Annotated in this window: 45 protein-coding genes and 3 pseudogenes; 20 read left to right on the top strand and 28 right to left on the bottom strand. The window is 46.7% G+C overall.

Going from position 1 to position 52,005, the window contains the following annotated elements:
- Positions 1–71 precede the first annotated feature (71 nt).
- Positions 72–735: pseudogene (locus QUB39_RS24575) on the top strand (ISAs1 family transposase); the annotation flags it as partial.
- 80 nt (positions 736–815) lie between these two features.
- Here QUB39_RS24575 and QUB39_RS24570 read toward each other — a convergent pair.
- A complete protein-coding gene (locus QUB39_RS24570; RefSeq protein ID WP_333058643.1) occupies positions 816–1,778 on the bottom strand; it encodes a glycosyltransferase family 2 protein in 963 nt (320 codons plus the stop codon).
- Positions 1,779–2,063: 285 nt separating this feature from the next.
- Here QUB39_RS24570 and QUB39_RS24565 point away from each other — a divergent pair, with 285 nt between their 5' ends.
- Entirely contained in the window at positions 2,064–2,687 is a 624-nt protein-coding gene (locus QUB39_RS24565) for a TenA family protein (protein WP_333058642.1), read from the top strand.
- Between the two features lie 38 nt (positions 2,688–2,725).
- Here QUB39_RS24565 and QUB39_RS24560 read toward each other — a convergent pair whose 3' ends face one another.
- Positions 2,726–2,881: a hypothetical protein gene (locus tag QUB39_RS24560; protein ID WP_333318583.1), complete on the bottom strand. Its 156-nt coding sequence runs from the start codon at positions 2,879–2,881 to the stop codon at positions 2,726–2,728.
- Between the two features lie 515 nt (positions 2,882–3,396).
- On the bottom strand, positions 3,397–4,689 hold the full coding sequence (locus tag QUB39_RS24555; RefSeq protein WP_333057454.1) for a pentapeptide repeat-containing protein: 1,293 nt from the start codon (positions 4,687–4,689) through the stop codon (positions 3,397–3,399).
- A 119-nt stretch (positions 4,690–4,808) separates the two neighbouring features.
- On the opposite strand from QUB39_RS24555, the pseudogene QUB39_RS24550 reads away from it, so the two are divergent.
- A pseudogene (locus QUB39_RS24550) lies at positions 4,809–5,264 on the top strand (aspartyl protease).
- A gap of 469 nt (positions 5,265–5,733) precedes the next feature.
- On the opposite strand, the gene QUB39_RS24545 reads toward QUB39_RS24550, so the two are convergent.
- On the bottom strand, positions 5,734–6,246 hold the full coding sequence (locus QUB39_RS24545; RefSeq protein WP_333057456.1) for a DUF1648 domain-containing protein: 513 nt from the start codon (positions 6,244–6,246) through the stop codon (positions 5,734–5,736).
- 20 nt (positions 6,247–6,266) lie between these two features.
- The gene (locus QUB39_RS24540) at positions 6,267–7,490 is read right to left on the bottom strand and encodes an RNA-guided endonuclease TnpB family protein (RefSeq protein ID WP_333057457.1); all 1,224 of its coding nucleotides are present in this window, start codon (positions 7,488–7,490) and stop codon (positions 6,267–6,269) included.
- Positions 7,491–7,732: 242 nt separating this feature from the next.
- Between QUB39_RS24540 and def the strand changes: the two genes are divergently transcribed.
- The 3 genes from def to QUB39_RS24525 all read left to right on the top strand — a co-directional run bounded on the left by def (position 7,733) and on the right by QUB39_RS24525 (position 10,008).
- Positions 7,733–8,293 (top strand): peptide deformylase, encoded by a 561-nt coding sequence (def, locus tag QUB39_RS24535; protein ID WP_333057458.1) that lies wholly within the window; start codon positions 7,733–7,735, stop codon positions 8,291–8,293.
- Positions 8,293–8,493, top strand: a complete 201-nt coding sequence (locus QUB39_RS24530; protein ID WP_199292547.1) for a hypothetical protein — start codon at positions 8,293–8,295, stop codon at positions 8,491–8,493. Before def ends, QUB39_RS24530 begins: the two co-directional genes overlap by 1 nt.
- Positions 8,494–8,670: 177 nt before the next feature.
- Positions 8,671–10,008, top strand: a complete 1,338-nt coding sequence (locus QUB39_RS24525) for a PrsW family glutamic-type intramembrane protease (RefSeq protein WP_333234155.1) — start codon at positions 8,671–8,673, stop codon at positions 10,006–10,008.
- Positions 10,009–10,044: 36 nt separating this feature from the next.
- On the opposite strand, the gene QUB39_RS24520 is transcribed toward QUB39_RS24525, so the two are convergent.
- Positions 10,045–10,728, bottom strand: coding sequence for a PEP-CTERM sorting domain-containing protein (locus QUB39_RS24520; RefSeq protein WP_333211481.1), 684 nt, complete (start codon positions 10,726–10,728; stop codon positions 10,045–10,047).
- 511 nt (positions 10,729–11,239) lie between these two features.
- On the opposite strand from QUB39_RS24520, the gene QUB39_RS24515 reads away from it, so the two are divergent.
- Complete coding sequence (locus QUB39_RS24515) at positions 11,240–12,292, top strand: Gfo/Idh/MocA family oxidoreductase (RefSeq protein WP_333057462.1); 1,053 nt, start codon at positions 11,240–11,242, stop codon at positions 12,290–12,292.
- 575 nt (positions 12,293–12,867) lie between these two features.
- On the opposite strand, the gene QUB39_RS24510 is transcribed toward QUB39_RS24515, so the two are convergent.
- On the bottom strand, positions 12,868–13,863 hold the full coding sequence (locus tag QUB39_RS24510) for a GDSL-type esterase/lipase family protein (RefSeq protein ID WP_333057463.1): 996 nt from the start codon (positions 13,861–13,863) through the stop codon (positions 12,868–12,870).
- A 521-nt stretch (positions 13,864–14,384) separates the two neighbouring features.
- Here QUB39_RS24510 and btpA point away from each other — a divergent pair.
- From btpA to QUB39_RS24490, 4 genes are all read left to right on the top strand, one after another.
- The gene (gene btpA / locus QUB39_RS24505; RefSeq protein ID WP_333057464.1) at positions 14,385–15,272 is read left to right on the top strand and encodes a photosystem I biogenesis protein BtpA; all 888 of its coding nucleotides are present in this window, start codon (positions 14,385–14,387) and stop codon (positions 15,270–15,272) included.
- Between the two features lie 93 nt (positions 15,273–15,365).
- Entirely contained in the window at positions 15,366–16,289 is a 924-nt protein-coding gene (locus QUB39_RS24500) for a vitamin K epoxide reductase family protein (protein ID WP_333057495.1), read from the top strand.
- Between the two features lie 653 nt (positions 16,290–16,942).
- Positions 16,943–19,078 (top strand): CHASE2 domain-containing protein, encoded by a 2,136-nt coding sequence (locus QUB39_RS24495; protein ID WP_333234156.1) that lies wholly within the window; start codon positions 16,943–16,945, stop codon positions 19,076–19,078.
- Between the two features lie 760 nt (positions 19,079–19,838).
- Positions 19,839–20,099 carry a hypothetical protein gene (locus QUB39_RS24490; RefSeq protein WP_333057466.1) on the top strand — a complete coding sequence of 87 codons (261 nt, stop codon included), beginning with the start codon at positions 19,839–19,841 and terminating at the stop codon, positions 20,097–20,099.
- A gap of 20 nt (positions 20,100–20,119) precedes the next feature.
- On the opposite strand, the gene nadB is transcribed toward QUB39_RS24490, so the two are convergent.
- From nadB to QUB39_RS24470, 4 genes are all read right to left on the bottom strand, one after another.
- Positions 20,120–21,772 carry an L-aspartate oxidase gene (gene nadB / locus QUB39_RS24485; protein WP_333057468.1) on the bottom strand — a complete coding sequence of 551 codons (1,653 nt, stop codon included), beginning with the start codon at positions 21,770–21,772 and terminating at the stop codon, positions 20,120–20,122.
- Positions 21,773–22,080: 308 nt separating this feature from the next.
- Positions 22,081–22,515: a photosystem II complex extrinsic protein PsbU gene (psbU, locus tag QUB39_RS24480; protein WP_333057469.1), complete on the bottom strand. Its 435-nt coding sequence runs from the start codon at positions 22,513–22,515 to the stop codon at positions 22,081–22,083.
- 255 nt (positions 22,516–22,770) lie between these two features.
- Positions 22,771–23,757, bottom strand: coding sequence for an adenylate/guanylate cyclase domain-containing protein (locus tag QUB39_RS24475; protein ID WP_333057470.1), 987 nt, complete (start codon positions 23,755–23,757; stop codon positions 22,771–22,773).
- Positions 23,758–23,845: 88 nt separating this feature from the next.
- Positions 23,846–24,076 carry a hypothetical protein gene (locus tag QUB39_RS24470; protein ID WP_333057471.1) on the bottom strand — a complete coding sequence of 77 codons (231 nt, stop codon included), beginning with the start codon at positions 24,074–24,076 and terminating at the stop codon, positions 23,846–23,848.
- Positions 24,077–24,270: 194 nt separating this feature from the next.
- Between QUB39_RS24470 and hisF the strand changes: the two genes are divergently transcribed.
- A complete protein-coding gene (gene hisF, locus QUB39_RS24465; protein ID WP_333057472.1) occupies positions 24,271–25,062 on the top strand; it encodes an imidazole glycerol phosphate synthase subunit HisF in 792 nt (263 codons plus the stop codon).
- 433 nt (positions 25,063–25,495) lie between these two features.
- A complete protein-coding gene (locus tag QUB39_RS24460; protein ID WP_333057473.1) occupies positions 25,496–25,837 on the top strand; it encodes a low temperature-induced protein in 342 nt (113 codons plus the stop codon).
- A 161-nt stretch (positions 25,838–25,998) separates the two neighbouring features.
- Here the strand turns inward: QUB39_RS24460 and QUB39_RS24455 are convergent, their stop codons facing one another.
- Positions 25,999–27,015, bottom strand: coding sequence for a sulfate/molybdate ABC transporter ATP-binding protein (locus QUB39_RS24455; protein ID WP_333057474.1), 1,017 nt, complete (start codon positions 27,013–27,015; stop codon positions 25,999–26,001).
- Between the two features lie 590 nt (positions 27,016–27,605).
- Here QUB39_RS24455 and argC point away from each other — a divergent pair.
- Positions 27,606–28,664: an N-acetyl-gamma-glutamyl-phosphate reductase gene (argC, locus tag QUB39_RS24450; protein WP_333057475.1), complete on the top strand. Its 1,059-nt coding sequence runs from the start codon at positions 27,606–27,608 to the stop codon at positions 28,662–28,664.
- Between the two features lie 230 nt (positions 28,665–28,894).
- On the opposite strand, the gene eno is transcribed toward argC, so the two are convergent.
- The gene (gene eno / locus QUB39_RS24445) at positions 28,895–30,175 is read right to left on the bottom strand and encodes a phosphopyruvate hydratase (protein WP_445243112.1); all 1,281 of its coding nucleotides are present in this window, start codon (positions 30,173–30,175) and stop codon (positions 28,895–28,897) included.
- Positions 30,176–30,611: 436 nt separating this feature from the next.
- Between eno and QUB39_RS24440 the strand changes: the two genes are divergently transcribed.
- Positions 30,612–31,526: a calcium-binding protein gene (locus tag QUB39_RS24440; RefSeq protein WP_333211492.1), complete on the top strand. Its 915-nt coding sequence runs from the start codon at positions 30,612–30,614 to the stop codon at positions 31,524–31,526.
- Between the two features lie 152 nt (positions 31,527–31,678).
- Here the strand turns inward: QUB39_RS24440 and QUB39_RS24435 are convergent, their stop codons facing one another.
- The 3 genes from QUB39_RS24435 to QUB39_RS24425 form a co-directional block, all read right to left on the bottom strand.
- Positions 31,679–32,329, bottom strand: a complete 651-nt coding sequence (locus QUB39_RS24435) for a nucleoside triphosphate pyrophosphatase (protein ID WP_333057479.1) — start codon at positions 32,327–32,329, stop codon at positions 31,679–31,681.
- Between the two features lie 138 nt (positions 32,330–32,467).
- The gene (gene psbP / locus QUB39_RS24430) at positions 32,468–33,007 is read right to left on the bottom strand and encodes a photosystem II reaction center PsbP (RefSeq protein WP_333057481.1); all 540 of its coding nucleotides are present in this window, start codon (positions 33,005–33,007) and stop codon (positions 32,468–32,470) included.
- Positions 33,008–33,150: 143 nt separating this feature from the next.
- Entirely contained in the window at positions 33,151–33,363 is a 213-nt protein-coding gene (locus QUB39_RS24425; RefSeq protein ID WP_190659021.1) for a high light inducible protein, read from the bottom strand.
- 327 nt (positions 33,364–33,690) lie between these two features.
- Between QUB39_RS24425 and QUB39_RS24420 the strand changes: the two genes are divergently transcribed.
- Positions 33,691–34,302 (top strand): hypothetical protein, encoded by a 612-nt coding sequence (locus tag QUB39_RS24420; protein WP_333057483.1) that lies wholly within the window; start codon positions 33,691–33,693, stop codon positions 34,300–34,302.
- A 263-nt stretch (positions 34,303–34,565) separates the two neighbouring features.
- On the opposite strand, the gene larB is transcribed toward QUB39_RS24420, so the two are convergent.
- The 6 genes from larB to trmD all read right to left on the bottom strand — a co-directional run bounded on the left by larB (position 34,566) and on the right by trmD (position 40,156).
- Entirely contained in the window at positions 34,566–35,369 is an 804-nt protein-coding gene (gene larB, locus QUB39_RS24415) for a nickel pincer cofactor biosynthesis protein LarB (RefSeq protein WP_333211494.1), read from the bottom strand.
- 158 nt (positions 35,370–35,527) lie between these two features.
- Positions 35,528–37,288: an ABC transporter substrate-binding protein gene (locus QUB39_RS24410; RefSeq protein WP_333057485.1), complete on the bottom strand. Its 1,761-nt coding sequence runs from the start codon at positions 37,286–37,288 to the stop codon at positions 35,528–35,530.
- 40 nt (positions 37,289–37,328) lie between these two features.
- Positions 37,329–37,934, bottom strand: coding sequence for a PIN domain-containing protein (locus tag QUB39_RS24405; RefSeq protein ID WP_333057486.1), 606 nt, complete (start codon positions 37,932–37,934; stop codon positions 37,329–37,331).
- Positions 37,909–38,427, bottom strand: coding sequence for a hypothetical protein (locus tag QUB39_RS24400; RefSeq protein ID WP_333057487.1), 519 nt, complete (start codon positions 38,425–38,427; stop codon positions 37,909–37,911). Before QUB39_RS24400 ends, QUB39_RS24405 begins: the two co-directional genes overlap by 26 nt.
- Positions 38,428–38,460: 33 nt before the next feature.
- Complete coding sequence (gene ispF, locus QUB39_RS24395; RefSeq protein ID WP_333211506.1) at positions 38,461–38,940, bottom strand: 2-C-methyl-D-erythritol 2,4-cyclodiphosphate synthase; 480 nt, start codon at positions 38,938–38,940, stop codon at positions 38,461–38,463.
- A gap of 520 nt (positions 38,941–39,460) precedes the next feature.
- Positions 39,461–40,156 (bottom strand): tRNA (guanosine(37)-N1)-methyltransferase TrmD, encoded by a 696-nt coding sequence (gene trmD / locus QUB39_RS24390; RefSeq protein WP_333057488.1) that lies wholly within the window; start codon positions 40,154–40,156, stop codon positions 39,461–39,463.
- Positions 40,157–40,488: 332 nt separating this feature from the next.
- Between trmD and QUB39_RS24385 the strand changes: the two genes are divergently transcribed.
- On the top strand, positions 40,489–41,382 hold the full coding sequence (locus QUB39_RS24385; RefSeq protein WP_333057489.1) for a cyanophycinase: 894 nt from the start codon (positions 40,489–40,491) through the stop codon (positions 41,380–41,382).
- A gap of 335 nt (positions 41,383–41,717) precedes the next feature.
- On the top strand, positions 41,718–44,438 hold the full coding sequence (gene cphA, locus QUB39_RS24380) for a cyanophycin synthetase (RefSeq protein WP_333057490.1): 2,721 nt from the start codon (positions 41,718–41,720) through the stop codon (positions 44,436–44,438).
- A gap of 104 nt (positions 44,439–44,542) precedes the next feature.
- Here the strand turns inward: cphA and QUB39_RS24375 are convergent, their stop codons facing one another.
- Together QUB39_RS24375 and QUB39_RS24370 are read right to left on the bottom strand one after the other, a co-directional pair.
- Positions 44,543–44,704 carry a type II toxin-antitoxin system HicA family toxin gene (locus QUB39_RS24375; protein ID WP_293247374.1) on the bottom strand — a complete coding sequence of 54 codons (162 nt, stop codon included), beginning with the start codon at positions 44,702–44,704 and terminating at the stop codon, positions 44,543–44,545.
- 20 nt (positions 44,705–44,724) lie between these two features.
- On the bottom strand, positions 44,725–44,961 hold the full coding sequence (locus tag QUB39_RS24370; protein WP_333057498.1) for a type II toxin-antitoxin system HicB family antitoxin: 237 nt from the start codon (positions 44,959–44,961) through the stop codon (positions 44,725–44,727).
- A 367-nt stretch (positions 44,962–45,328) separates the two neighbouring features.
- Between QUB39_RS24370 and QUB39_RS24365 the strand changes: the two genes are divergently transcribed.
- Positions 45,329–48,751 (top strand): DNA methyltransferase, encoded by a 3,423-nt coding sequence (locus QUB39_RS24365; protein WP_333211499.1) that lies wholly within the window; start codon positions 45,329–45,331, stop codon positions 48,749–48,751.
- A gap of 17 nt (positions 48,752–48,768) precedes the next feature.
- Here QUB39_RS24365 and QUB39_RS24360 read toward each other — a convergent pair whose 3' ends face one another.
- The 3 genes from QUB39_RS24360 to cbiE form a co-directional block, all read right to left on the bottom strand.
- Positions 48,769–49,194: a type II toxin-antitoxin system VapC family toxin gene (locus QUB39_RS24360; protein WP_333211501.1), complete on the bottom strand. Its 426-nt coding sequence runs from the start codon at positions 49,192–49,194 to the stop codon at positions 48,769–48,771.
- On the bottom strand, positions 49,191–49,577 hold the full coding sequence (locus tag QUB39_RS24355; RefSeq protein ID WP_333057493.1) for a DUF433 domain-containing protein: 387 nt from the start codon (positions 49,575–49,577) through the stop codon (positions 49,191–49,193). The genes QUB39_RS24360 and QUB39_RS24355 overlap by 4 nt, the downstream gene beginning before the upstream one ends.
- Before the next feature lie 288 nt (positions 49,578–49,865).
- Complete coding sequence (cbiE, locus tag QUB39_RS24350; protein WP_445243061.1) at positions 49,866–51,134, bottom strand: precorrin-6y C5,15-methyltransferase (decarboxylating) subunit CbiE; 1,269 nt, start codon at positions 51,132–51,134, stop codon at positions 49,866–49,868.
- A 79-nt stretch (positions 51,135–51,213) separates the two neighbouring features.
- Here cbiE and QUB39_RS24345 point away from each other — a divergent pair, with 79 nt between their 5' ends.
- A complete protein-coding gene (locus QUB39_RS24345; RefSeq protein WP_333107821.1) occupies positions 51,214–51,444 on the top strand; it encodes a hypothetical protein in 231 nt (76 codons plus the stop codon).
- Between the two features lie 189 nt (positions 51,445–51,633).
- Here QUB39_RS24345 and QUB39_RS24340 read toward each other — a convergent pair.
- Positions 51,634–52,005: pseudogene (locus tag QUB39_RS24340) on the bottom strand (photosystem II q(b) protein); the annotation flags it as partial.

The raw sequence follows: 52,005 nt of genomic DNA, 5'->3' as shown, positions 1-52,005 counted from the left end.
TCATGAGTGGACGGGCGGGACGCCCATCCCACAATAACAATTAAAATTGTAAGTTATTTAATTCGCGATCCTTAGAGTTATTAGACCTGACCGGGGCTGACGTTAACATTGATGCGATGGGAACTCAAACCGAGATTGTGAAACAAATTCGCCACAAAAAAGCTGATTATATTGTATCTCTTAAAGCTCATCACCCCACTTTACATTCTCAGGTTAAAGAAGGGTTTGATACCAGAAGAGCTAATAACTTTGAAGGCATTAAAGTTAGTTATAACCAACAGATTGAAAAGGGACAAAATAGCACTGAAAAACGTTATGTTTTGGCTGTTCCTTTAGAGGCTTTCGGTGGTCTTTATCAACAAGACCAGTGGTCGGGACTGCAAACCATCGTCATTATTGAAAGAATCCGCCATCTTTGGAACAAAACGACTCATGAAGTCCAATTTTATCTAACTTCTCTGCCTGCGGATGCTCAACTTCTTGGTCGTGCCATTCGTCAACATTGGACTATTGAAAACCAAGTTCATTGCACTTTAGATGTCACGTTCCATGAGGATCAATGTCGGATTCGTTAAGGTTATAGTCAAGAGTAATTTGACCATCTTGAGACGGATGGCACTTAACGCTCTTAATCAGGAGAAAACATTGCAGCGTAGTCTTCGTCAAAAAATCAAACAGGCTGCTATGAATAATGATTATATGATGACTGTTCTCAACTCCTTTTGTCAAGCTTGATTGAGATGCTCTTACCCTGCTTAAATTATCTCATAAATTAGATAATTTAGGCACGATGAGTTAACCGATGTTTGCTAAAATTATTTTGGCGATCGGTGTCGATCGCCAAAACCAGCAACTTCTGCCAGCGTATAAAGCGGGCGGCCCTTCACCTCCTCATAAATACGCCCTATATACTGACCCAAAATCCCAATACTCACCAACTGCACCGCACCCAAAAAGAAAACAGCCATCATCACAATTGTCAAACCCGTTAAGGCAGAACTTGGATAAAAAAGCCGCCAATACAAAATTAAAAAAGCCATTAACACAGATATAAATGCAGCAAATAACCCCATATAAATCGAAAGTCTGAGGGGAACTTTTGAAAAAGATACTAAACCATTCATCGCCAAACTTAAAGATTTTCTGAAGGTATACTTAACCTCGCCAGCAAAACGCGGATCGCGTTCAAACTTAACCGCCGTTTGTTTAAAACCAATCCAAGCCCGCAGTCCCCGAATGTAACGATTGCGTTCTGGCATGGCGTTGAGTACATCCACCACGCACCTATCCATCAAACAAAAATCTCCGGTATCTATCGGAATATCAACATCAGCAAGATGGCGCAAAATGCGATAATACATATAAGCCGGCAACCGCTTAAACCAACCTTCTTGACGGCGTTGAGTGCGTTGAGCGTAAACAACTTGATAGCCCTGCTGCCACCGTTCTACCATATCTATAATTAGCTCTGGCGGGTCTTGTAAATCGCCGTCCATGATGACTACGACTTGACCGCTAGAAAAGTTTAAACCAGCAGTTACAGCTATTTGATGACCGAAATTGCGGGCCAAACTGAGGTAACAAATTCGCGCGTCTTTTTCGTGCAATTCTCGCAAAAGTTCGAGAGAGCGATCGCGACTGCCATCATTGATTAAAATTAATTCTACTGGGCCGTCCATTCGATCCATCACGGCACTAATTCGCCGATACAATTCCGCGAGATTTTCTTCTTCGTTATAGATAGGAATTACCAAGGAATACTTAGGTGTATCGTTCATTGCAGTTTCTGTTTAAAAATCGGCTTTTCAACCGTTAAATCAAAAGTTTCTTTTTACCCAAACACGCGGGCTGCTTCACAAGAGAGGTTCGGCACGTAATTTCGCTCTTTGAGCCAGACAACAGCAGCCCCCAAAATAGCCGCATACCAAAACTTATCTATTTTCTTAAATACGAAAAATAAAAGATACCATAAGAATGACACACGCCCAGCTCAAACATCTGTTATCATAGATGTTTAGTCAGACTATAAAAATTACAATCATAACCCATCGATTCAAAATTGCATGACAAATTCCAATTATCTTTGGCAAGCAAATCAAGACTTAAGCGAAGCTTGTCTGCAACATCCCTTTGTCAGAGGCATTGCTGACGGCAGCCTCCCCCAAAATAGTTTTGCATATTACGTTGCACAAGACGCATTTTTTCTGGGAGCCTTCGCTCGCGCTTATAGTATCGCTGCGGCAAAAGCACCCGACTGGGAGGGGTTTGAAATTCTCCACAATCTCGGTAGTGGCGTTTTAGAAGAACTTCGTTTGCATCAAGGATATGCAGCCAAATGGGGTGTAAACTTGCAAGAGGCAAAACCGGGAATCGCTACCCGCCGCTACACAGATTTTTTATTAGCGACAGCCTGGGGGAGTGGTGTAGGTTTGACAGTAGCCGCCATGACTCCTTGCTTGCGGTTGTATGCTTTTTTGGGACAGCAGCTAGCTAAACCTAATATACCGGAACACGCCTTTAGCGACTGGATTTCGACCTATAGCAGCTCGGATTTTGAGATTTTAGCAAAACGGCTGGAAAGTTTGGTCGATCGCTACGCCGAAGCTACGCCGGAAGTAGAAGCAACCTATCGCTACGCTATGCTATGCGAAAGAGACTTTTTTCAGGCAGCTTGGGAAATAGAGTAAATTAAGTTTGTGCAAAAAATATGGAAAACTATCTTAAGCTACCTACACGCAGTAAATTTAACAGCCATGTACAGCAGGAATGTAGCCAATACTGTCATAACAGCATATCCCCAACGAGGGTGACTACTCAACACTAAACCGAGTCCGATGGAGAGCGATACAATGCCGTAAGCGTAGCGATGAAGCGATTGCATAACACTGGAGTTGAGCAGTAGCGCTAAAGAGCAAAAGCCGAAATAGACGACTGTAATGCTCAGCCTTTTTCGCCCATACCACAACAAATAGCTACCGCCCAAATCAGAGCAACTTTACTAACAGCTTGCAACCACCAATAATGCAAGCAAAAATGCCCAACTATTAATGAGTATCCCTGCTAATTTTACTTGCATTCCAAAAGTCGTGAAGCCGCGCATAAGCAAAGGAAACAGCGGATAAAAAGCCCCAGAATGCTGATGCCCATCATCTGCATAGCTGTAGCCTAAATTAGCGATTTATATGTGCCATTTACCGTCCCATCAGGAAGCATATAGCAGCGACAAAAATGAATTATTCCCGGCTTTTGGATCGCTCCAAGCGCGGAATTACTTCTAACCCTAAATCAGTATTTGTCATTGCTAAAACAGCGAAAGACTGTAGATTTAAAATTAAAGTGTAGTCCGCTGCCGAGCGATCGCCAAATATATACGTAAGTACAGCCGTACAGCTAATTTTAACGTCCGAGTTTATTGGGAATCCCTTCGCAGCCGCCGGGAATAGTCTCTCTCGACTTCGAGCCGCACCAAGCGCAGCAGTAATAGCGCTGATCCTCCGACAGCCGCTTGACACCGGTGAAATCAACACGTTCCACTACAGCGCCAGTATGTTCGCCTGTTTGATAGTTGGGAAATTCGGTACGGCTGCGGGGGGATGCAGTTTGTGCCGAGCCGTAGAATAATGCGGCGGCTCTCATGTCAGCGCGAGCGAGATTGGCGTCGTACAAGACAGCGCGCGAGAGGTTGGCTTTCACTAAATCGCACTTGCTGAGATTGGCGCGGACGAGGTTGGCTTCGCTCAAATCCGTCCACCGCAAATCGGTGCCAGCCAGGTCAGCACCCGCTAACATGACATTGAGATCGATAACGCGGATACCGTGATCTCTATCTTCAGCGTAGCCACCGTCGCCGTCAAGGATGGGGCGGCCTAAAAGCCGATCGCGCTTCAGCGGAGTAACCAATCTCGACTGCGACAAAAACCGCAGAATTTTAGCTTTACCTTCAGCATCTACACTGCTCATAATCGCAGCGGTGCGGCCTTCTGCGATCGCCCTTTCCTGCGGCCAGTCTTCCAAAAACCCTTGTTCGTCAAGGGCTAAGTCGGAAACCCCTTGAAAATAAGCATCGATCGTTTGCTGCTGCGTAATTCGATTTTGCTGAATAGTCAAATCTTTCGAGATCACGTACTGCCGCCAAGCCACATAAACGCCCAAAATTGCGATCAAAATTTGGCCCAAAGCGCCGATCAACTCGCCGAGAGCGCCGATGGCGTCCCAGTTGATTTGGATGTTGCGGCTTCCCGGTTCAGTATTACTACCGCTGAGCATCAGCAAGCCAACAATCCCAGCTAAAAGACCAAAGCAAGCGACGATCAGCGTGCGCCAAGTTGGCGGAATTACCTGTACCCAGATTTTGCCCCAACTCGGCCACATTAGCCGCAGCGATATGCCGATCGCACCGACGGCGCCAATTAAGCCCAGCCAAATGTTGTCATTGGCCAGCCCAAAAATCATCGCTGCGATCAACCCCAGCGTCAGCACTGACCCCGACTTCTCAGTAGTCGTTTGTTCCGGCTGCTGCGACAAAAAAACCTTGCGAGTAGGAGGCGGCGGCACCGGTTTTTCCGGTTCAGCAGTAACGACGATTGTCCCTGATTCTGGTGGCACAGTAGGGCTCGCACCGTTCTGACTTTCTACAGTCACGTTAGACTCAGGGCGATTGGGTTGAGAAGAGTTGTTTTCTGGTGTCATGCGTTGAGGCAAATTCTAATTTTAGCCGGTCACTAAAACGATTTTAACTAACCAAGCAGGATTCTAGATAATATTACAATATAAATCTCCACTAATTACGCTCAAACAGGTAACATAATATGACACTGGTGCTGCCTAATCTGCAAGAAAAACAAAGGGGTCAAGTTGTTACAACAATCGCCGTCACGAATCGCATCGATCTAGTTATGGCTGAACGGGGATTTATTTTTGCTGAGGAAGTTCGCTCTGTTACCCTCGATAACGTTGTTGTCGATACTGGAGCAACTCTGCTTTCCTTGCCCGCTCCCATTATTAGCCAACTAGGTTTAAGACTCGTAGGAGAAAGAGATGTAGAAACATCGGCTGGCATCACAAAAAGTCGAATTTTTGCAGGAGCTCAAATTATTGTAGAGGGGAGAGAAGGCAGATTTGATTGTTGAGAATTGCCCGAAGGCGTTTCTGCTGTTTTGTTGGGCGTGATTCCAATGGAAGAACTAGGGTTAGAACCAGATTTTAAAAATCGACAGTTGCGAGTATTGCCGATGAACAATCAGCAAACATATCTGATGGGTTAGTTGAGATGCGTTTACCGTAGCACAAACCTCTCACCTGTGATTCCTATCATGTCCAGTCAATCGATTTTAGATTTTAGATTTTAGATTTTAGAATTGAAGGATTGAAGTATTGAAGTATTGAAGTATTGAAGTATTGAAGTATCGATTTTAGATTTTAAATTTTAAATTTTAAATTTTAGAATTGAAGTATTTACCTACGGATAAATTCGGGGAGGGAAGTTTATCGGCTACAGGTTTTTTATTTCTCCACGGATGAATCCGGGGGCTTGTATCCTGGATGCTTTCGGTCAATTAGCCACAATCAAAAATGTTTGTATTTAGGACTAAAATTTTGATAAAAAATTGAGTAATAAATTCCTCATTACCAAGTAATTTTCTTTGTTTTTGATATAAGAGATATTATTAATATCGGTAAAAAAATGACAAAACAACATGGTTTTTGGGTAAATACAAGTGTTTTGCCCTACATCTAGCGAGCAGAATAAGCCTTGAGCAAATACACGCCTACCGTCGAAAAAATCAAAACAACTAACCCTAAAAGTAACTCGATACTAAACCTTTGAGCATTGCCCAAAGCGACAAGAATTTGCTGCCGCACCACAAACGCCAACAGCCAGCAAATCTCCGCCTTCAGCCAAACCAAAAGGCCTCGCGCCAACAGATATTGGCGGTGAGCGTTCTCAGAAGTAATCCGTACCGGATAATTAAAAGTATGCGGATAGCGCGATATTGCAGTTAAAACCGCAAAAATAATGGCAGCCACAGCCGGCACGATCCAAATCGTTACCTTGTCGCCCCAAGCATCAGCCAGCCCCCCCAAGCCGAAATGAATCGGAATTCGATCGGGCAAAACCGCCCAAAACTTGACGATGAGCAAAACAGCCAGCAAAAGCGCGATCGCACCTAAAAGCTCTACCGCCACTAAAACGGGCGAAAGTCCCAGAGAAATAATCGGCCGTTGGTTTGGTGCGTTTCCAGTCATGGCTACGTGAACTACCCACACTAAATCGAAACGATTATAGTGTGGGCTTCTAACATCACAGAGGAATGCCTCAGAACAGACTTGCGTCCCATCTTTGGTCTTACTTCCCCTCCGTTAGCAAAAACGGCTGCTCCATCCGTCTGTAATATCCTGATGCCTTCCGCTCTAATGTTTGTTGCGGCGTTACCATCACGGTCATGACGAGTACCGCAATTAGGACAAGTCCACTCCCTAACATCAAGCGGTAACTTATCAATCTGGTAATAGCAATTAGAGCAGAGCTTGGAGCTGGGGAACCAGCGGTCAGTCTCAACCAACTTGCCACCTTTTTTCTCTAGCTTGTAAGCTAGGAAATTGATAAAGATTCCCCATCCCACATCAGATATGGCTTTAGCTAAATTGTGATTGCGTACCATGCCTTTGACATTAAGATTCTCTACTACGACAACTTGGTTTTCATTGACGAGCTTTCGCGAAAGCTTATGTAGAAAATCCTGACGGGATTTAGTTACCCGTTCGTACACTTTAGCTACCGTCTTTTTAGCTTGGTTCCTTGAATTACTTCCTTTCTGTTTTTTAGCTAGCTTTTGTTGCTTGCGTTTGAGGTTTTTCTCGTGTTTGGCTAGATGCTTAGGGCGATCATACTTAGAGACTTTGCAGCCATTGCTCGTAATAGCAAAATGAGTCAATCCCAAGTCAATTCCAATTACTTTGCCGACCGTTGAAACAGTCGGATTGTCGCCTTCACTCTCCGTCAATATTGAGGCAAAGTATTTCCCAGAAGGATTTAAACTAACCGTAACGGTTTTGATTTTTCCTTCTATGTTCCTGTGCAACTTGGCTTTAACTTTGCCGACCTTGCCAGGAAACTGAACAAACCCATCAAGTACCTTGACATTTTGAGGATACTGAATCGATTGCTTATCATGCTTTGACTTGTAGCGCGGGAACCTAGCACGACCTGCAAAAAAGTTTTTATAGGCGGTTGTGAGGTGGAGCGTTGTTGCTTGCAAAACTTGGCTGTAACATTCAGACAACCAAAGTGTTTCTTCGGCTTTCTTGAGTTTTGGTAAAAAGGCATTGAGTGCTGACTGACCAAGGCTTTTACCCGTTTCTTTATAAGTCTCAATTGACTTATTTAGACCATAGTTCCACCACCATCTGGCACAGCCAAAGTGCTGAGACAGTAGAGCTTGTTGCTCTAATGTTGGATAAAGTCGAACCTTGATGGCAGTATGCAGCATCTCATTACCTCCTTACTGTATTATACACATTCCAGTAAAATATCTACAAAAATAAAGATTTGGAGATTTCCGTACCTACAATCTCCCTGCCTTTCATCCCGCCCCTAAACTGGGTACAGTTATAGCGGGGGACTTCCCAGCAAGGAGTTAAAATTAGATTAATATTGAAAATAATAGTATTGGTTCCAATTTCATTCCCCAACAGCTTTCGTTGGGGGTTTCCAAACATCCCGCGAGGTTCTATGACGGTTCAGGTCTTGATTGAAAAGAAAAAGTTAGAAAAACCGCCCCTAACAATACACACATTAGGCGATCGCGTCCTGCGGCAGCCAGCCAAGCGCGTCAAAAGCGTCGATGCAGAAATTCGGCAGCTAGTCCGAGAAATGCTGCAAACCATGTACAGTGCGGATGGTATCGGTTTGGCCGCCCCCCAAGTCGGAGTCCACAAACAAGTAATCGTGCTCGACTGCGACCCGGAAAACCCTGCCACACCCCCAATGGTTTTGATCAACCCCACCATCAAAAGTAGCAGCGGCGATATCTGCATCTTGCAAGAAGGGTGTTTGAGCATTCCGGGAGTTTATTTAGAAGTCAAACGCCCAGAAGTCATTGAAGTCTCCTACCGCGACGAATACGGCCGCCCACAAACCCTGATAGCAACAGACTTACTGTCGAGAGCAATTCAGCACGAAATGGATCACCTCAACGGAGTGCTGTTTGTAGACAGAGTAGAAAACAAGCTCGCACTGAATGAAGCATTAGTCAAGCAGAAATTTTCGCCAAAGGCAGTAAAATCAGTATGATGGCAGGAACTCCGAAAAGTGGTTTACTATTAGCTCTTTCGTGCATCACTGCGATCGCGGCAGTCGGCTCAATTTTTGAGCTCTCATCGGGAGAAGCTCAGCTTGGCAATTTAGTCACGGGCATCATCCTCGCCCTGAGCGTACCGCTAACTGGCATATTTTTCTATGCAGCCGTTCAGGATGCCAGGGCAAATCTATAAGCAGAGTTATTAGTCATTAGTCATTAGTCAGCAGTTATTAGTAATTAGTAATTAGTAATTAGTCAGCAGCTAACAACCAATAACTGTGGAATAAAGACTGCTCAAAAATAACATCAGCTAACAGCTCGCGAGCTCATGATTAATGACTAATGACTAATGACTAATGACTCATAACTCATGACTAATGAAATCGGATTTCTGCGACAAGTGCCAGCCCAAGACGCTGTGGGAACCCCAGTATCCAAGTACCAACTTTCTGAAGAAGGGGAATTGGTTATCGGACGCGATCGCAATTGTCAAATAACTTTAGAGTCGATCGCCCACGGCATGGTTTCCCGTCGCCACGCCATGATCCGTCCCCTAACCCAGGGTACTTTGACGAGATGGGAAATTTGCGACCTTAACAGCGCTAACGGAACTTATATCAACGGAAAAAAGCTCTCTGGCTGCCAAACTTTAGAAACAGGCGATCGCATCAGTCTCGGTCTTGACGGCCCTGAATTTATATTTGAATCTCCCGTCACCCCTTACCAAAATCAACCCGGATTAAGCTCACCACAAACGGGCAATTTTGCTGGTATCGAAAAAGACGCTCTCACTTTAACTCAATTATTCCCGATCGCCTCCACGGGCAAACAATTAAGCCAAAAAGCTTACTTATATCCAGGTATCGCCACAGTTATTGTTGTCGTTTCGATGTTTGTCGCCGTTGGCAATTCCGCAGCATTCAACTTGCTGCTGTCAGCTTACCTCGCCGGTGCGGCTTACTACTTTATCTATCAACTGTGTGGCAAACACAAGCCTTGGTGGGTATTGCTTGGTTCGGCTTTAGCTACAGTCCTGATTGTGATCAGCCCCTTATTAATTGGATTTATATTAGTATTTAGAGAAATTTTGCCCGGCCGTCTGCCAATCGAAGGCGAAACAATCAGTTTTTTGCCTTTTTTGACCAGAATGTTTTTCGGGGCGGGTCTAATGGAAGAATTGCTGAAAGCCCTGCCCGTTTTGGGAGCAATGTTGCTGGGAAATTGGCTGAAAAATCCGTGGCGCGATCGAATCGGCGTGTGGGAACCTTTAGACGGAATTCTGTTAGGAAGTGCCTCAGCAGTCGGCTTTACACTGTTAGAAACTCTGGGACAGTACGTTCCCAATGTCATCCAAAATGTCACTCTGCAAGCAGGGCCCGACGCCGGACAATTAGTAGGATTGCAGTTGCTAATTCCCCGGATTTTGGGTTCCGCCGCCGGACATATGGCTTACAGCGGCTATTTGGGATATTTTATCGGTTTGAGCGCCCTCAAACCCAGGAAGCGGTGGCAAATTTTGGGCGTAGGTTATTTCAGTGCTTCGGCACTTCACGCTTTGTGGAATGCGTCGGGAGCAGCCAGCGTACTTTTGCTGGCGTTGGTGGGAGTTTTGTCCTATGCGTTTTTGGTAGCTGCGATTTTGAAAGCCAGAGCTCTGTCTCCGAATCGAGAGCAAAATTTTGCCACGAGAATATTTTCTGAAAAGTGACTGCTGACTGGTTAATTGTTGAGGTGCGATCGCACTTCAAACTGCCATTTTTTTCTTGTGTTTTAACCAGCTTAAACCTGCCAATGCTAAAGCTGTCCCCCCAGCAGTGAGAGGTTCGGGAACAGGTTCGGGTTCGGTATTCACTAAAGTGTAAGAAACCTCGGCATTGGGGGAGATATATCTAGAGTATATAACATAGCTGTCGGTGACGATCGATCCATCGTCTATATATGATTGATAGTTCACCTGTCTGTGTACTACCTCCCTACTCCACGAGCCAGAGGTAACTCCGATAGACCAATATGCCCTGCCCTCAACCCTCAAGAAAAAAGGCCCTCCTGGTTCGTCTGGAGGACTGATATAGTCTCTTATCGCACCGTCGCCGCCGCTGGCTTGCACTCCGAGAAACTGCCCTTCACGAAATACAGCTCGAACCCCTGCCAAATTATCATATTCTTTTGTGCTTCCCAACTCGGGAAAAGTAAAACCGTACATTCTTCCCTCGGAAACTGTCCCCTCGGAAATTCCTTCAATGTCTATTCCTGTAAGCAAGGAGTTATCCACCTTTAAAAAACCGCTACCTTGACCGTCAAAATTGATATTGTAGGTGAGTACGGCGGCTTGTGCTTTGTCTACTCCTGCTAATGACACCGCTGAAAACAAACTTAAAATTGTGCTAGCGATCGCACTTCCTAATCTGGGTCTTAGTTTTTGACACATTGTTTTTTTTATTAGGCTTTAGGTAAGTCTAGTTTATGGTAGTGAGCGATCGCCCGTAATTATCCCCATTCTTAAAGTAAATTTTTTTGAATTCAAAGATTGCGGAATGTAAATAACCGAACTAATACGGATGCGTCATCTGTTGTATTTGTATAATTTCTGACTTTCACTATTACTTTTGAACACAAACCAGAAAAATGTTTGATCGTAATCGCCAAATATTCCGACGGGTTTGTGTTGTTGTTGCTATGCTGCCGACGATCGTCCCGATACATATACACACTTAATAAAATTTGTCAATACGCAATTTCCAGATATTTTACCCCAGTATTCTCTCCTTGTGTATGATTCGCTTCTGCTTAATTGCCCGATGCGATAATCGCAACTGAACTTAGAAATTCTTCACAAATAGTTTGACTGTGGTACTATCTGGATGGCTGTGAGTAGCTGAGGGAAGCCAAGGGGCTTGATTCCTGTGGTGGTGGAGGAGAATCCAGGAGTGCTAGATAGGATGTCATTGGGATACGCAAACGTTTTCGGCCAGCGAAGTCAACCTGAACCCCTCCGCATTGGGGTGATTGGGGTTGGCAATATGGGCCAGCATCACACGCGAGTTCTGAGCTTGCTAAAAGATATCGAACTCGTCGGTGTTGCCGACATAAATGTAGAGCGGGGAATAGATGTAGCAAGCAAATACCGGGTTCGCTTCTTTGAAGACTACCGAGATTTGCTCGCCCACGTAGATGCAGTTTGCGTCGCCGTTCCAACTCGCCTGCATCACCCTGTGGGGATGTCTTGTCTCCAAGCGGGTGTTCACGTTTTAATTGAAAAGCCGATCGCGGCTAGCATTGCCGAAGCCGAATCTTTGGTCAACGCGGCTGCTGAGGCCCACCGGATTTTACAAGTGGGTCACATCGAGCGCTTCAATCCAGCTTTTCAGGAACTCGGCAAAGTGCTGAAAACTGAAGAGTTACTGGCATTGGAAGCTCACCGGATGAGTCCCTATTCCCAGCGGGCTAACGACGTATCGGTAGTTTTGGATTTAATGATCCACGACATCGACTTGCTCCTGGAATTGGCAGATTCCCAAGTAGTGAAGCTGACGGCCAGCGGCAGCAGGGCATCAGATTCAGGTTATTTAGACTACGTGACAGCGACGTTGAACTTTGCTAACGGCATTGTCGCCACCCTGACTGCCAGTAAGGTGACGCACCGCAAACTCCGTTCAATCGTGGCTCACTGCAAAAATTCTCTGACAGAGGCAGATTTTCTCAACAACGAAATCTTGATTCACCGGCAAACAACCGCCAATTATGTGACGGATTACGGTCAGGTGCTTTACCGTCAAGATGGGTTGATCGAGAAAGTTTACACCAGCAATATTGAACCGCTCCACGCAGAATTGGAGCATTTTATTAATTGCGTGCGGGGTGGAAATCAGCCTTCTGTGGGAGGAGAACAAGCTCTCAAAGCTCTGCGGCTTGCCAGTTCGATCGAGCAAATGGCTCTCGACGGTCAAGCTTGGTATCCGAAAGAGCTAGAGTCTACTTTGCAAGTTAGCTAAATCGAGACAAATCTTGTCGTTTCCGGGTGCTTTTACAGTTTGGGTTTGTTGTTTGTTGAAGAGAATAACTGTTCCCATGCAACCGGATTCGATGTCAGCCGATTTGACATTTGAGACGGGGGCGCGAGCATTTCGGCGAGCGCGAGCATCGAGCCGCGCTCACTCGATTCGCGCGAGCGTCGAAGGATTTTAGACTTTAGATTGACTCTGCAGATGAATCTGGGGGCTTGAACTAAGGTTTAAATTTTTTTGCTCTCCACAACACGAGTCGGGGGCAATTGTCCGTCTTGAGGTGAGGTTAGGATTTATCAGAAAATTCGGTTGAAAACCCTGTCCTTGTAGGACGGCTTTTTTCCATTGTTAAGTAAAATAACAAATCCATCTTAACAAATGAAGATGGTAGAATAACCAAATCAGACAAGATGTAAAAACCTACCCCCGGACTGGGGGAAAGTCTACGCCCAAAACATTTTTGAGGAGATATGACTACGCACTCTTTTGTGCCCAGAGTAGTCAGCCTGGGAACCCTAGCTATAGGGATATTAAGACTGAAATGTCTTAAGAATCCCCGTGCCTTAAGGCCGGAGAGTGTCAAGCCAAAAAAGAGCGGCTATTTGACGACTGATGGTTTTGCTAACTAGCTGATTTCCTTGAGGGCTCAGGTGAATGCTGTCTCGATACAAAGTGGGAAATTCGGCCGCACAATTGAAAATGGGAAGAAAATCTATGTAAGTAATTTTCTCTGTTTCTACGAGTTCGGCGAGACGCGCTCTAGCTTTGACTTCCCAGTCGCGAGGGCCCGGGCAGCCGAGTTCGCCCCGCTTGGGCGTGACGGCTAGCAAAAACTCAATGTTGGCGGATACAGCTATTTTCTGGATTTGGCGAATAGCCTCTAAGTTGCAGCCTACTACATCGCCGCTTGTGGCTCCTGGTGCTGCCAATTGGGGAGTCGGCACAGCAGGTAGCAGATAGCGGCTCAATAACTCTAGGGTAGCCGATCGGGGTTTGCGATCCGGGTAAGAGCGATCGCGCCCCACAACCAGATCGCAAGGAGCCGATGCAAACAAATCGTCCGTATTGAGCAGCAAAACCAAAGCCTTTGCCCCAAAAACACCGAACCGCTTGGCGTAAGCAAGTTGATTCCTCGGCCCCCAAGAATTGGCTGAGGCGTTGAGAACTTCAAAATTTAAATAGTTGACTTGTGAACCTAATTGTGCATCGCTCGCCAGATGCTGTACTTGCAGTCTCAAATTCCGAGCCATAATTTCCGAGATCGTATCTGTCTGATGTGTCCACCAACCGCCGTTGGCGACAGAATCTCCCAACAGCAAGACGCGCAGAGTTTCTGGAGGGGCGATCGGGGCGATCGCTCCAGTACGCATCGAATACTCGTTAATCTCAATCCGGTTGCCCAAGCGACGCACCTTCTGGTTGGGCGCCAACAAATAGCCGCACTCGGCATCGGCAATATAAATCAAGGGATTACCAAAACCCAGCAGCACCCGCAGCAGCACTTCGATTGCCGCCCCCAATCCGGAGGTGACAGCCAAAATTATGAGAACAACTTTCACCACTTAACCTCGATAGAGAAGGAAAAACCCCTGCCGACACCAAGGTATAAAAAAGAATGCAACTGCAGTCAAGCTTTCAACCCCGATTGTAGTCAGCAGATTTTAGATTAAAGATTAAAGATTAAAGCATTGACCGAAAGCATCCAGGATACAAGCCCCCGGATTCATTCCGAAAGCAGACTCAGGACCCAGAAATAAAAAACCTGTATCCGATAAACAAGGGCCCGAATTTATCTCGCGCAAGTCAATGCTTCAATTCTTTAATCTAAAATCTAAAATCTAAAATCTAAAATCGATTGACTCCTGTCTACAAGCAAGTATCCGTCTTTGAGTGAGGTGAGGTCGCCTTTGTAAAATCTAAAATCTAAAATCTAAAATCTAAACTGTTATGGCTGCGGGCTTTGAGCAACTTGGCGACCCGATTAAGTCAACCGAATCGCCCCCGTCGATATAGAATTCTAGAATATACCGTCAAAATCCGCCGTCAGCCGTCAGTGAACTTGGTGGTTTCAGGAAAATCCGTGGACTTAAAACAAATATTCAAAACGCCGAATCCCATAATCGGTGTCGTACATTTACAGCCTTTGCCAACTTCTCCCCGCTGGGGCGGAAACCTCAAAGCTATTATCGGAAGAGCCGAGCAAGAGGCTACAGCGCTGGCTTCTGGTGGCGCAAACGGTATCATTGTCGAGAACTTTTTCGACGCTCCTTTTGCCAAAGACAGCGTAGATCCGGCTGTGGTAAGTGCCATGACTCTGGTAGTTGAGAGGCTAACAAATCTCGTGACGCTGCCGATCGGCGTTAACGTGCTGCGAAACGACGCCCACAGCGCGATCGCCATCGCCTCCTGCACAGGAGCTCAATTCATCCGCGTCAACGTCCTCAACGGCATCATGGCTACAGACCAAGGCTTAATTGAAGGCCAAGCTCACCAGCTACTGCGCTACCGCCGGGAATTGGGCAGCGATGTCAAAATATTAGCAGACGTGTTAGTCAAGCACGGGCGACCCCTAGGCAGCCCCAACTTGACCACAGCCGTCCAAGAGACGATCGGGCGCGCTTTAGCCGACGCCGTAATCCTTTCCGGCTGGACAACTGGTAGCCCTCCCAATCTCGAAGACTTAGAACTCGCGAGTGCTGCTGCTGCTGGAATTCCAGTTTTCATCGGCAGCGGCGCCTCGTGGGAAAACATTTCCACCCTCATGCAGGCCGCTGACGGCGTAATCGTATCGAGTTCCCTGAAACGAAACGGCCGCATCGAGCAGCCCATCGATCCGATCCGCGTCAGTCAGTTTGTAGAAGCTGCCCGTCGCAGCTTGTCACAGAAAGAGCCCGAACAGGAAAATAGAGATGCTAATGGCTCAAGAGGGCCCACACCGGAACCGGGCAAAGTCACAAGTAAAACGTAAAATAGGAATTGTTGACTGTTGGCAGTAGTCATCAGTCATCAGTCATCAGTCATCAGTCAACAATTCCCAATTCCCAAATTACCAAATCAAAAAATGATTCGCCGACGTTCAACCCCTTGGATTCATCGCTGGTCTCGGACTGTGATGGCAGCGATCGCAGCCATAGGCGTCGTAGAAACGGCCTATCTCACGATCGCTAAATTCACCAATGGCTCGGTCATTTGTCCCACCAGCGGCTGCGACAAAGTTCTTAACAGTCCCTACGCCACAGTCTTTGGTACAGTGCCTTTAAGTTTGTTAGGCTGTCTGGCTTACCTGAGCATAGCAATCCTGGCATTGGCTCCCAAAGCTGTAAATCCCGCCACCAAGAAAGGACTGCACTCTCAACTAGAAAACAAAACTTGGCAAGCGCTATTTATCATCACCGCTGCGATGGTAATTTTCAGCAGCTATTTGATGTATTTGATGGCTTTTGAAATTCAGGAACTGTGCATTTACTGCGTCACTTCTGCCTTATTTGCGCTGTCGCTGTTTGTACTGGTGCTAGTCGGGCGCGAGTGGGAAGATATCGGGCAGTTGGTGTTTACAGGCATTTTGGTGGCAATGGTGAGTTCGATCGGCGCCTTGGGACTTTATAACAGCGTCAAATCACCTCCTCCTATTGTCTCTACCCCCGGACTTGCACCCCCTGCCGTCACTACCACCTCCGGCCCGGCCGAAATGGCTTTGGCCCGCCACCTCCGACAAATCGGCGCTAAAGAGTACGGCGCTTACTGGTGTCCCCACTGCCACGACCAAAAAATGCTGTTCGGCAAAGAAGCAGCCAAAATAATTGATTATTTTGAATGCGATCCCAGGGGGCAAAATTCCCGCGCCCAAATTTGCCAAGCGGCGGCTGCGAATGTTAAAGGTTTCCCGACTTGGGAGATTAATGGTCAGTTTTATGCAGGGACACAATCTTTGGATAAACTCGCTGATTTATCGGGTTACACCGGCCCCCGCACCTTTCAAAACTAACAGGAAAGTTGGAGATTATAGATGACAGATTTTAGATTGATTGGCAGGAAATATCCTGGTTTTTAACTTAGTTTATCGTTGGCTCCTGCGGCGAAATTAATCTAAAATCTCGCATCTATAATCAATAAAAAAATAGTAAAAATTAGTTACAACGAAAAACTTTAAAACAATTTGTGGCTCTCTAAGCTGTTCGGCATTTAAAGGGCTTGCGTAAGGTGCGTCAGCATCTAAGGTTTTCGGTTTCAGCGTAAGGGTTATAGCTGACGCACCCTACTAGCCTCGTTACTGGTTTAAATGCTCCACAGCTTAGTATTTAGAGCAGCGAATAAATACTAGAACTTTTACACAAAAACGCCAGAAACCGGGTTTCTGCTTCCAGAATGATTGTTGAAATGACATATTTTGGTGGCGAAACCCGGTTTCTGCTGTTGCAGCCCGATCGCACCGAAAAACTAAAAAATTGGATAATCTAAAATCTAAAATCGACTCGCTCGCACCGAAAAACCAAAAAATTGGATAATCTAAAATTTAAAATCTAAAATCTAAAATCGACTCGCTCGCACCGAAAAACCAAAAAATTGGATAATCTAAAATCTAAAATCTAAAATCGACTCGCCCCGGAGATGTAAAACCTATACGTAGTAGTAGTTTAGATGCTCACAGGGCGAAGCCCAAATCCCCAAAATATGCTAGAAACTATCAAAAAATGGGTCGATCGAGAACGCCGAGTATTGATTACTGCGAGTGCCGTTGCTAGTACGGTCATTTTAATGCGCTGGTTCGGATGTTTTCAGGTGTGGGAATGGGCTGCTTTCGACCAATTTGTGCGCTGGCGGCCGGCCGAACCCATTGACTCGCGCATCGTCATTGTAGAAATTAAGGAAGCTGACTTGCAAAAATACGGCTACCCAATTTCGGATGCTGTCTTGGCCCAATTGCTGCAAAAATTGCACGCTGGCAAGCCGCGGGCGATCGGCCTCGACATTTACCGAGATTTGCCAACTCAACCGGGTAACGCCGAATTGCTCAAAACTTTTAAAACTATTCCCAACTTAATCGGCATTGAATTGATGCCAGACGAAACCAGGTTGGGAGTTCGCCCACCTCCGGTACTTGAGGCGCTAGATCGAATTGGTTTCAACAACGTTGTCATCGACGCTGACTCAAAAGTGCGGCGAACTTTGCTCTACGCTTGGCCCGGAGACGGCAAAACTCATCAAAGTTTCGCACTCAGACTGGCTTTGCTTTACCTCAAAAGCGAAGGGATTTCGCCTCAACCAGCAAGAGTCAATCCTACATACTTGCAGTTAGGCAAGGGGGTTTTTCGGCCTTTTCAACCGAATGACGGTGCTTACGTTCGATCGGACAGCCGTGGCTATCAAATTTTGACCAACCTGCGCGGCCCACGAGGCAGTTTTCGCACTGCATCGATGAGCGATGTGTTATCTGGCACCGTACCTGCTGATTTTGTACGATCGCGCATTGTCTTGATCGGCTCAAATGCCCCCAGCCTCAAAGACTTTTACCAAAATTCTTACAGTTCCGGTTGGTTTAGTCCTCCCCAACAAATACCGGGAGTCGAGCTTCAGGCTCATTTCTTGAGCCAAATTTTGAGTGCAGCCATCGACGGGCGCGGGGGTATCAATGTCTGGCCAGAGGCTGCGGAGTTGCTGTGGATTTTGCTGTGGTCTTGGGCGGGAGCAAATGTGAGTTGGAATTTGCGATCGCTTGGTCGATCGGCTTACTGTTTATTAAGTATCTGTCTAGGTCTGAGTGCCAGTTTATACTTGGTATTTTTAGCCGGTTGGTGGCTACCGTTAATTCCTCCAATCGTCAGTCTTGTGGGTTCTGGTGCTGCTGTTGTGGGTTATCTGGCTCACTTGCAAGAAGAATTAAAACGGTCTAAAGAATTTTTACAATCGCTAATCGATACAATTCCCGACCCAATTTTTGTCAAAGATAGAAATCACCGCTGCGTAGTTTTGAATCAGGCATATTGTCGGTTTATTGGCTATCCTTTAGAAATTTTAACTTGCCGAACCGATTACGATTTATTTCCCCAAGCCGAAGCCGAGATATTTTGGCAGGAAAACGAATTAGTATTTCAAACTCACCAGCCGCGAGAAAATGAAGAATATTTTACTGACGCTCACGGAATTACGCATCTAATTGCGACTAAAAGATCCCTGCATAAAGATGCTGCAGGCAACCTATTTTTAGTCGGAGCAATCAGAGATATTACCGAGCGCCAACTTCGGCAAAATGCCCTAGAACAAAAAAATGCTGAGCTCAGCCACCAAGCTTATCACGATGCTCTTACCGGTTTGCCCAACCGCCAAATGTTCTACGAATGCTTGCATCAGTCTCTAGAAATAGCCTCCAGCAATCAGGAATTGGTAGCTTTACTGTTTTTAGATTTAGATGGATTTAAGTCAATCAACGACACTCTCGGACACAATGTGGGCGATTTACTCTTAAAAAAAGTTGCCAGTCGGCTCAAAAAATGCTTGCGCGGCAGCGATACAATCTCGCGGTTGGGCGGCGACGAGTTCACAGTCATTTTGCCCGTAATTCCCGGCCGTGAGGAAGCTGCGAAAGTAGCTGAAAAAATTTGCGACGCCATTATGCAGCCTTTTATGTTAGAAGAACATACAGTTTCTGTAACTACAAGTATTGGCATTAGTTTATATCCCATTGACGGTCAAGAGCCAGAGATTTTAGTTAAGAATGCCGATGTTGCGATGTATCGTGCTAAGGAACGCGGGAAAAATCAATATCACTTTTATTAATTAAGACCAGTTAAAAACATAATACAACTGTAGGTAAAGTCCCCACCCCGATATTGATAAGTCATTTATAATTATTCAATTTTTTTATCTAAAATCTCAATTACTTCAGACAAAATTTGAGCAATTTTAGGTCTCAAACCTTAATTGGGCAGTGAGGGAGATACAGCATATTCGGTGGTTCGTGAAGTACACTATAAAGCTCTATTGTTGGTACATTGTTATGTAGGGTGCGGATCTGCTCATGTTTAATGAAACTTGCAGATTGACTGGTGGCGACGCACCGATGCTTACGACCCTTGTTGTGTGTACCGCATATACATGGAATATGCTGTATTATTTCAGGCGTCCCCTGTGCAGCTAACTTCAGGAAAATAGCTTGTTGATCGAGCCTTAAACCGTAAGCTTTCTAAGCTTTTTGAAACCGTTCAAAAAAATGTTTTAAGTAGTGAAATCTCACATCTCAAATCACATAAATTTAAAGTCTCTAATCTGTCATCTGTCATTAGATAGATTTACCCCAAGATAAAACTTATGAGAGCAACTTGCCGTCTCATCTGAATGTTACAAAATATTAAAATCAATCACAACCTGAAACCAAATTCAAATCGCCAAAAGCCTTAATGTAAAAAAAATTATGTAAACTTACGAAAGTTAATTAAAGTAAATGTAAAGACATCAGTGGAAATACGGAAATTGATAGATATAATAGGTGGTACACACGTGGATCTATTGCGGTGATTGGAATAAGGCGGTGAATACTATGCGTACTTTGATTCAGCTCACAACAACGGCAACCCTGGCGGTCTGCCTGCAAGTGAATATAGTCGGCACCGCCAATGCGGCTCGACTTGCCAGCAACTCAGCTAGCAATTTCACAAAAGCCCGTAGCGCGGGCAAGAGCCCGACGCCATTGACCCCCAGACTTGGGACAGTGACATCAACCTCTAGGTTTGGAAATCTCCAAAAATACGAACCAACCCCGAACGGGAACCCCGAAAGTGACGGTACGGGAACGCGCTGACCCCAAATTTTGAATAAATTTTAATCTTCTATTCGCGGAGATTTGTACCAATTGGATTGGTTAATTAAAGTATGGCTGCACCAATCCGGATCGGTGAGGGGATAGTCCACTCGGTAATGACCGCCACGACTTTCGGTGCGAAACGCAGCACTTTTGACAATTAAATAGCCGATATCCAATAAATTCCCAACTTCTCCCCAATTTCGCAAAATCGAGCTATTCTCCGTCTCAGTAGGGGAAAAATCAATAATTTGTCCGGGCCGTAAATTATCAAGCGTTTGACTCAAAGGCAAGGAAGCAAATTCTTGCCGCCAAATCTCAAGTTGGACGATCGCACTTTCCAAATCCCGCTGTCCCCGGCAAATGCCCGCACTCTGCCACACCAAATTCCGCAATTCAACCCGCAACCTTTCGATCGCCTCAATGTCCTGTTCAGAAATCGATTTATCCCAGATTTCCCCCGCATCTAACTCATCTGTGAGTGTTTTGGGCCTTCCATCTTCTAGCTGCAAAAGTCCCATCTGCGCCCCAAAAACCAGACATTCCAGCAGCGAATTGCTCGCCAACCGATTAGCACCGTGTACCCCCGTGCTCGCAGTTTCTCCCACCGCGTACAAACCCGGAATCGAAGTTTGGTTGAACTTGTCAGCCACAATCCCTCCCATCCAGTAATGGGCCGCGGGCGTCACCGGTACCGGTTCGGAAAAAATATCAATTCCCCAGTCAGCGCACACTTGAATAATATTGGGAAACCTGTAGCGCAGTCGATCGACCGCAATCGGGCGCAAATCCAGCCAAACATGAGGTTCCCCCGTCTTCTGCAAGTGGCGGAAAATAGCGCGACTGACAACATCCCTAGGGGCGAGTTCCCCGCTGGGATGAGAGTCAAAAGCAAAGCGATATCCCTTACTGTCAACCAAATGAGCTCCTTCTCCCCGCACCGCTTCGCTAATGAGAAACCGAGGCGCGCCCGCTGTGCTCAGCGCCGTCGGGTGAAACTGCACAAATTCTAAGTCTCGCAGCAGCGCCCCGGCGCGCCACGCAATTGCCACCCCGTCCCCGGTACTTACCGACGGATTGGTCGTTTGAGCAAAAACCTGTCCGCCGCCGCCTGTCGCCAGCACCACGGCTTTAGCTTGCAGCCACTTGACTTGTGAGCCGCAAATCGAGCTAATCCCCTGACACCGCCCGGTTTTGTCTAGCCACAGACTCAAAGCAAAGGCAGGAGATACGAGTTGAATGTTTTTGCGGCTTAATACTTTTGCTGTCAGCGTACCGATCACGGCTTTGCCCGTAGTGTCGGCGGCGTGGAGCACTCGGCGGCGGGAGTGGGCTGCTTCTAGGGTGAGGGCTAAATCTGGGCCGGTGCGATCGAATGCAACGCCCATTTTCACCAGGGAGTCGATGCAAGCACCAGCTTCCTCGACTAAAAATTTCACCGCCTCCAAATCGCAAAGACCGGCTCCCGCAGCCAATGTATCCTGAACGTGCAGCGCTGCGGAATCTTCAGGGGCGATCGCCGCGGCAATCCCTCCTTGGGCCCAATCGCTTGCAGAAACAGGTAGGGTATTTTTATTGATCAAGCCCACCTGCAAATGTTCTGGCAGGCAGAGTGCTGTGTACAAACCCGCCGCGCCAGCACCTATTACCAATACGTCAAATTTGTCAGTCATAAGTCTGCCGCCAGTCAATTTTAGATTTTAGATTTTAGATTTTAGATTTTAGTCTACAGATGAATCTGGGGACTTGAACTAATGTCAGTCAAGGGATTTTAGATTTTAGATTTTAGATTTTAGATGAATGAGGGGAACCCGCTTATTTCAATCTAGCGAATTTGGGTCGGCTTTTGCCGAATGGTGGTTGAAAGTAAGTCTTGAGAAATTAAAGGCAGAAGTCATCAGCCTATAGAAAAAAAATCTTTTCTTTCTGCCAAATGCCTTCTGCCCAATGACTTCTGCCTTCAAATGAGACCCGCTGCTACCTAGTCGTAGAGACCATTATTCAACCGGTTGTCTCCTTCAATAAAGACTGATTCAACATCAGTTACGGTGAATTTGTCCATGTTAGCTTGCAGCAGTTTTTTCTGAGCTTCCGTCAAGTCTGAAATATTGAGTACGTCCTCAACATTTTCGTAAGGAGCATTCTTAATAATTAGTCGAGCTAAAGTGGGATACAACCCTCGAAATTCCCGAAAGTCCCGGACGGCGCTGTTGTTCAAATCAAGTTTTTTGCCGTATTCTGTGGCAAGCTTCTCATCGGCGCGATTGGTTCTAGCCGGAGCTTCAACTGCTAGGAGCGAGGATGATGGCAAGACGATACGGCTTAATGACGCCGCGATCGCGCTTTGGTCTCCAGCCCATGCAAAGCAGCCCAGCACTAAGCCCAATACTGCCAATAGACGACCCAATCGTTTCATGAAGTTTTGTCTCCCAATTTCATACACAGCATTTATGTAGAGACTACCATTTTGCTTATGCAGTTTTTCAGATAAATCCGCAATAGGTAGAGGGCTGTTATAAACTTTCCCTTGGGGTATTGACAACGCAGATTATATATGATAATAGGTGAGTTTTAAGCATCGCAGACAAGTTTATAAAAGGCACTCCAAATTAAAAACTCGGACTGCGATTTTAAGGGGTTAATTTTTGCCCCGCACCCACTTTTCTAGCTATCAAGAACTTTTTCCTTTCGTTTTGAGAAAAGCGTTCAAGTCAGCATAAGTACCGCCGTAAGTCACGGTGGGATGGTCGTAACCCTTTAAAGCAACGGTGTGCTGCTCGAAAGCGCCCTGGGCCCCTAATTGCGTCAGATATTTGTAGGTAGTTTCTCCCACAGCGATATCCTTGCCGATTTGCTTAGTGCAAGATTCCAGGCGAAATGCTGCGTTTACAGTATCTCCCAAGGCAGTATAGTCCGATCGGTCGCTGCTGCCAGAATTTCCCACCATTGCATAACCGGTATTGATGCCGGCCCCGACTCGCAAAGGAAAAGGCAGGGGGTAACGGCTGCTGAGTTCGTCTGTTGCCTTGTGCAGTTCGCTCAAAGCTTGGCAAATCCGCATCATTTCCTCGCTGCTGACACCGCTGGTTTTGTGGAACCAGACTGCCATGATGGCATCGCCGATGTATTTGTCCACCCAACTGCCGTGTTCGCGAATGATCTGTCCTGCTTTGCGGAACCAATTGCCGATGACTTCCGAGAGGAGGGTTTCGTCTAGCTGCCTAGTCAAAACTGTAAAGTCTCGGATGTCCATTACCATGACGCTAATCAGGCTACGCACCGTCAAAGTCGCCGTAAAATCTTCAGAGTCTGTCTCGTGTATTGGATCGTGTCGGTGGCCGGCGCTTGGGTTGTAGAAGTCCAATTCGGTTTGACCGAAAATAATCCGATCGCCATTTCTGAGAGTGACAGGAATACTGACCCGCCGCCCGTTGACAAAGGAACCATTGCGGCTGCCCAAGTCGATCAGGTAGAACTCTCCTGTCTCCATTTGCTGTAACATCGCGTGATTACGGGAAATCCAGCGATCTGTCAGTACAAAATTATTGTCATCGCTCCGCCCTACTGTCCAGCAATTGCTGCCGGAGAGCGGCAAGTAGCGATTGCCGCTTTTCTCTGTACGAAGTACCAAATGTGGATTGGCTTGCAAAGTCACCACAGCCCTAAAAACGACATCAAGTCAACCGGTTTGAGGTTTTAAACTTTAAATTTTAACTTTACCGCGCGGCTTATGACTGAGATTGCTGCTAAAAAACCTCAAATCGGCCGTTCTCTAATCTAAAATTGTTTAGTCGATCGTCGATGCACCAAACCATACAGGATTGCCGAACCACAATTCGATCGCCAGCAAAGGTAGTTATGGTTCGATCATAAGCGAAATTGTCATATTTTTCACCCCACAGTTCTATCTGGGGAGTTAAATTTGGTGCTTTTTTGCTGAAAATATAACTATCTACCAATATTCTACCTAATGTCACGGCTCTCACTGCCCGCCAAATTTTATTTAGACTAACGGGGCATAAAAAACTGAAAAATGGCTCTCCGGCTCCGATCGAGAATTGTTAAACACAAGGTATCTTTAAGATTTGTTGCTTAACTTCGGGTTTTTGAAGATATCAACAAAGCCTTTTCCTCGCTGCGGCGGTCAATAAGTTGGAAATACGAGAATTTTATGTTGTCGAAAAGAATTTTGCCTTGTTTGGATGTGAAAGCCGGTCGCGTGGTCAAAGGTGTCAATTTTGTCAACCTTAAGGATGCTGGCGATCCGGTAGAAATGGCTCAGGTTTACAACGATGCCGGTGCTGACGAGTTGGTGTTTCTGGACATTACGGCGACTCACGAAGACCGGAATATTATGATCGATGTGGTGTACCGCACGGCCGATCGAGTATTTATCCCTTTGACGGTGGGCGGCGGCATCCAATCCTTAGACACCATTAAAAGTTTGTTGAGGGCGGGCGCTGATAAGGTGAGTATTAATTCGGCGGCGGTGCGCGATCCGAGTTTAATTGACAAAGCCAGCGATCGATTTGGTAATCAGTGCATTGTAGTGGCGATCGACGCTCGCAAACGGCAAGACGCAGATCGTCCTGGTTGGGACGTGTACGTGCGCGGAGGGCGAGAAAATACCGGCAAAGATGCGATCGCCTGGGCAAAGGAAGCCGAACAGCGCGGCGCCGGCGAAATTCTGGTGACAAGCATGGACTCGGACGGCACTCAAGCCGGTTACGATTTGGAATTAACTCGCAGCATTGCCGAAATGGTCGAAATTCCCGTCATTGCTTCCGGCGGCGCCGGCAACTGCCACCACATCTACGAAGCCGTGACTGAGGGGAAAGCAGAAGCTGCACTGCTAGCTTCCCTGCTGCATTACGGGCAACTCAGTGTAGGAGAAATTAAAACTTATCTAGCAAAATTTCAAGTTCCCGTGCGACAGCAGCAGCCATTAGTTATTAGTCATTAGTCAGTGGATAGTCGATCGCATCTCATATCTTGCAACATTTTTAACAAACCGCTCTGCGGGTTCACTCAAGCGCCCTCTCACGTTGTAAAGAGGCTAAATAAATCCGCCCCCACCCCACGATAAAACCAGTTACTGACATTGATACTGCTATGTGAGGCGCATCCGAAGGCACTTATAGAGAATTTTTTTGATTCTACACAAGTGCCTTCTACATAAATCTCTTGGGGCGATCGACTCCTGTCAACTAGAAATATTCCCTGAGAAGGATTTCAAATCCCAGCTTTTTCAGCTAAATATAATATGTTAGCTCAATTTGAAAGAAAGCAACGGTTGCTCTTCTCAAACTTGAGTTAAAGATTGTGCAGAATTTGAGTGAGCTTCAGCCTGTTAACAATCTTAGCGATCAAAACTTCTAAAAACGGAGAAATTTTGTATGTCTTTTATCAGCTTTAACTTCCCTGCCAAGCGTTTAGTCCGCAGTTTAATAGCTGTTTGTTTTTGTGCTTTGATGTTTGTTTCTAATGCTTTCCCCGCTTTTGCCGTTACTAGCAGCCCCACCAAAGGTGAAGACCAACTTTTAGGAATTGAAAAAGAATCTCAAGAAGCTGTACTGAAAAAACCAATGTCCTTGGAAGAAACTCAAGAAAAAGCCAGCAAAGGGCCTAACGAAGTTCAGGGAGACGCTGACATTGAAAAAATGAAAAATCCTTCCAATACACAAGCTACATCCTTTGAGCAACAAGTCAAAAAAGCTGTCAGTAAAATTAAAGACTAACTCAGCGCGCAGTAGTCAGCGGACAGTTGTCAGTAAAAAAGATTAGGGACAGGCCGCGGTGCGGTGTCCCTAATCTTTTTTTTGAAGAGACACCGCACCGGGCCACATCGTTTGAAAGGCAGTATCCAATCTAAATTTAGCTTGAGTTTTCAGAATTGCTCTTAGATGGAATAAAAAAGTGGAAAGGACTTGGCATCTTTCGGCTTTACGAACACTCTTTGCTGGGGCTGCAAGTTCAAGCTATCGAATCTTTCTCTAGTCAAATTAGCGTTTACTACTTGACCGTCATCTAAGGTTAATTCTACCTGAATTTCCCATCCCAAATGAATCAAGCGACTGATTCTTGCAGGCACTGTTGCACTATTTTCTGTAGTTTCAATTACTACGTCGTGAGGGCGCAAGAAAATCTCTGGGTTGGCTGAGTCAAAGCCGTTGTCTTGAAACATTCTTGAACTGCTGGGCAAGACATTGACGGGGCCGATAAAACTCATTACGAAGGCACTAGCGGGATGGTCGTAAATTTCTGCGGGTGTGCCGACTTGTTCGATTTTACCTTTATTCATGACTGTAATTCGATCGGCAACTTCCATCGCTTCTTCTTGATCGTGCGTCACAAAGACTGTGGTAACGTGAACTTCGTCGTGCAGTCGCCGCAACCAAGCGCGCAAGTCTTTGCGAACTTTGGCATCGAGAGCTCCAAAAGGTTCGTCTAGCAATAACACTTTCGGTTCCACAGCTAGGGCTCTGGCGAGGGCCACCCGCTGCCGTTGGCCCCCTGAAAGTTGCGACGGGTATCTATCGCCCAATCCTGCCAATTGCACTAAATTCAACAATTCTTCTACCCGCGATTTGACTTTCGCGGGTGGTGTTTTCTGAATTTGCAGCCCGAAAGCGATGTTTTTTCGCACTGTCATGTGCTTGAATAGCGCGTAGTGCTGAAACACGAAGCCAATTTTGCGGTCTTGGACGCTAGTATTGGTGGCATCTTGGCCTGTCAGCCAGATTTTGCCGGAGTCGGGCATTTCTAAACCCGCAATCAGTCGCAGCAGTGTAGACTTGCCGGAACCAGACGGGCCCAGCAATGCGACTAGGGAACCCGATTCAATTTCTAAGCTGACTCGATCGAGTGCTTGGAAACTGCCAAACTGTTTTGATACGTTTTCTACAACTATGCCCATGGTAGGAAGAAAGAAGAGGGAAGAGGCAGGATACAGGAAGCAAGAGGCAAGAGGCAAGAGGGAAAAATGTGAATCTCCGGTTTGTGGATAGGTTAAGGTTAGTTTTTTTATAGCACGATCGCACATCAGTTTGTTAATTTTAGGGTTTTGGCGATCGGTCAGTCGATTTTAGATTTTAGATTTTAGATTTTAGATTTACTTGCAGCGCAGTGAATCTGGAAGATGGAACTTTGGTCTAAAATTTTGAGTTCTCCAGGGCTTTGTATGGGTTTTGGGCGGGGTCAATCGATTGCGCGATTTGAGATTTGAGATTTTAGATTAAAGGATTGAAGCATTGACTTGCGCGAGATAAATCCGGGGGCTTGTGTATTGGATACAGGTTTTTGTATTTCTGGGTCCTGAGTCTGCGCGTTGGAATGAATCACGTGGCGGGTATCCTGGATGCTTTCGGTCAAACAGCCGAAAATTAACAAAAATGCACCTCCAAAACAAAACAACACAATTCTTTGCCACCAAAGTTGGCGTTTGGTACTACAATGCAGCAAAAGTTCAAGCGTTTTTGACTTCAACGGCTGAGGGGATAAAGGAAAATGGGAGATGTTGGACGTGTGCCTGTAGGAATTATCGGCGCTTCAGGGTACGGCGGCGTGCAACTTGTGCGACTGCTGGCGGACCACCCGGCGGCTGAAGTAGTTTATTTGGGCGGGGATAGCAGTGCAGGAAAACCTTATTCCAGCCTTTACCCGCACCTGACTAACTGCATTGATTTGACAGTAGAGGCGATCGACCTAGACCAAATAGCGGCAAAATGCGAAGTTGTGTTTCTGTCGCTGCCGAACGGTTTAGCTTGCAAAATGGCACCGACGCTGATAGAAAAAGGCTGCAAAGTCTTGGATTTGTCGGCTGACTACAGATTTGAAAATCTGGAAACTTACAAAGCTTGGTACGGGGGCGAGCGATCGGACTCTGCTTTAGCTGCAACGGCTGTTTACGGTTTGCCAGAATTGTATCGCGATCGAATTAAAGACGCTCAGTTAGTAGGCTGTGCCGGCTGCTACGTCACTGCTAGTTTATTAGCCCTGGCACCTTTGCTCAAACAAGGTCTGATTGTGCCAGAAACAGCAATTATCGACGCCAAATCCGGTGCTTCGGGAGGGGGCCGCAAAGCCGAAGTTAATCTGTTGTTGGCTGAAGCAGAGGGTTCTCTGGGCGCTTACGGCGTTGGGCGCCACCGCCACACGCCAGAAATCGAGCAAATTTGCAGCGATTTAGCGGGACACGATATTAAAGTTCAGTTTACTCCCCACCTAATTCCGATGGTGCGGGGAATTCTGGCGACTGTGTACGCAACTTTGCGCGATCCGGGTTTGGTGCGGGAAGATTTAATCACGATTTTCAGCGCTTTTTACCGCAATTCTCCTTGGGTAAAAGTGTTACCGGCTGGAGTTTATCCGCAAACAAAATGGGCTTGCGGCACAAATCTCTGTTACATCGGTGTGGAAGTCGATCCGCGTACTGACAGGGTGATTGTGCTGTCGGCGATCGACAATTTAATTAAGGGCCAAGCCGGTCAAGGCATCCAGTGCATGAACTTGATGATGGGCTGGGAAGAAACTTTGGGTTTGCCACAATTGGCTTTCTATCCTTAATTGGTAATTGGTAATTGGATCGGGGCGGGTTTACGAGATGATTGGTTTTTAGGCAATTATTGTTTGTAAAACCCGCCCCTTGTATCCACACGATCTAAGTTTTCGATGCTCGATGCCCATCCGATTTTAGATTTCTGATTGTTAATTTTAGATTCAAGTTACTAATCAATTCTTCAATCTAAAATCTAAAATCTAAAATCTAAAATTGTCAGATGCCCGATTACCAAGTGTTATTTGGGCCCGTAACCGATCGAGCCTGCATAAATTGCCCGATCGCCCAATTGGTCTTCAATCCGCAATAAACGGTTATATTTAGCCACCCGTTCGCTGCGACACAAAGAACCAGTCTTGATTTGGCCGGCGCGAGTCGCTACCGCTAAATCGGCAATGGTGGTATCTTCAGTTTCACCGGAACGGTGGCTGATGATCGATCGATAGCTGTTCCGTTTGCCCAGGTCGATCGTATCCAAAGTCTCCGTCAAAGAACCAATTTGATTCAGCTTAATCAAAATCGAATTGCTAGCTTTCAAATCAATTCCTTTTTGCAGCCGCGTGCGATTAGTAACAAACAAATCGTCACCCACCAATTGAACTTTGCTGCCCATTTTCTCAGTCAGCGCTACCCAACTGTCCCAATCGTCTTCATGCAAACCATCTTCAATCGACACAATGGGATATTGACTGGCCAAACCATCCAAATAATCGATTAATTCTGCCGGCGAATGAGCCACACCGTCGTAAGTGTACTGCCCATCTTTGTAAAATTCGCTAGCAGCAACATCCAAAGCCAAAGCAACTTGTTCACCCGGTTTGTAGCCAGCTTTTTCAATAGCTGCAATCAACAAATCCAAAGCTGCTTGATTGGATTTAAGATTAGGCGCAAAACCGCCTTCATCACCCACACCAGTCAGCAAACCCTCAGCTTTTAAGACTTTACTCAAGGATTCAAATACCTCTGCACCCCAGCGTAAAGCTTCTTTAAAAGAAGGCGCACCCACAGGGACAATCATAAATTCTTGAATGTCCACATTATTGTTAGCGTGAGATCCCCCGTTGATCACGTTCATCAAAGGCACGGGTAAAACGTTAGCTAAGGGCCCGCCCAAGTAGCGGTAAAGGGGGAGTCCTAAAGTCTCGGCGGCCGCCTTTGCTGTGGCTAAGGAGACTCCGAGAATCGCATTGGCGCCGAGGTGGGATTTGTTCGGGGAACCGTCCAAGTCAATCATGGTTTTGTCTACCAGCGCTTGGTCGATCGCATCTAGATTAGCCAAAGCGGGGGCAATTTTGTGTTCGACGTTAGCGACGGCTTTTAGGACTCCTTTGCCGCCGTAACGGCTTTTGTCGTCGTCGCGGAGTTCGTGGGCTTCAAAAGAGCCTGTAGATGCGCCGCTGGGGACTTGGGCGAGCCCCACAACGCCGTTGGCTAGGTAAACTTCAGCTTCGATGGTGGGGCGGCCGCGGGAGTCGAGGATTTCTCTGGCTTGAATAGATTCGATCGCAGTGTCTAGCATATTAATTATTCCTGACTTAACTCAAGGTTTCATGACAATTAGCAGTCTCTGGGTTTTCCCACGCTGACTGCTGACGGGTAATAGAGTACGCGATCCCCAGAATTATTGGTACACAGTTCAAAATATTTGCGGATTTGGACGTGCAGATTGGTGTCAATAAGCTATGCTTGTTGAATAAAGATTGACAGCAATTTTGACAATAATTTGATTATTTTCACCCCAAATTCCCGCAGATTTCTTAATTGAAACCTTTGTTAAAATCAGAAGGTCAATCGATTTTAGATTTTAGATTTTAGATTTTAGAGGCGACCCCACGGATAAATTCGGGGGCTTGTGTATCGGATACAGGTTTTTTATTTCTGGACGGATCGATCGCGTGGCGGGTATCCTGGATGGTTTCGGTCAACAAAGTCAATCAAACAAGGAGAAACTTAGGATGTTAGAAACAAATCTCGGAGAAATTAAAGCATTATCTGAAAATTCAGATCCAATTATTGCCGATCCCCCAAACATCAAATTACTCACAGGGCCATTGCCAAATCCAGCCAGCGACCCCAACTTTTTTGACTTAACTCCCAATGACGACGTAGTTCAATTAGCAAATGGAATTCTCCAGAATACTCCCGGAGGTTTGCGGGCCTTAGCTGGTAACGATTTTGTCAGAGGTTCCGGTGGTGCGGAACTGATGAACGGTAACAGCGGCACAGATACTTTAATCGGAGGTTGCGGCAGCGATACTATTCGCGGCGGCCAAGATTTTGACATTCTTTATGGAGAATGTGGCAGCGATTTTGTCAGCGGAGATCAAGATAATGACCACGTTTATGGAGGCACGGCAAATGACTTTATTCGCGGCGGTAAAGGGAATGATGCTTTAGTAGGAGATAGTGGAAATGATACTATAATCGGTGATGCTGGAATTGATAGACTTTGGGGAAGTGAAGGCGCAGATTTGTTTGTTCTCCGCACAGAAATGGGAGCAACTTCGGGGGAAATTGGTTCGCTGCAACCGCCTCCTAGTGGCAATTTTGATGTAGATGAAGTGACTGCAGATTTTATTCTCGATTACGATCCGGCTGAAGGTGATGTAATTGGATTGACGGGAGGATTGACGCGAAATGATATTGTTTTGAGCGAAAGGTTTTTAACCATTGGTGATGCCAGAGATTATGACAGCAGTGGCCCTTTTCCTCCGGGAATTCCTCGCACTGCTGATTTTAGAATTTTAAATACTAAGGCGACGGTGATTCGGGAAGCTAGCAGCGGCAATATCTTGGGTTTGGTGAAGGATGTTTCGCCGAGTCAACTTCAGTTTACCTCTGTGTCTGACGGGACGATCGCCCTTGGATAATCCGCACCCTACAATAGACATCTCCAAAATATAAACTCAAGGGCGGGCGAGACGCCCACCCCACAAAACAAACTTTCTTGTGGGGTGGGCGTCTCGCCCGCCAACCCGATGTGCATAAGCCGGGTAATTTGTTTGTTGGAGGTGTCTAATCTTTAAGATTGCCAGAAATCCGCCACATCATATCCCATTTCGGTGAGCATTTGCCGCAGCAGAGGTAAGCTCAAACCAATCACATTTGTGTGACATCCTTCGATTTGTTCCACAAAAAAGCCGCCTTTACCTTCCAGTGCAAAACAGCCTGCACATTGCAAGGGCTCTCCGGTAGCGACGTAAGCCGCAATTTGGCGCGAGGTAACTTCCGCAAAATGAACTTTTGTAACTTGACAGCGAATGCTCGATCGAGACATTGCCTCATCCAAGTCATCGAATCTAGTATCAATTAAAGCATGACCCGTATACAGTTCGCCCACCTTACCGCGCATTTTCTGCCAGCGCGAGATTGCTTCTTCCGCATCCTTGGGTTTGCCGTGAATTTCGCCATCTATGAGCAAAATTGAATCGCATCCCAACACCAAACACGCTTTGGGATTGGGGATTTGGGGGTGAGAATTAGCCAGTAAAAACTTAGCTACAGCCTCAGCTTTTCCCTCTGCTAACACCTGCACTAAATTAGTGGCATCTTTCATTTGTATTTGCCCTTCATCAAAGTCGCTGGGGCAAATCACAGCTTGAATGCCAGCATTTTCTAGCAGGCGGCGGCGGGCTGGAGAAGCTGAAGCTAATACAAAATTTGGAATTTTCATAAGTTAAGAAGGAAGAAGGAAGAGATGAGAAGGAAGAAGGAAGAAGGAAGAAGGAAGAAGAAAGAAAAATCAACTAAAATATTCCTCATCTCCAATGACCTGCGCCCTATTCCCCATTCCCAACTACTTTTTAACCTACTAATAAACAGAGAAAGATTTAACAACTTTCTCAAAAGCTTCTTTTACCTTTGGCCAGCGTTCTTCGGTAGTGGAAACGTTAAGGGTAAAAAGTTTGCCGCGGCTGACTGCTACACTCGCTAAGTTGTGGCGTTCTTGGTTTGGCAACTTAACGGCGTATTCTAAAATGTAATAGTTTTTCGATCGCGATTCACGAGCTTCTGCATTGACTAATTCAGCTTCGCGGCCCGAATCAGCCGGGGCGATCGCACTTTTGCTGAGCTTGTATCCCACATCCGTCGGCGATCCCAAATCCGCCAGAGTTTTGTCCTTTGCGACTGGACTGATTACCACGCTAACGTTCTCGGTTTGCTGAATCAAATCGCGGAACACCACATCGGGCCCGTTAGAAACCGCGATCGGCAGCCAGCCGTTAGGATAGAGAAATTGATAGCCATCGCCAGTATCAACGTAGCTTTTGAGTCCGGTGACTTTAGACACACAACCTGTCAAGGTGAGGCTTAGAACCACCAGAAGTATTGCCGCAATTCGTTTGAGCATTCTTTTTACGGGTAGGGTAACAGTAAAATATTTAATTTTAATTGTCTCACCAAACCTTGCCCCTAAAAATAGTTAAGCTATGGATCGCTGTTTGTGTAACGCCAGCGATCCATAGCCAGATAGTTTAATTGTTAACAAAATCATTACAGGTGAGTCAGCCAGCTAATCAGCCCGTGCTTGGTCGAAACTTCTAAAGCCAAGAGAGAAACAAAGCCAATCATGGCAAGGCGGCCGTTTAAGCGTTCTGCGTAGGGGGTAAAGCCGGTGCGGGGTTCGTCATCGACGTATACTTGCGGCTCGATCGCAAAATTGTTCATTTTGCCTTGGTCGTCCAGCATTAAGCCTCTGTTACTCATGTTTTTTTTCCTAAATGGTTTTTAGTGTACTGTAACTAAATGTAACAGACTTGTGAAGATATGTAAAGGATTGTGAGAATTTTTTTTTAAATACCCCGATCTGACACCAGTTTATAAAAAAACTGCAACTGTAGGCAAGCTCTAAACCCTTATCTAGTCAGTCTTTCCCAATTCTCAAATCTAAAATCTAAAATCTAACAATGGTATGACTGTGGGTAGACTCTGGGCCCCAGAGGGGGGAGGATAGAGTGGAGAGGCACAAAAGTCGATGGTGTATGGCAAATCCAGTCTGGGTTTGACGAAAATTGTGGAACGGAGGAAAAATTTATGCGGGCCAGTCTGGAAATGCGGTGGTTTTATAGCGGTGCACTGCCAAAATCAATCAATCAATGGTTTGGAAGCGAGAGTCTCGGCACGTATCTTTCGCCTCCCGAAGAGCGGGAAGACATATATTTGCTAGTACCAAGCTGCGACTACTTAGGAGTGAAGCTACGTGGGAAAACCTTGGAGGTAAAGTGGCGTCAGGGAGAGTTGGGGACAATGCCCTTCGGCAACCGCTGGGAAGGCAAAGCCGAAAAGTGGCTGAAGTGGGTTTGTGCGGACACGATGGCGCCGATACCGGCGGATATTTTGGCGACAGGAAAGTGGGTGGGAGTCAAGAAAAAGCGAGCGCAGCGTCTTTACCACGTTTCGGAGTCGGGTGCGGTAATGTCAGTGCCAGTAGAAGCCCCCATTCCTCAAGGTTGCACCGTGGAACTTACTCAGTTGAACATTAACGGCAGCGCGTGGTGGACTTTGGGATTTGAAGCATTTGGCAGCGAAAGTTCTTTGACAGAAAACCTGCAAACAGTAGCTAGTTGGACTAGCAAGAGTTATCAGGCGCAAAAGTTAAAAGCTGAGGATTCATCTGCTTATCCGGTTTGGCTGGCTAGCAAGTAATATTAAACCCGGCTTTAATAATACCTCCTGTATTTTTTAGTCGCCCTCTGCTGGGACGAGAGTTTGTGTAGATGCGGTTTCAAGAGTCTGATGGAAGGGGTTTCTAACTATAGCGCGAGCGGTCTTCGCGAGGGGGGCGCTCGCACTGCACTCGAAAAATTACAGCAGATTTCAGGTAAATGAAGAACAAAGAAACCTGTTTGGAGTAGGGGCAATGCCAAGAGAACCCTCCCTGATTCAGGATTTCAGTTCAAAACTCAAAACTATTCCCCCTCTCTCCGATTCTCCTCCTCTTTCATTTTCCCCACTCGGCCAGCACTTCTGAGAATTTGACAAGCTAAAATTGCCGCCCCAAACCCGTTATCAATATTCACCACACCCACACCAGCCGCACAAGAATTGAGCATAGTTAAAAGAGGAGCAATCCCGCCAAAACTCGCGCCGTAACCCACACTCGTCGGCACAGCAATCACCGGACAATCTGCCAAACCCGCAACCACACTCGCCAAAGCACCTTCCATACCCGCAACAGCAATCAACACATCAGCATCAGCAATCACGTGCCGGTTGCTCAGCAAGCGGTGAATGCCGGCAACTCCGACATCCCACAAACGTCGCACCTGAAAACCGCAAAGTTCCGCAGTAATTGCCGCTTCTTCCGCTACAGGCAAATCCGCCGTTCCCGCACTGATAATAGTCACAGTACCCGGATGCTGCGGAGTTGGGGAATTAGGAGAAATTGCACAAATTCGAGCCTTTTGGTAGTAGCACAAATCGGGTATTTTTTGTTGCAATTGCTCGAAAACTTCCGCTTCGATTCGTGTCGCCATCACCGCCGAATTTCGCCCGCGCATCGCCTCGATAATCTCAACAATTTGGTCGGGCGTTTTCCCTGGGCCCCAGATTACTTCAGGAAAACCGGTTCTTAAAGTGCGGTGGTGGTCAATTTTGGCAAAATCGCCGACTTGTTCAAAGTCAAAATGCTTTAATTTATCTAAAGCGGCGATCGGACTAATATCGCCAGTGGCAACTGATTCGAGTAACTGCTGTAAAATTTTAGGTTCCATAAACTAATAACAAATGACTGCTAACTAATGACCTGCCCAAAAACGGATACAAGCCCCCAACTTAAATCGCGATGGCACAATTTTAGACTCTTGTTCAAGTTCCCAGATTCATCTTTAGACTAAATGAAATCTAAAATCTAAAATCTAAAATCGACTGACTATTCTGTTATTTTCAACTCGTACAAATTCCAGAAAGCACCGCCGAGGGCACTGTAGCGAATTCCCGAAACGCGATCGCGCACCGCCTCAAAAGTCAGCGGATTTACCATATAAACAAAAGGCACTTGTTCCGCTATAATCCGCTGCGCCTCCCCATAAATTTCCTTGCGCTTCGCCTCATCAAGCTCCTGAGAAGCTTTCACGTAAAGGTCATCGATTTTCTGCTCCCAGTCGTAAACTTGCCAACCCTGAATCGGCGGTTCTCCGGCTTGCGGGCCTTGGTTGAAACTGTGCAGTGTGCCGTTAACAGACCAAATATTGTAGCCGCTGTGCGGTTCAGTACCTCCCGTAAAACCGCCGAGGTAAGTATCCCAATTCCGCGTCAATCGCAGCTTTTCCACATAAGTGTTAAAACTCAGGAACTGCGTATCAATTTGCATCCCCAGTTTGCCCAAGTCTTGCTTAATTTGCGTTGCCATTTGTTCCCGAACTTTTTTACCTGCCGCCATCAACAAAGTAAATCGCACCTTGTTGCCTTCAGCATCCAACAATTCTTCGTTACTATTATACTTGAATCCAGCACTTAACAGTAACTCTTTGGCTTTTTGTCGATCGTAACTGTAAGTTTTCAATCCCTGTTCTGGGGACAGGTAGAACGGGCTTTGCGCCGGAATTGGGGAATGCAGCGGCGCGCCCAGTCCGCGATAGATATTGTTAGTCATGGCGGATCGGTTGATGCCGTAGGCGATCGCCTGCCTAAATTCCTTACTCGCAAACCAGCGAGACTTAACCGGGTCTACAAACGGCTGATTTTGAGCATTGCGCCCCTTATTCAGATTGAAACACATAAACACGCTGCCAGTATCTGGGCCGCCGTTAAAGACCGTATATTGGCCGCGTTTTTCCTCCCGTTTCAGCAGCGGAAACACTTCCGGCTCCACATTCAGAGTATCCAAATCGCCCGATCGAAAATTCAGCAGTTGATTATCTGTATTTTCGATAATTTGCCAAACAATTTGCTGGATGTAAGGTTGAGAATTTCCCTCTGCATCTTGGCGCCAAAAATAGGGATTTCGTTCCAAAACCACGCGCTGATTGGGAGTGTAGCTCAGCATTCGATATTGACCATTTCCGACAATTTTTTTAGGATCAGTATCCGTGCCCCAAGTAGTCAGGAATTTAGGATTACCATCTGCATCTGTATTTTCGACAGCTTCCTGTAAAATATGAGCTGGTAAAATTGGGATTCCCCCAGCATATCTAATAAATGGAGCAAAGGGTTCTGCAACGGAAAATTCAACGCGGCGGCTGTCAAGTTTTTTAACTTTTGGGAATTCGCGACTCATCCCAACTCTCAGAGTATCTTTCAAACCGCTAGGAATTTTGTCATTGAAATAAATCTTTTCATAGCTGAAGATAATGTCATCAGTAGTCATCGGTTGGCCGTCCGACCATTTCAAGCCCTCTCGCAGGGTAAAGACAATCTTTTTGCCATCTTTAGACACTTCCCAGGACTCGGCTAAACCGGGTTCTAGCTGCGATGTCAAGCCGTTTTCGTTGATCAATCCCTCGTACATATAGCCAAAGACGCTGTATGCAGATTGATTTAGCGGGTAGTTAAAGGTAGCTGGGCCGCTGGGGGTGGGAACGATGAGTCTGTTTACTAAGTTCGATCGCACCGGAGTGCACGCAGACATAGTTATAGTGGCAATTGCGGCCAGTAAAATCACGAGCCAGCGCAGTCTTGAATGTACCATCATAGAAATTTTCATAACTTTTAACTATACCATTTCAGTGCAACTACGACTGAGACTGTAGCCAACCGAGAAAATCTTCCGTGACCGAGAAATACTTCATTATTCCTACTTCCCGCAAAGCATCTCGAACTTTCGGCAGACCAAATTCTTTTGTATTATTGCTCAAAAATACCTTAACTTCATTAGGATGTAAGTGTGCGTGATTCAAGATGCAGTGCAGAATCAAATTGTCTGTCGGGTCTTCTTCAATAAAAATTGAATTCAAACTTTCTCGAAGTATGCCTGCTGTTAATGGGAGCATTTCTATCTTTATAGCCAACAAATCAAGAGCAGCAAAAAGACGTGCATTAATATCATTGAGCAACACCTCATTCTCATTGAGAGATTCCTCTAAGTGGAAGACAAGAGACTGGGCAGAGGGTGAAGTTTTATCTCGCTTTAGCTGACTGATTTGTTTTTCCATTTCACCTAAAAAACGGTTTCGTCGCTTGATTTCGTCTTCTAAAGCCGAAAGTGATTCCATGCAGCAAATACTTGGTATTGCTATGTTGACTGATGTCGGTACACTCACCAACAAGTTGTTAGCGTCTGGATCGCGTCCCGTAGCAATGCTCATCAGAAAGTTAGTCTCGATATATAAAATTGCCACCAATTTCTACCCCTGATTTTGTCGTCCCACCTGCTAGCAGCGGCAGCAAGCCGATTTTTGCTATCTGTTCTGACGCGGTGGGAATCTCAGACTTCCAATTATAAGCTAAGTCGCGCAGCCATGCTTCAACCAGTCTAGTTAGGTATCGCTTAAAGATCCGTTTGCTGCCAAATTCCGGCTCATAATGGCGAAGTATTTCACCAGTGTTTAGAGAACAAACAGGTTCAGATAAGTTTACTCCGTCCCATTTGAAAATCAGAATTTGTTCGGTGTCAACAAACATCGCATAGGGAATGAGTGTGCGCTGCTCGGATATCTTCGCTAACGCAGCTTTCATCCAAGATATCATGTAGTCAGCAATCCTTTGCTTTGCTGCTGGTTCTTGAGCTTCAATAATTTTAACTTCGATTAGCACGACTACCCGATCGTCCTTATCCAATGCGATAATATCCGCGTCAATGGGTAACTCTAAATCCAAGGTTTCAGTTTGCATGGTTTTGGTCTTCCTAAAACGTAGATTAAAGTTCTATTTTAGCACTAACAAAACTACAGCGTAAGCTGCGATTCCTTCTTCTCTCCCAACGGGGCCTAGCTTTTCGTTGGTAGTAGCTTTGATGCCGATTTGGTCAGGTTTTAATTGTAGGACAGTAGAAAGCCGATCGCGCATTTGCTCAATATGCGGTTTCAGCTTTGGACGTTCTGCCACCACCACCGAATCAATATTGCCGATTTCCCAGCCTTTATCTAATATTAACTGATTGACTTGTGCCAGCAATACGAGACTATCAGCACCCTTCCATTTCGGGTCAGTCGGCGGGAAATACAGCCCGATATCTCCTAAACTGAGAGCTCCGAGCATCGCGTCCATGATAGCGTGGGTAAGTACGTCGGCGTCGCTGTGGCCGAGTAAGCCTAATTCGTGGGGAATATTGACACCGCCTAGGATGAGAGGACGATCGGGAACTAAGCAGTGAATGTCGTAGCCATTGCCGATGCGGATGTTCATGTAAAAGGAAGGTTGGGTAAGTATAGTAGAAGACAATTATTTCATATTTTCAGGGAGATAAGTGAATTTATTTTTTAAGGCAGAGCCGAGTGTTAAATATTTTTTTTTGCTGATTTCCTTAGCAGCTATGGCAATCCTAAAGCTTGTGGAGGGGAGAGAAGGGTTAATGCTGGAAACGCTAGAAAATTATGGGGACTTCTCGATGAGTGCTCTCCTGAACTCAAAGACTTACAAACGCGAATCCAAAATTTATTAGGCTCTTAAATATACGAGATTTACGCATCAAGACCAAAGAAACCGGGTTTTTTACCGAATCTGTGGACTACCACGAAGTATTACCGCAAAAAACCCGGTTTCTGACCATGAATTTCAAAGGTGGTATCCGCCACGTGATTTATCCGTGGAATCAATCCCAAATCGAAAATCAAAAATCCTTGCGTCCCCCGCATTTATCTCGCGCAAGTCAATCGAAAATCGAAAATCTAAAATCGATTGACCACTCGTGCGATCGCCCTTTCTCCTATTCTTCCCTCTCCTGCAACCACCGATCGTACAAATCCAGCCTGCGCGATCGAGTTCTTTCAATTTGCTGTTCCCTGCGCCAGCGAGCAATTTCTGCGTGATTACCAGACAGCAACACGTCGGGCACCTTCAATCCCCGAAAATCCGCCGGTCGAGTGTACTGCGGATAATCCAAAAGTCCGTCCTCAAAACTCTCAAACTTTAGCGAATCTTCCTTGGCCACAGTTCCCCGCAGCAATCGCAAAACCCCATTAATCAAAGCCAAAGCTGGAATTTCGCCTCCCGTGAGAACAAAGTCGCCCAACGATACCTCGCGAGTGACTAAATGCAGGACTCGATCGTCCACACCTTCATAATGACCGCAAATCAATACCAACTGATCGCGATCGGCAGCCAACTCCCGAAACATCGCCTGCTGCATCGGTTCCCCCTGGGGAGTCAGCAAAATCACCTCCCGCCGTGGCAAAACCGGCAGCGACTCCACCGCAGCAAAAATCGGTTCCGGTTTCATCAGCATCCCCACTCCGCCCCCGTAAGGCTCATCATCGACTCGCTGGTGCTTGTCTGTGGTAAAATCGCGGGGATTGACAAAATTCACCTCAGCAATCTTTTTAGCTAAGGCTTTGCCCATCAGTCCCGACTCTAGGGGAGCCCGGAAAAATTCTGGAAATAGGGTAACAACGTCAAATCGCACAATTATTGGAATTTCATTGATACATCACCTCTAGTTTGACCTTTAGGGGGAGTTCAGTTTTCAGTAATTGCTTTATTCTTTATAATTTCTTATAATTTCTGAAAATTTTGGCAAGTTAAATTCTCTTCCTTTGTCGGCGGGCCGGTTTTGTACAAAAATAATCTGTTTTTCATGACAGCGACTGCAAGTAAACTCGCCCCCAAACAACTGCGGGATCGCGCGATCGCCGATCGCACCTCGCTGGCACCAAAAAATATTTATTCTTAAAAAGCCCCATTCTACCCACAGCCACGGCAAAATTGAATTTCACATCCAACAGAGGAAGACACACCATGCAGCAGTTGACATCTCAAGCCCTTGAACACAATATTCCCCCGCGCACAAAAACCTCGATTATGGTCATCGGGGGAGCCGAAGACAAAGTTCACGGGCGAGAGATTCTGAACACCTTTTTTTGCCGTGCTGGGGGTGCAAACGCTCGGCTGGCGATCGTTCCGTGCGCTTCGCGAGATCCCGAAGGAATTAGCAACCGCTACCGCACAATATTTGACGAAATGGGCGTTAGCGCAGTCAAAGTAGTAGACATCCGCGAACGCGAACAAGGCGAAAACCCCGTCTGGAAAGATTACTTAGAAGACTGTACGGGCGTATTCATCACAGGGGGCGACCAACTGCGGCTTTGTGGGCTCCTGGCGGACACCCCGCTGATGGAGAAAATTCGCAAAGAAACTCTCGAAGGCAAGATTACCCTCGCTGGCACCAGCGCGGGTGCTGCGGTGATGGGATATCACATGATTGCAGGCGGTGGGAGTGGCGCCCCGCCGAACCGCTCTTTAGTAGACATGGCAAACGGACTTAACATTATTCCTGAGATCATCGTAGACCAGCATTTTCACAACCGCAATCGCATGGCTCGCTTGCTGTCGGCTGTGGCTTGTCATCCCGATCGCATCGCTATTGGTATTGACGAAGACACCTGCGCCTTGTTTGAGGGAGACGATACTATGAAAATTCTCGGTAAAGGCACTGTGACTATTGTTGATTCTAGGGAAAATTTTTATACCAATGAATCTATGGTAGGAGCGACAGAACCCTTAAGTCTGTTCAATATGCGCTTGCACGTTCTGTGTCACGGAGATTGCTACAATATGCCCCAAGGCAAACCCATGCCATCGGGAGCGTGTTCCGAGTCTGGCTGGCCCCCCGAATGCCGCACAGCCAACTAAGGTAGAACATCTCTTGTCATTGATTCGGCAGAAATTAGGCGGCATTCCGGCCGAATCATGGATACAACAATAGAATAGATGCCGAAGCAGCCACGGTCTGACCCCAGGAGACCGAACCACAGAAAATTCTAGCTTCAGGCTTTGAGTTTTTGCTAGCCATGTACCTGTAGTTTTTAGCCGATCGCAGGGGCATGAATTTTAAATTGGGTAGCCCATAACTGGAAATTCACTCCCAAACTGTTCGCAGCGAACAGTCGATCGAGCAATCTAGATCGAAATTGAATAAATGCTCCAATTATCTATAAGATTTCGCGCCCCATACCCCTCTAACTGCCATGAAAATACTTAAAATCCAGACATTACGCGGCCCCAACTACTGGAGCATCAGACGCCAGAAACTCGTCCTGATGCGTCTGGATTTAGAGGAGTGGGCAGATAAAACCACAGCGGAAATTCCTGGATTCTATGAAGGGTTGATCGCCGCACTTCCGAGTTTGAACGACCATCACTGTTCTCCAGGCCATCAGGGAGGATTCCTGCAACGGGTCAGAGAAGGCACAATGATGGGACACGTAATCGAACACGTCGCCCTCGAACTTCAGGAAATGGCAGGAATGCCGGTCGGGTTCGGCCGTACCCGCGAGACTGCGACCCCAGGTATTTACCAAGTAGTAATCGAGTATCAAAACGAACAAGCCGGTCGCTATGCAGCCCGGGCGGGCGTGCGGATGTGCCAAAGTATTGCCGATACAGGCACTTATCCAGCAGCCGAATTAGTCCAAGATTTGAGAGACCTCAAAGAGTTTGCTGCGTCGGCGGCCCTGGGGCCGAGCACGGAAACACTGATTAAGGAAGCAGAAGCGCGCGGCATTCCTTGGATACCTTTGAGCGCCCGGTTTATGATTCAACTCGGCTACGGGGTTCACCAAAAGCGGATTCAGGCAACTCTGAGCAACCGGACGGGAGTTTTGGGGGTAGAACTTGCCTGTGACAAGGAAGGTACCAAAAATATCCTCGCCAGCGCCGGCGTGCCGGTTCCCAGAGGGACGGTGATTCATTATTTGGACGAATTGCGCGGGGCGATCGAAGATGTCGGCGGTTTTCCGATCGTCCTCAAACCCCTAGACGGCAACCACGGCCGCGGCATTACGATCGACATCAATTCCTGGGAAGCAGCAGAAGAAGCCTACGACTTAGCCAGCGCAGCATCAAAAACAAAAAGCGTCATTGTCGAGCGCTATTACGTCGGCCGCGATCACCGAGTATTGGTAGTCAACGGGCAAGTCATAGCAGTCGCAGAACGAGTACCCGCTAACGTCGTAGGTAACGGCAAGTCTACAGTAGAACAGCTTATTGAAGAAGTAAACCGCGACCCGCAGCGAGGAGACGGACACGACAACGTGCTCACCCGGATCACGATCGACAAATTGTCCCTGGATTTGCTGCAAAAACAAGGATACGCGATGGACTCCGTAGTGCCCGCCGGCGAAAGAGTATTTTTGCGCGCGACAGCAAACTTGAGTACCGGTGGCATTGCAGTCGATCGCACCGACGAAATCCACCCAGAAAACGTCTGGCTGTTTTCCAGAGTCGCCAAAATTATCGGTTTGGACATCGCCGGCATTGACGTAGTAACTCCCGACATTTCCCAACCCCTGCGCGATGTCAACGGCGTCATCGTCGAAGTCAACGCAGCACCGGGTTTCAGAATGCACGTCGCCCCAAGTCAAGGTTTACCCCGCAACGTCGCCGGCGCCGTCTTCGATATGCTATTCCCCTCGCCTCAACCCAGCCGGGTGCCAATTTTAGCGGTAACGGGAACCAACGGCAAAACGACAACCACTCGCCTGCTAGCCCACATTGTCAAGCAGACAGGTCAGATTACCGGCTATACAACTACCGACGGCACTTACATCGGCGATTATTTGGTCGAAACCGGAGACAATACCGGGCCCCAGAGTGCTCAATTGATTTTGTCCGATCCGACGGTGGAAGTGGCCGTGTTGGAAACTGCCAGAGGCGGAATTTTGCGATCGGGCCTCGGCTTCGATCAGTGCGATGTCGGCGTCGTCTTGAACGTCGCAGCCGATCACTTGGGCATTGGCGACATCGACACCGTGGAACAACTGGCCAAACTCAAGAGCGTCCTCGTCGAGTCGGTAATGCCCAAAGGCTATGCAGTTTTGAATGCAGACGACCCGCTAGTATCACAAATGGCGCAGCGTGTCAAGGCTCAAATTGCATATTTTTCCATGAACCCGGACAACGAACTGGTTGCCAAACATACCGCGGCGGGCGGGCTGGCAGCGATTTACGAAAATGGGTACTTGTCGATCTTAAAAGGCGATTGGACGCTGAGAATTGAGCAGGCTGTGAACGTGCCGCTGACGATGGGCGGGCGCGCGCCGTTTATGATTGCTAATGCTTTAGCAGCTTGTTTGGCGGCTTTTGCCCAAGGATTGAAAATAGAAGATATTCGCGCTGCTTTGTCAAGCTTCCAAGCATCCGTCGGTCAAACTCCCGGAAGGATGAATTTGTTTAATTTGGGCACCTATCACGCTTTACTCGACTACGCCCACAACCCCCACAGCTACAAAGCTTTGGGCAGTTTCGTGCTGAATTGGCCGGGACGGCGGATCGGGGTAGTAGGTGCCCCCGGAGACCGGCGAGATGAAGATTTTGTCACGCTGGGCAAACTTTCGGCCGAGATGTTCGATCGTATCATTGTCAAAGAAGATATTGACAGGCGCGGCCGAGAACCCGGTGTTGTGGCAAAGTTAATTTGCCAGGGAATTGCCGAGGCGATTTCTGCCGGAACCGCAAACAAATCTCAAGTTGAATACGAGTTGATTCTCGACGAAACAACGGCCGTTAACAAGGCTTTAGACGAGGCGCCGGCCGGCAGTTTGGTAGTAATTTTACCTGAAGGTGTCAACAAAGCTTTGAGTTTAATTGAAGCCCGGAAACCGATTAAGGAATCTGTGGAAGTGCAAAATGGTTTAGATCGATCGAAGTCACAGGAAAGTTTAAAACCGACCGTTGTGAATCAAGGCTAAACTCTTAAGTCTCATTTAATTAATAGGTTGGGTTACTTGTGTTAAACCCAACCTATTTGTTTGAGAAATTACGTAATTCCTGATTTTTATGGAACCTGCTATACTTAAGAAAAACTTTGTAAATCTTCCTCAGATAGCTGAGCTATTTTCATTAAGGCTCTCAAGGTTCCAACTTTCAAATCTTGATTTCGGTGAACAGGAATTGACAAAATTTGTTCTAGTTCCGGGTTTTCATAGATATGATGACTGCCGGTAACTCTTTTCAAAACCCAACCTTTATGCTCTACTATTTTGCAAAGTCGCTTGCCAGAAATAGATTTCCTACAGCAATTTCCACAACTCTATCTGTGGAGGCAATTGCTTCACGACTATTAGCAACTTCGAGCCAACCTTCAATAGCATCTTTTAAATTAATTATTACTTCTTCTATCGTTTCTCCTTCGGTAATGCAGCCGGGAAGCGCTGGAACTTCTGCCCAATAGCCACCTTCTTCTGCAGGATGTACGATCGCTCTAATTTTCATAGATTTATTGAGGTATTTTTGAAGCACTAAAGCCATAAAAACCGGGTTGCCAAGCAAAATCTTCGTTGTGAACGATCGACTTTAAGGCAGAAACCGGGTTTTTGACTCCGCCTGTATCTAGGAATATCGTCAAGTATATTATAGCAAATATCAATAGTAAAGCGTCCTAACCGCCTGGTTGCTATAAGCTGTTCTACATTTAAACTGTGTGTCAAAAATCAATAAAACTCTTGTGGGACGGGCTTCTAGCCTATCCCGATTTTCCAATTTAAATGCGTAACAGCTTAAAGCAAAATCGCAAGATAAATCGAAAATTCAAACCGATCTAATTATAGAATCAGGAAAAAGCAAGCAACAGGGTTGAAACATGAATGAAGCCGATCGCACGCGAGTCGAAACATTCATCACACGCTGGGCAGGTTCTAGCGGTAACGAACGGGCAAACTACCAGTTGTTTTTTGCCGAAATGTGCGATGCGCTGGGAGTCGATCGCCCTTTTGATAAAGGCAGAATTCCCAACGATCCCTACTGCTTTGATAAGGATGTCAAAATTTTTCACCCCAGCGGCAAAGTAACTCCGGGGTTTGTTGATTTTTACAAAGCCGATCATTTTTTAATCGAGGCAAAACAGGGCGGAACAACGAGCAAAAAAGGAACGGCAAAGCGGGGGACAAATACCTATTTGCGAGAGATGGAAAAAGCGTTTGTGCAGGCAGTTGCCTATACCCGCAGTCTCAGCAGCAAACCGCCCTTTTTGTTAACTTGCGATATTGGCGATCATTTTGAATTATGGATGGGTTTTAGCGGGGATTATGGCGGCTATGGGGCGCGGCGAGAAATTGGGCTAATTGAGTTGCAGAAAGCCGATGTTTTCGATTTGTTTGTGGATATTTTTAGCAATCCGCAGCAGCGCAATCCAGAGAAAATTGCAGCGCGGGTGACGCGGGAAGTAGCGGCGGATTTGGCAGAGTTGGCGAAGCGGATGGAGGGGAATGTCGATCCGCAGCAAGTCGCGCAGTTTTTGATGCGCTGTATTTTCACCATGTTTGCTGAGGATGTGGGGTTGTTGAAAGAACATTTGTTTACGCAGGCGCTGGAAACGCGATGGATTCTCAATCCGAAGACGTTTAAGCCGGAGGTAGAGGCGCTGTGGGAGGCGATGAATGAGGGGACGAGTTTTGGTTTTCATGGCAAACTGTTGCGGTTTAATGGGGGATTGTTTGCGGAGTCGCAGGCGTTTGCGTTGACAAAGGCGCAGTTGGAAGTTTTGTTGCAGGCGGCGAAGCGGGATTGGTGCAAAGTGGAACCGGCGATTTTTGGGACGTTGTTGGAAAGGGCGCTGGATTCTAGGCAACGGAGTAAGTTGGGGGCTCATTATACGCCGCGATCCTATGTGGAAAGGTTGGTAAAGCCTGTGGTGATGGAACCTTTGGGCGATCGCTGGATTGCGGTACAAGCGGAGGTTAAACAGTTGCTCAACGCGGGAGAATCGGAACCGACTGCAAATCAAAGGAAAAAGGCGATATCAGTTTTAGAGGCATTTCTGACGGAGTTACAACAGGTGAAGATTCTCGATCCGGCGTGCGGATCTGGTAATTTCCTGTATGTGACATTGGATTTGTTGAAGGGGTTGGAATCGGAGGTGTTGCGACGCTTGGAGGATGTCACCGGATCGGCGCAGTTGCTGTTAGATATTGCTCAAGTTAATCCGAGTCAGTTTTTGGGAATTGAGATCAATCCTAGGGCGGCGGCGATCGCAGATTTGGTGATTTGGATTGGGTATTTGCAGTGGCATTTTCGGCGGTTTGGCGACATTCCGCCGATCGAACCTGTGTTGCGCGAGTACAACAATATTGAATGCCGGGATGCCGTGTTGGCCTATGACGGGAGGGAACCGGATGTGGATGCGGCGGGGAAGGTGAGAACTCGCTGGGGCGGAAGGATGATTAAAAGTCCGGTGACGGGGGAAGATATTCCCGATCCTACAGACAAAGTAACGATTTATCGGTATTTAAATCCGAGGGCGGCCCAGTGGCAAAAGGCAGATTATATTGTCTCGAATCCGCCGTTTATTGGGAATAAGAGAATGCGTGAGAGCCTTGATGACGGGTATGTTGAATGCTTGAGGAAGACTTACCAAAACTTGTCAGATACGGTTGACTTTGTAATGTACTGGTGGGAGAAGGCAGCAAATCTTGCCAAGTCGAAGAAAATTCAAAGGTTTGGCTTTATTACAACAAATAGTATTGTTCAATCATTCAATAGGAAAGTTCTAGACCATTATGTCGGCGATAAACAAATATCTCTTTACTTTGCTATTGCCGATCATCCTTGGACAGATAGTAAAGATGGTGCTGCTGTACGTATTGCTATGACTGTCGTGACACCCGAACCGTCAATTTCAGGCTTTTTGATGAAAGTCAAGTATGAATCTCAGGGAGAAAATGAAAATGAAATTTTAAAATTTGAGGTATTTAAGGGATTGATTAATTCTGATTTGACTGTTGGCCGTGATACAGTCAAAATGAAACCGTTAAAATCAAATGATGGCATCTCATTTCAGGGTGTTATTCCATTAGGCACAGGGTTTATAATTGAAGAACATGATTTCCAACAGCTTGATTTAGACAAGCAGAATTTGCCGTCAGTCATCAGATCGTATGCGATTGGGAGAGATTTAGTTCAAAGTTTTCAGAAAAAGTGGATTATTGATTTTTTCGGTCTATCTAAAGATGAAGCCTCTCAACAGTTTCCTCTATTATTCCAAAGGCTTCTAACAACAGTTAAGCCATTTCGAGATCAGCAAAATAGAAAATCAAATCGGGATAATTGGTGGCTTTTTGGCGAGAAAAGACCAGGATTAAGAAAAGCTGTCAACAATTTGAATCGATTTATTGTCACGCCAGACACTTCTAAATTTAAGCCATTCTTTTTTGTTGATAGTGATGTTTTGCCGGATGTTCAGCTTTACACAGTCGCATCAGATGATGCCTGGATTTTAGGGATTTTAGAATCCTTAGTACATCAAAAATGGCTTAAAAAGATTGCACCGCGAATGGGCAAGGGAAATGATTTGCGATGGAAACCGTCAATTGTCTTCGACCCCTTCCCCTTCCCCACTCCCACCGACACCCAAAAACAAACCATCCGCGAACTCGGAGAACGCCTCGACAGCCACCGCAAACGAGTCCAAGCCACTCACCCCGAAGTCACCATCACCGGGATGTACAACCTCCTCGAAAAACTCCGCCAAGGCGAACCCCTCGACGACAAAGACAAAGCCTTCAAGCAAAAAGCCCTAGTCTCCACCCTCAAACAAATCCACGACGAACTCGATGCCGCCGTATTTGCCGCCTATGGTTGGGAACCCACCCTCACCGACGACCAAATCCTGGAAAACCTCGTCACCCTCAACGCCCAACGCGCCGAGGAAGAACGCAACGGACTGATTCGCTGGCTACGTCCCGACTACCAAGCCCCCGGCGAAACCTACGTGCAACCATCCCTTGCAGGTATCACCACTGGAACCGAAACCTCGATCGCCCCCACGGAACAACAACCCTTCCCCAAAACCCTCAAAGAGCAACTTTGGGCCATCCGCGACTTATTCCGCACCCAAAGCGGCGAATGGACAGCCGCCCAAGTCACCGCCCATTTCAAAGCAGCCAGCCGCAAACAAAAAGTCATTCTCGACTGTTTAGAAAGCCTCGAAGATTTGGGGATTTTGCTCAGTCATAATGAAGGTGGCATGACTTTCTGGCATCTCGCAGAAGTTGGAAATGCCACATAAGCTGGGCTTGGCAATTGTTATGTCCAATCCTCCAAAACCAGTCCTGGCACTTGTGCAAAATCTTGTCGATTTCGCGTCACTAAAATTGAGTTATTAACCAAAGCAATGGACGCAATCCGCAAGTCTTGTGTCCCAATTCGTATTCCCTGACGGCGCAGCGCCAAATATTGCTCGCAAGCTGATTCGGTAAAATCCAGAACGAGAAAATCGTTGAGAAATTTAACAGCCGATCTCAAACCCACATAAGCCCAAGTTAAGCGTTGCTTCTGTCCGGGTTGCGAAGCTTGACGAATTGCATTGAACCAGCCCTGAATCAATTCCTCAACATTGATGACAGTAATAGCAACATCCCTGGTATGGAGAGCTTCAAAACGTTGCAATATGAGTGGATTAGAGTGTTGCAGCAGTGTGATATGGTCGGTATCGAGAATATATTGAGTCATAGGGTCTCAGACTCAGGAAAATCGATATCGGCATTTCGATCGTGGCGATATGCTTCAACATATTTCGTGACTTCATTCAGCAACGGATTACATCTCAAAAGAGGTGAAACATTCAACATCGGACGCGCCTCATACCAAGCAATCCGATCGTCAATTTCTGGCTGATTATCCAGATAAAAGCTAATGGCATCAAACACTTGAGCCGCCGTCACGAGTTGAAGTAACTTCTGTGGGATTTCTTCAGGCTTTATTCCCGATTTCCAAAACACCACAATATCCCGTACAGTAACTTGAGTGTCTGCAATAATCGGTTCCCCCTGCAAAACTTCAGGATTGCGGGTGACATAGCGAGAAATTCTTGTAGGAGACAGCGAACTGGTCATAACGACCTCATCAAAAAATGTAAACCAGCTTTCATCTTAGCATAGTGGACAGAAGACGCCTATCGGGTATTCTATATTGCTAGATTTGAAGAAGCTATTACGTTTTCGCCGTGTTTATAACTGCTTCATTCACTTAGATATCAAAGATGGAAATAGAGCGATCGCCTTTTACCTTTTGACTTACGCATGGGGGCCGGTGAAACCGGGTTTTTTGGCTGAGAATACGCGTGACAGCCCGCAGATTTCGTCAAAAACCCGGTTTCTTCGATCGCGCCTGGGTAAGTCCTTTTACCCCTTAACTACCGCCCACTGAGTCACCGGCGCAAGCGGCTTCCAACCCTGAAAAGAACCGATCGCCCCTACTCGCTGAATCCCAATTCTAATGAGTTCCCCGCCATAACGATCGTGCCATTGCAAAACTTTAAACTCGCTCTCAACTGTCACCGCATTAACAACTAATCGGCCGCCTTCACCTAAAGCATTCCAGCAAGTTTCCAGCACAGCTTCTGCGGTGACACCGCCGCCGATGAAAATAGCATTCGGTTGAGGCAAATTTGTCAGGGCTTCCGGCGCTGATCCCGCCACAATTTCGAGTTCGGGAACGCCGAAAGTCGAGGCATTTTCGGCGATGTATTGCAGTCGAGTTGGGTGGCGTTCGATCGCGATCGCCCTGCACCGAGGATGACTCCGCATCCATTCGATCGCGATCGAACCGCAGCCCGCCCCCACATCCCAAAGCAACTCTCCGGGAATCGGTGCTAACGTTGACAGAGTAACGGCTCGAACCTCCCGCTTGGTAAGTTGTCCGTCGTGGCGATAAGCAGCATCCGGCAAACCCGCAGTTCGGGGGAGGATAAGAGTTTGTCGATCGGCTGCAACTGCGATCGCGATCGTGTTCAAATCAGCCAAATCCGCTGCATTCCAGGCTGCTGCGACCCCCTCGCTCCGACGTTCCGATCCCGATCCCATCCGCTCGAACACAGTCATCAAACTGCTACCAAACCCCCGCTGTGTCAACAATTGTGCCACCTTTCCCGGCGTGTGTCTGTCAGCGCTCAACACCAGCAAGCGCGCCCCCGGCGAGAAAGCAAGGGCGATCGATGCGATCGGGCGATTTGTCAAACTGAAAGTCTCAACTTGGGCTAATGGCCAACCCAAACGGGCGCAAGCAAGACTAAAAGCCGATGCCGCCGGAATTACAGTCATTTCCGAAATGGGAATCTGGCGCGACAGCGTGACGCCGATGCCGTGACACATGGGATCGCCGCTTGCGAGCACGCACACAGACTGTCCCCGGCGGCGGATGATTTGATCGACTGTTGCTTGTAGGGGCGAAGCCCAAACCAATTTTTCGCGGGTGTCGTCGGTTGGTAGCATTGCGAGGTGACGGGCACCGCCGACAACGACTTGAGATTGAGAGAGGAGGGTAAAGGCGATCGCACTCAATCCCGAAAGTCCGTCTTCGCCAATCCCCACCACCGAAAGCCATTTGTGCATTGCACCCTTACTGCTAATCTCGTTTCCGGCTGCATTGGAATCATCAAACTCGATCGTCATCACTCATTAGTTATTAGTTATTAGTTATTAGTTATTAGTCGTTAATCATATTATGTCCGCTCGAACAACCAGAATAAAATTGGTTTATAGTGAGGACGGAAGTCCTCATAAAACTCGCTCGGACTTCCGTCCTCACTACAAAAGTTATAACGGTTATTTTACCAGACTAGATAGGGAGCATCTCAGTTTTGCTTTTACTCTGGGTGCGATCGTCCCCCTCGCTATATGTATATACTGTGCTGTGCGGGATGCTCGCACTCCAAAAAAACGGTTTTTACTCGCAGCACAGATGCTCCCACTAGATATGTGATATCAAATCCGGTAGCATCGTCCTGTATTCATCTCTGTATTCTCTCCCTCTGCGTTCTCTGCGCCCTCTGCGGTTAAATCATTCCGATGCAACCGGAAACGATATGAATAAAGTCTAAAAAAATATTTTTTCCCAAACAAAAAGCGCCCCTATTTCTAGGAGCGCTTTTTGTCAATCTCAGACTAAAACTTAGCCATTGATAGAAGGAGCAACCAAAGCTACAGGAGTGACTTCACTAGCAGCCAAGTCGAGTGGGAAGTTGTGAGCATTGCGCTCGTGCATTACTTCCATACCCAAGTTAGCGCGGTTGATGACATCAGCCCAGGTATTGATGACACGACCTTGAGAGTCGATAATCGATTGGTTGAAGTTGAAACCGTTCAAGTTGAAAGCCATCGTGGAGATACCCAAAGCGGTAAACCAGATGCCGACTACTGGCCATGCACCTAACAAGAAGTGCAAAGAACGGCTGTTGTTGAAAGAAGCGTATTGGAAAATCAAACGACCGAAGTAGCCGTGGGCTGCAACGATGTTGTAGGTTTCTTCTTCTTGACCGAATTT

This window comes from Microcoleus sp. AT8-B5 (assembly GCF_036705565.1).
Classification (GTDB): Bacteria; Cyanobacteriota; Cyanobacteriia; order Cyanobacteriales; family Microcoleaceae; genus Microcoleus.
This window is presented reverse-complemented; position numbering and strand designations above follow the sequence as displayed.

Excerpts from the sequence above, each read along its gene's own strand:
- QUB39_RS24540 (WP_333057457.1), bottom strand. The coding sequence starts at position 7,490 with ATGCTGCATACTGCCATCAAGGTTCGACTTTATCCAACATTAGAGCAA.
- psbP (WP_333057481.1), bottom strand. The coding sequence starts at position 33,007 with ATGCTCAAACGAATTGCGGCAATACTTCTGGTGGTTCTAAGCCTCACC.
- QUB39_RS24500 (WP_333057495.1), top strand. The coding sequence starts at position 15,366 with ATGATTCGCCGACGTTCAACCCCTTGGATTCATCGCTGGTCTCGGACT.
- QUB39_RS24455 (WP_333057474.1), bottom strand. The coding sequence starts at position 27,015 with ATGGGCATAGTTGTAGAAAACGTATCAAAACAGTTTGGCAGTTTCCAA.
- cbiE (WP_445243061.1), bottom strand. The coding sequence starts at position 51,134 with ATGACGATCGAGTTTGATGATTCCAATGCAGCCGGAAACGAGATTAGC.
- QUB39_RS24425 (WP_190659021.1), bottom strand. The coding sequence starts at position 33,363 with ATGAGTAACAGAGGCTTAATGCTGGACGACCAAGGCAAAATGAACAAT.
- psbU (WP_333057469.1), bottom strand. The coding sequence starts at position 22,515 with ATGAAACGATTGGGTCGTCTATTGGCAGTATTGGGCTTAGTGCTGGGC.
- QUB39_RS24560 (WP_333318583.1), bottom strand. The coding sequence starts at position 2,881 with ATGCAATCGCTTCATCGCTACGCTTACGGCATTGTATCGCTCTCCATC.
- QUB39_RS24400 (WP_333057487.1), bottom strand. The coding sequence starts at position 38,427 with ATGCAAACTGAAACCTTGGATTTAGAGTTACCCATTGACGCGGATATT.
- QUB39_RS24490 (WP_333057466.1), top strand. The coding sequence starts at position 19,839 with ATGCGTACTTTGATTCAGCTCACAACAACGGCAACCCTGGCGGTCTGC.
- QUB39_RS24520 (WP_333211481.1), bottom strand. The coding sequence starts at position 10,728 with ATGTGTCAAAAACTAAGACCCAGATTAGGAAGTGCGATCGCTAGCACA.
- QUB39_RS24495 (WP_333234156.1), top strand. The coding sequence starts at position 16,943 with ATGCTCACAGGGCGAAGCCCAAATCCCCAAAATATGCTAGAAACTATC.
- QUB39_RS24440 (WP_333211492.1), top strand. The coding sequence starts at position 30,612 with ATGTTAGAAACAAATCTCGGAGAAATTAAAGCATTATCTGAAAATTCA.
- QUB39_RS24530 (WP_199292547.1), top strand. The coding sequence starts at position 8,293 with ATGGCAGGAACTCCGAAAAGTGGTTTACTATTAGCTCTTTCGTGCATC.
- QUB39_RS24410 (WP_333057485.1), bottom strand. The coding sequence starts at position 37,288 with ATGATGGTACATTCAAGACTGCGCTGGCTCGTGATTTTACTGGCCGCA.
- eno (WP_445243112.1), bottom strand. The coding sequence starts at position 30,175 with ATGCTAGACACTGCGATCGAATCTATTCAAGCCAGAGAAATCCTCGAC.
- QUB39_RS24420 (WP_333057483.1), top strand. The coding sequence starts at position 33,691 with ATGCGGGCCAGTCTGGAAATGCGGTGGTTTTATAGCGGTGCACTGCCA.
- QUB39_RS24555 (WP_333057454.1), bottom strand. The coding sequence starts at position 4,689 with ATGACACCAGAAAACAACTCTTCTCAACCCAATCGCCCTGAGTCTAAC.
- cphA (WP_333057490.1), top strand. The coding sequence starts at position 41,718 with ATGAAAATACTTAAAATCCAGACATTACGCGGCCCCAACTACTGGAGC.
- QUB39_RS24385 (WP_333057489.1), top strand. The coding sequence starts at position 40,489 with ATGCAGCAGTTGACATCTCAAGCCCTTGAACACAATATTCCCCCGCGC.
- ispF (WP_333211506.1), bottom strand. The coding sequence starts at position 38,940 with ATGAACATCCGCATCGGCAATGGCTACGACATTCACTGCTTAGTTCCC.
- QUB39_RS24365 (WP_333211499.1), top strand. The coding sequence starts at position 45,329 with ATGAATGAAGCCGATCGCACGCGAGTCGAAACATTCATCACACGCTGG.
- QUB39_RS24545 (WP_333057456.1), bottom strand. The coding sequence starts at position 6,246 with ATGACTGGAAACGCACCAAACCAACGGCCGATTATTTCTCTGGGACTT.
- QUB39_RS24355 (WP_333057493.1), bottom strand. The coding sequence starts at position 49,577 with ATGACCAGTTCGCTGTCTCCTACAAGAATTTCTCGCTATGTCACCCGC.
- QUB39_RS24570 (WP_333058643.1), bottom strand. The coding sequence starts at position 1,778 with ATGAACGATACACCTAAGTATTCCTTGGTAATTCCTATCTATAACGAA.
- QUB39_RS24360 (WP_333211501.1), bottom strand. The coding sequence starts at position 49,194 with ATGACTCAATATATTCTCGATACCGACCATATCACACTGCTGCAACAC.
- argC (WP_333057475.1), top strand. The coding sequence starts at position 27,606 with ATGGGAGATGTTGGACGTGTGCCTGTAGGAATTATCGGCGCTTCAGGG.
- QUB39_RS24460 (WP_333057473.1), top strand. The coding sequence starts at position 25,496 with ATGTCTTTTATCAGCTTTAACTTCCCTGCCAAGCGTTTAGTCCGCAGT.
- def (WP_333057458.1), top strand. The coding sequence starts at position 7,733 with ATGACGGTTCAGGTCTTGATTGAAAAGAAAAAGTTAGAAAAACCGCCC.
- larB (WP_333211494.1), bottom strand. The coding sequence starts at position 35,369 with ATGGAACCTAAAATTTTACAGCAGTTACTCGAATCAGTTGCCACTGGC.
- QUB39_RS24370 (WP_333057498.1), bottom strand. The coding sequence starts at position 44,961 with ATGAAAATTAGAGCGATCGTACATCCTGCAGAAGAAGGTGGCTATTGG.
- hisF (WP_333057472.1), top strand. The coding sequence starts at position 24,271 with ATGTTGTCGAAAAGAATTTTGCCTTGTTTGGATGTGAAAGCCGGTCGC.
- nadB (WP_333057468.1), bottom strand. The coding sequence starts at position 21,772 with ATGACTGACAAATTTGACGTATTGGTAATAGGTGCTGGCGCGGCGGGT.
- QUB39_RS24515 (WP_333057462.1), top strand. The coding sequence starts at position 11,240 with ATGTCATTGGGATACGCAAACGTTTTCGGCCAGCGAAGTCAACCTGAA.
- QUB39_RS24435 (WP_333057479.1), bottom strand. The coding sequence starts at position 32,329 with ATGAAAATTCCAAATTTTGTATTAGCTTCAGCTTCTCCAGCCCGCCGC.
- QUB39_RS24565 (WP_333058642.1), top strand. The coding sequence starts at position 2,064 with ATGACAAATTCCAATTATCTTTGGCAAGCAAATCAAGACTTAAGCGAA.
- QUB39_RS24525 (WP_333234155.1), top strand. The coding sequence starts at position 8,671 with ATGACTAATGAAATCGGATTTCTGCGACAAGTGCCAGCCCAAGACGCT.